General features: G+C 47.7%; 49 protein-coding genes (2 of these 49 cut by a window edge). 10 read left to right on the top strand and 39 right to left on the bottom strand.

Annotated features, from left to right (window positions below):
* The 7 genes in view from PTQ21_RS10455 to PTQ21_RS10425 are tightly spaced (at most 56 nt apart) and all read right to left on the bottom strand, a layout consistent with a single transcriptional unit that may run on beyond the window.
* On the bottom strand, positions 1–2,035 hold the 5' portion of the coding sequence (locus tag PTQ21_RS10455; protein ID WP_274569772.1) for a heparinase II/III domain-containing protein. It extends 335 nt beyond the left edge of the window; 2,035 of the gene's 2,370 nt are visible here — the first part of the coding sequence; the start codon lies at positions 2,033–2,035; the stop codon falls past the left edge of the window.
* Positions 2,036–2,069: 34 nt separating this feature from the next.
* On the bottom strand, positions 2,070–2,837 hold the full coding sequence (locus tag PTQ21_RS10450) for an SDR family NAD(P)-dependent oxidoreductase (RefSeq protein ID WP_274569771.1): 768 nt from the start codon (positions 2,835–2,837) through the stop codon (positions 2,070–2,072).
* Between the two features lie 30 nt (positions 2,838–2,867).
* Positions 2,868–4,706 (bottom strand): cache domain-containing sensor histidine kinase, encoded by a 1,839-nt coding sequence (locus PTQ21_RS10445; protein ID WP_274569770.1) that lies wholly within the window; start codon positions 4,704–4,706, stop codon positions 2,868–2,870.
* Positions 4,703–5,740 (bottom strand): response regulator transcription factor, encoded by a 1,038-nt coding sequence (locus PTQ21_RS10440; RefSeq protein WP_274569769.1) that lies wholly within the window; start codon positions 5,738–5,740, stop codon positions 4,703–4,705. The genes PTQ21_RS10445 and PTQ21_RS10440 overlap by 4 nt, the downstream gene beginning before the upstream one ends.
* Positions 5,741–5,782: 42 nt before the next feature.
* On the bottom strand, positions 5,783–6,661 hold the full coding sequence (locus PTQ21_RS10435) for a carbohydrate ABC transporter permease (protein ID WP_063567831.1): 879 nt from the start codon (positions 6,659–6,661) through the stop codon (positions 5,783–5,785).
* A gap of 12 nt (positions 6,662–6,673) precedes the next feature.
* Positions 6,674–7,591 carry an ABC transporter permease gene (locus tag PTQ21_RS10430; RefSeq protein ID WP_063567852.1) on the bottom strand — a complete coding sequence of 306 codons (918 nt, stop codon included), beginning with the start codon at positions 7,589–7,591 and terminating at the stop codon, positions 6,674–6,676.
* A 56-nt stretch (positions 7,592–7,647) separates the two neighbouring features.
* The gene (locus PTQ21_RS10425; RefSeq protein WP_063567830.1) at positions 7,648–7,857 is read right to left on the bottom strand and encodes a tautomerase family protein; all 210 of its coding nucleotides are present in this window, start codon (positions 7,855–7,857) and stop codon (positions 7,648–7,650) included.
* Between the two features lie 280 nt (positions 7,858–8,137).
* Between PTQ21_RS10425 and PTQ21_RS10420 the strand changes: the two genes are divergently transcribed.
* Complete coding sequence (locus PTQ21_RS10420; protein WP_274569766.1) at positions 8,138–8,716, top strand: TetR/AcrR family transcriptional regulator; 579 nt, start codon at positions 8,138–8,140, stop codon at positions 8,714–8,716.
* Between the two features lie 80 nt (positions 8,717–8,796).
* Complete coding sequence (locus PTQ21_RS10415; RefSeq protein WP_274570476.1) at positions 8,797–10,983, top strand: YhgE/Pip domain-containing protein; 2,187 nt, start codon at positions 8,797–8,799, stop codon at positions 10,981–10,983.
* Positions 10,984–11,110: 127 nt separating this feature from the next.
* Here PTQ21_RS10415 and PTQ21_RS10410 read toward each other — a convergent pair whose 3' ends face one another.
* The 7 genes from PTQ21_RS10410 to PTQ21_RS10380 all read right to left on the bottom strand — a co-directional run bounded on the left by PTQ21_RS10410 (position 11,111) and on the right by PTQ21_RS10380 (position 15,716).
* Complete coding sequence (locus tag PTQ21_RS10410; RefSeq protein WP_274569765.1) at positions 11,111–11,449, bottom strand: DUF4190 domain-containing protein; 339 nt, start codon at positions 11,447–11,449, stop codon at positions 11,111–11,113.
* 176 nt (positions 11,450–11,625) lie between these two features.
* On the bottom strand, positions 11,626–12,381 hold the full coding sequence (locus tag PTQ21_RS10405) for an amino acid ABC transporter ATP-binding protein (protein ID WP_274569764.1): 756 nt from the start codon (positions 12,379–12,381) through the stop codon (positions 11,626–11,628).
* A 62-nt stretch (positions 12,382–12,443) separates the two neighbouring features.
* Positions 12,444–13,103, bottom strand: a complete 660-nt coding sequence (locus PTQ21_RS10400) for an amino acid ABC transporter permease (protein ID WP_063565931.1) — start codon at positions 13,101–13,103, stop codon at positions 12,444–12,446.
* Between the two features lie 109 nt (positions 13,104–13,212).
* On the bottom strand, positions 13,213–13,983 hold the full coding sequence (locus tag PTQ21_RS10395; RefSeq protein WP_063565932.1) for an amino acid ABC transporter substrate-binding protein: 771 nt from the start codon (positions 13,981–13,983) through the stop codon (positions 13,213–13,215).
* Between the two features lie 130 nt (positions 13,984–14,113).
* Positions 14,114–14,671 carry a DUF4825 domain-containing protein gene (locus PTQ21_RS10390; protein ID WP_269053510.1) on the bottom strand — a complete coding sequence of 186 codons (558 nt, stop codon included), beginning with the start codon at positions 14,669–14,671 and terminating at the stop codon, positions 14,114–14,116.
* The gene (locus PTQ21_RS10385; protein ID WP_079695063.1) at positions 14,668–15,360 is read right to left on the bottom strand and encodes a permease prefix domain 1-containing protein; all 693 of its coding nucleotides are present in this window, start codon (positions 15,358–15,360) and stop codon (positions 14,668–14,670) included. The genes PTQ21_RS10390 and PTQ21_RS10385 overlap by 4 nt, the downstream gene beginning before the upstream one ends.
* Positions 15,357–15,716 carry a PadR family transcriptional regulator gene (locus tag PTQ21_RS10380; protein ID WP_072735136.1) on the bottom strand — a complete coding sequence of 120 codons (360 nt, stop codon included), beginning with the start codon at positions 15,714–15,716 and terminating at the stop codon, positions 15,357–15,359. Before PTQ21_RS10380 ends, PTQ21_RS10385 begins: the two co-directional genes overlap by 4 nt.
* 299 nt (positions 15,717–16,015) lie before the next feature.
* Here PTQ21_RS10380 and PTQ21_RS10375 point away from each other — a divergent pair, with 299 nt between their 5' ends.
* Positions 16,016–16,450, top strand: coding sequence for a hypothetical protein (locus PTQ21_RS10375; RefSeq protein ID WP_274569763.1), 435 nt, complete (start codon positions 16,016–16,018; stop codon positions 16,448–16,450).
* Positions 16,451–16,498: 48 nt separating this feature from the next.
* On the opposite strand, the gene melA is transcribed toward PTQ21_RS10375, so the two are convergent.
* Complete coding sequence (melA, locus tag PTQ21_RS10370) at positions 16,499–18,004, bottom strand: alpha-glucosidase/alpha-galactosidase (RefSeq protein WP_274569762.1); 1,506 nt, start codon at positions 18,002–18,004, stop codon at positions 16,499–16,501.
* A gap of 232 nt (positions 18,005–18,236) precedes the next feature.
* Complete coding sequence (locus PTQ21_RS10365) at positions 18,237–19,244, bottom strand: AraC family transcriptional regulator (RefSeq protein WP_274569761.1); 1,008 nt, start codon at positions 19,242–19,244, stop codon at positions 18,237–18,239.
* 183 nt (positions 19,245–19,427) lie between these two features.
* Between PTQ21_RS10365 and PTQ21_RS10360 the strand changes: the two genes are divergently transcribed.
* The gene (locus PTQ21_RS10360; RefSeq protein ID WP_274569760.1) at positions 19,428–20,030 is read left to right on the top strand and encodes a histidine phosphatase family protein; all 603 of its coding nucleotides are present in this window, start codon (positions 19,428–19,430) and stop codon (positions 20,028–20,030) included.
* 158 nt (positions 20,031–20,188) lie between these two features.
* On the opposite strand, the gene PTQ21_RS10355 is transcribed toward PTQ21_RS10360, so the two are convergent.
* The 8 genes from PTQ21_RS10355 to PTQ21_RS10320 form a co-directional block, all read right to left on the bottom strand.
* Positions 20,189–22,531 (bottom strand): rhamnogalacturonan lyase, encoded by a 2,343-nt coding sequence (locus PTQ21_RS10355; protein ID WP_274570475.1) that lies wholly within the window; start codon positions 22,529–22,531, stop codon positions 20,189–20,191.
* 633 nt (positions 22,532–23,164) lie between these two features.
* Complete coding sequence (locus PTQ21_RS10350; RefSeq protein ID WP_274569759.1) at positions 23,165–25,597, bottom strand: glycoside hydrolase family 6 protein; 2,433 nt, start codon at positions 25,595–25,597, stop codon at positions 23,165–23,167.
* Positions 25,598–26,147: 550 nt separating this feature from the next.
* Positions 26,148–27,239: an efflux RND transporter periplasmic adaptor subunit gene (locus PTQ21_RS10345; RefSeq protein ID WP_274569758.1), complete on the bottom strand. Its 1,092-nt coding sequence runs from the start codon at positions 27,237–27,239 to the stop codon at positions 26,148–26,150.
* Between the two features lie 85 nt (positions 27,240–27,324).
* The gene (locus PTQ21_RS10340; RefSeq protein WP_274569757.1) at positions 27,325–28,689 is read right to left on the bottom strand and encodes an ABC transporter permease; all 1,365 of its coding nucleotides are present in this window, start codon (positions 28,687–28,689) and stop codon (positions 27,325–27,327) included.
* Entirely contained in the window at positions 28,686–29,390 is a 705-nt protein-coding gene (locus PTQ21_RS10335) for an ABC transporter ATP-binding protein (RefSeq protein WP_063565941.1), read from the bottom strand. The genes PTQ21_RS10340 and PTQ21_RS10335 overlap by 4 nt, the downstream gene beginning before the upstream one ends.
* A gap of 234 nt (positions 29,391–29,624) precedes the next feature.
* On the bottom strand, positions 29,625–30,782 hold the full coding sequence (locus tag PTQ21_RS10330; protein WP_274569756.1) for a hypothetical protein: 1,158 nt from the start codon (positions 30,780–30,782) through the stop codon (positions 29,625–29,627).
* Positions 30,779–32,242 carry a sensor histidine kinase gene (locus PTQ21_RS10325; RefSeq protein WP_269053500.1) on the bottom strand — a complete coding sequence of 488 codons (1,464 nt, stop codon included), beginning with the start codon at positions 32,240–32,242 and terminating at the stop codon, positions 30,779–30,781. The genes PTQ21_RS10330 and PTQ21_RS10325 overlap by 4 nt, the downstream gene beginning before the upstream one ends.
* The gene (locus PTQ21_RS10320; protein WP_024628875.1) at positions 32,239–32,952 is read right to left on the bottom strand and encodes a response regulator transcription factor; all 714 of its coding nucleotides are present in this window, start codon (positions 32,950–32,952) and stop codon (positions 32,239–32,241) included. The genes PTQ21_RS10325 and PTQ21_RS10320 overlap by 4 nt, the downstream gene beginning before the upstream one ends.
* A gap of 206 nt (positions 32,953–33,158) precedes the next feature.
* Here PTQ21_RS10320 and PTQ21_RS10315 point away from each other — a divergent pair, with 206 nt between their 5' ends.
* Entirely contained in the window at positions 33,159–33,635 is a 477-nt protein-coding gene (locus tag PTQ21_RS10315) for an RNA polymerase sigma factor (protein ID WP_063565944.1), read from the top strand.
* A 206-nt stretch (positions 33,636–33,841) separates the two neighbouring features.
* On the top strand, positions 33,842–36,652 hold the full coding sequence (locus PTQ21_RS10310; protein WP_420800359.1) for a chitinase N-terminal domain-containing protein: 2,811 nt from the start codon (positions 33,842–33,844) through the stop codon (positions 36,650–36,652).
* Positions 36,653–36,745: 93 nt separating this feature from the next.
* Here PTQ21_RS10310 and PTQ21_RS10305 read toward each other — a convergent pair whose 3' ends face one another.
* From PTQ21_RS10305 to PTQ21_RS10285, 5 genes are all read right to left on the bottom strand, one after another.
* Positions 36,746–37,159, bottom strand: coding sequence for a hypothetical protein (locus PTQ21_RS10305; RefSeq protein WP_269053499.1), 414 nt, complete (start codon positions 37,157–37,159; stop codon positions 36,746–36,748).
* 240 nt (positions 37,160–37,399) lie between these two features.
* The gene (gene phnE, locus PTQ21_RS10300; protein ID WP_063565946.1) at positions 37,400–38,206 is read right to left on the bottom strand and encodes a phosphonate ABC transporter, permease protein PhnE; all 807 of its coding nucleotides are present in this window, start codon (positions 38,204–38,206) and stop codon (positions 37,400–37,402) included.
* Positions 38,203–39,066: a phosphonate ABC transporter, permease protein PhnE gene (gene phnE, locus PTQ21_RS10295; RefSeq protein WP_274569754.1), complete on the bottom strand. Its 864-nt coding sequence runs from the start codon at positions 39,064–39,066 to the stop codon at positions 38,203–38,205. Before phnE (PTQ21_RS10295) ends, phnE (PTQ21_RS10300) begins: the two co-directional genes overlap by 4 nt.
* Positions 39,063–39,863: a phosphonate ABC transporter ATP-binding protein gene (phnC, locus tag PTQ21_RS10290; RefSeq protein ID WP_063565947.1), complete on the bottom strand. Its 801-nt coding sequence runs from the start codon at positions 39,861–39,863 to the stop codon at positions 39,063–39,065. The genes phnE (PTQ21_RS10295) and phnC overlap by 4 nt, the downstream gene beginning before the upstream one ends.
* A gap of 181 nt (positions 39,864–40,044) precedes the next feature.
* A complete protein-coding gene (locus tag PTQ21_RS10285; RefSeq protein ID WP_274569753.1) occupies positions 40,045–41,028 on the bottom strand; it encodes a phosphate/phosphite/phosphonate ABC transporter substrate-binding protein in 984 nt (327 codons plus the stop codon).
* Between the two features lie 252 nt (positions 41,029–41,280).
* Between PTQ21_RS10285 and PTQ21_RS10280 the strand changes: the two genes are divergently transcribed.
* Entirely contained in the window at positions 41,281–42,918 is a 1,638-nt protein-coding gene (locus tag PTQ21_RS10280) for a bifunctional metallophosphatase/5'-nucleotidase (RefSeq protein WP_274569752.1), read from the top strand.
* 383 nt (positions 42,919–43,301) lie between these two features.
* Here the strand turns inward: PTQ21_RS10280 and PTQ21_RS10275 are convergent, their stop codons facing one another.
* The 3 genes from PTQ21_RS10275 to PTQ21_RS10265 are packed head-to-tail and all read right to left on the bottom strand — an operon-like array spanning position 43,302 to position 45,893.
* Positions 43,302–44,312, bottom strand: a complete 1,011-nt coding sequence (locus tag PTQ21_RS10275) for a Gfo/Idh/MocA family protein (protein ID WP_274569751.1) — start codon at positions 44,310–44,312, stop codon at positions 43,302–43,304.
* A 55-nt stretch (positions 44,313–44,367) separates the two neighbouring features.
* Entirely contained in the window at positions 44,368–45,216 is an 849-nt protein-coding gene (locus tag PTQ21_RS10270; protein WP_274569750.1) for a sugar phosphate isomerase/epimerase family protein, read from the bottom strand.
* A 50-nt stretch (positions 45,217–45,266) separates the two neighbouring features.
* Positions 45,267–45,893 (bottom strand): carbohydrate-binding family 9-like protein, encoded by a 627-nt coding sequence (locus PTQ21_RS10265; RefSeq protein WP_274569749.1) that lies wholly within the window; start codon positions 45,891–45,893, stop codon positions 45,267–45,269.
* A 202-nt stretch (positions 45,894–46,095) separates the two neighbouring features.
* Between PTQ21_RS10265 and PTQ21_RS10260 the strand changes: the two genes are divergently transcribed.
* Both PTQ21_RS10260 and arr read left to right on the top strand, forming a co-directional pair.
* Positions 46,096–47,001, top strand: a complete 906-nt coding sequence (locus tag PTQ21_RS10260) for an AraC family transcriptional regulator (protein WP_274569748.1) — start codon at positions 46,096–46,098, stop codon at positions 46,999–47,001.
* A 241-nt stretch (positions 47,002–47,242) separates the two neighbouring features.
* Positions 47,243–47,659 (top strand): NAD(+)--rifampin ADP-ribosyltransferase, encoded by a 417-nt coding sequence (gene arr, locus PTQ21_RS10255; protein WP_063565954.1) that lies wholly within the window; start codon positions 47,243–47,245, stop codon positions 47,657–47,659.
* A gap of 59 nt (positions 47,660–47,718) precedes the next feature.
* On the opposite strand, the gene PTQ21_RS10250 is transcribed toward arr, so the two are convergent.
* The 5 genes from PTQ21_RS10250 to PTQ21_RS10230 all read right to left on the bottom strand — a co-directional run bounded on the left by PTQ21_RS10250 (position 47,719) and on the right by PTQ21_RS10230 (position 53,263).
* Positions 47,719–48,747: a LacI family DNA-binding transcriptional regulator gene (locus tag PTQ21_RS10250; protein ID WP_063565955.1), complete on the bottom strand. Its 1,029-nt coding sequence runs from the start codon at positions 48,745–48,747 to the stop codon at positions 47,719–47,721.
* 253 nt (positions 48,748–49,000) lie between these two features.
* On the bottom strand, positions 49,001–50,344 hold the full coding sequence (locus PTQ21_RS10245) for an ABC transporter substrate-binding protein (RefSeq protein ID WP_064640458.1): 1,344 nt from the start codon (positions 50,342–50,344) through the stop codon (positions 49,001–49,003).
* Positions 50,345–50,414: 70 nt separating this feature from the next.
* Complete coding sequence (locus PTQ21_RS10240; protein WP_274569747.1) at positions 50,415–51,248, bottom strand: carbohydrate ABC transporter permease; 834 nt, start codon at positions 51,246–51,248, stop codon at positions 50,415–50,417.
* Positions 51,249–51,260: 12 nt separating this feature from the next.
* A complete protein-coding gene (locus PTQ21_RS10235; protein ID WP_274569746.1) occupies positions 51,261–52,151 on the bottom strand; it encodes a carbohydrate ABC transporter permease in 891 nt (296 codons plus the stop codon).
* An 11-nt stretch (positions 52,152–52,162) separates the two neighbouring features.
* Entirely contained in the window at positions 52,163–53,263 is a 1,101-nt protein-coding gene (locus tag PTQ21_RS10230) for a Gfo/Idh/MocA family protein (RefSeq protein ID WP_274569745.1), read from the bottom strand.
* 643 nt (positions 53,264–53,906) lie between these two features.
* Between PTQ21_RS10230 and PTQ21_RS10225 the strand changes: the two genes are divergently transcribed.
* Positions 53,907–55,898 carry a DUF4832 domain-containing protein gene (locus PTQ21_RS10225; protein WP_274569744.1) on the top strand — a complete coding sequence of 664 codons (1,992 nt, stop codon included), beginning with the start codon at positions 53,907–53,909 and terminating at the stop codon, positions 55,896–55,898.
* A 183-nt stretch (positions 55,899–56,081) separates the two neighbouring features.
* Here the strand turns inward: PTQ21_RS10225 and PTQ21_RS10220 are convergent, their stop codons facing one another.
* Positions 56,082–56,504 (bottom strand): hypothetical protein, encoded by a 423-nt coding sequence (locus PTQ21_RS10220; RefSeq protein WP_274569743.1) that lies wholly within the window; start codon positions 56,502–56,504, stop codon positions 56,082–56,084.
* Positions 56,505–56,860: 356 nt separating this feature from the next.
* Positions 56,861–57,671, bottom strand: partial view of an ABC transporter ATP-binding protein gene (locus PTQ21_RS10215; RefSeq protein ID WP_269053490.1) — the 3' end only. Its footprint extends 1,031 nt past the window's final position; 811 of the gene's 1,842 nt are visible here — the last part of the coding sequence; its start codon lies beyond the right edge, outside the window; its stop codon occupies positions 56,861–56,863.

Here is a 57,671-nt window from a genome sequence, read left to right as displayed (position 1 = left end):
GCGGGTGCAGTGCATGGAACAGCCATTGAACGCTGTCCGGCTTCTCCAGATCAATGTGGTCCACAATGACGAAATAGGAGGATTGTAGAAAATGAATCTCCCGTACAACACGCTTCACATGGGGTACGGTGCTGGCATAGGCATCGGTCGCTACCGCGCGCACATAACCATCGCCATCCCGCCAATAGGCCTCTTCGATCTGCCCGGTGGCAGCCATGTTCAGCACCTTGTTGTTCTCGGCATACTGACCTGCTCCGCCAATCAGCAGGTTGTTTTTGGAGCGTGTCTGCCTGCGCCATTCCCGGTGAAAGGAGCTGCCGTGCGCGATATAATAGCCCGTATCCGCCGCAAGCGGCTCACCAAATGCATGCAGGGTAAAGCTGTTCTGATCCGCATGACTGTGGCTGATGGAACCATAACGGCTCGATTTGAGAAGAAGCATAATATGCTCATCCGGATCGTCCATCCGGTGATGCATGGCTACCCACCCCACATCACGGAACCACTTGAGCGGCTCGATGTCCACAGGTGACTCTTCCTCCACCTGCGGATAATCATGGCGGTATACTAAGTCGTCAAAGTTAAAGTCCCACCAACCGTAGTTATAAAAAGCCCCCTCTGTCCCCGGATCGGATTGGCGTACACGCTCAAAGTACCACTGGTACCAGTGGTTGCCTGTAACACCTGCCAGTTGGCGGACAAGATAGCCTGTTTTCAAGTTTACCGGGTCACCCAGCGTAGACTGATCTCCAAAGCTGGCACGCCGAGCGTCGGGCGGGTACACGTAGAGTGGAAAATCTCCGGTACGCTGGAAGAACGGCCGACGAAAGAAATCGATGCCCGCATAATTTCGCAACAAATTCATTGCTTCGGTCACATAGGCCATGCCTGTTGTCCAGTACATTGGACCTTCGGCCCATCCCCCATCACTGCCACCCCAAGGGGAGTACAGACAGGCATAATAATCGATCGCATAATCCAACCACTCTGCAGCCTGCTGCTCCTCATGCAACAAGGCCATACAGCAGGGCACAAGCACGGAAGACAATGAACGCACAGCATGGCTGTCATAAGGCACATGATGGATTTTCGAGCGGACCATCACATGCTGGGCCACCTGTTCTGTTCGACGCAGCAAACTGCGCCTCACCACATCTTGCTCTTCACTGTTCAACTCATCATGCAGCCAATCATAGCCCCAAGCGAGCGCGGCTGCGACCCGAAAGGCCGCTTCATCGTTGTAATCACGGGAGGTCGTTCCTTCCGTATCCCAAGCCGCTACATGCAACAGCCAGATTTTCGCTGCACCAAGCAACCGTTCGTCACGAAGCACCCGCCCCGCGATGCTGAGATGACGAATCGCATATAACGTTTCCTGACAGTCAATGTACATTTGCCTCCACAGCGCAGCGACACGTTTGTTATCCGGGTAAGGCAGCGGTTCACTGATCGGCTCTCTGTTGGCCCATGGCTCCACGGATTTTGCCATAAACATATGCCAGCCGCAATATGTAGCATCTGACGCAATGGCATCCGCAAGTGCCCTTAGCCCGCTATCTCCGAGCCATAGCCGAGGGTGAGACGTTTCCGTGGCAACATACCGCTGTGCCCGAGAAGGTATCGGTGTCTCGGGCAATCCCGCTGGTACCGTAAACCGCCTCACCTCACTCCATTCCGACATTTCCTGCTGCTTACCCCGCACGACATCCACTTCGGCTTCGCTACCTTGCTGCACTGGATGATCTACAAGCAGTGCATATCGCCAATAATAATCTCCAGGTTCAAACACTTTATCCGGCGTGAAAAAGTTATACGGGAGCGGCGCAAAGGTCATCGTCCCTTCTTCCTGAAAAGAAGGCCCCACCGACACCTGCAGCATATAGGCGTTCTCATCCTCTTGCTGCGCCGCCATCCAGGTAAATCTTGGCGGATTCTCTGCCAGAACGGTATGTTCATCAGGTGCATAGTCCACATGGAATGGCCCGCTGATTGGTTGGTACAACGGTCTTTCTGCAAGCTTCCGCTTCACTTCCATCGTATCGTTCCCCCCTTATCACAATGGTGTAGCATCAACGCATGTACATTCCGCCATTGATTTCAATCGTTTCTCCGGTTATAAAAGAACCCAGCTCGGAACACAGGTACAGCGCCGCTCCTGCGACATCATCGGGAGTCCCTTCCCGTCCAAGCGGAATGCTGCTTACCGCAGAAGATCGGCCTTCCGCCGAGGTGAACGTTGCATGGAATGCCGTTTGCCCGATGAAGCCCGGTGAAAGGGCATTGACCGTAATCCCGCCAGGCGCCAGTTCTTTGGCAAGTCCTTTGGTTAACGCAATGACAGATGCCTTGGAGGCTGCGTAAATAGCTGCACCCGGACCGCCCCCGTTATGAGCCGCTACCGAGGTCAGATTGATAATTCGGCCGCCTCCAGCCGCTTTCATACCAGGAATGACCGCTTTGGAGACAAAGACAGCGCTCTTCAGATTGACATCCATAATCCGGCTGTAAAGCTCCTCGCTCATCGTTTCAATCGGACTCCGTTCAACCAGATGCCCTGCATTATTAATCAACAGATCAATCGGACCGCCAAAGCGGAACGTAATATCTCCAACCATCGATTCTATGGCATTCGTATCGGTCACATCTGCCTGAAATGCCGCTGCTTCACCGCCAGCATCCCGGATGGCGGCCACGACCTCCTCCGCCCGATCCATATTATGCAGGCCATTCACAGCTACCTTTGCTCCGCAACGTGCCAATGCCCCAGCAATGGCAGCACCAATTCCTCCGCTGGAGCCGGTAACCAGCGCAATTTTGTTCTGCAAGTTAATATTCATGTTCGATCTTCCTCCCTGTTATAGGTTCAATTAAATCCGTTTGCTATGCTGATCTGCGGGAAGCGCCATCGTAATGGTCGTTCCCAAGCCTTGCTCACTCTCAATCATCAAGCCATACATTTCTCCAAATACCAGCTGTATCCGGCGATGAACATTCATGAGTCCGATGCCTCCGCGATGGTAGACATCATCGGAATCTTCGCCTGCCAGACGATTCAATTCCAGACGGTCACGCAGCTTCTTCAGGCGTTCCTCGCTCATGCCCATACCGTTATCCTGGACGATGACAAGAAAGCGATCTTCCAGGCGCCGAGCATCGATACGGATAAAGTGACCGGGCTCCATGCCTCGCGGAAATGCGTGTTGTAACACATTTTCCACCAGTGGCTGAAGGGTGAGTCGAACCATTTTTTCCAACAACAGATCCGGCGCAATGATAACCTCAACTTCAAGCTCTCGATCCATGCGATGTTTCATGATGGAAAGGTAGGCCAGCACATGCTTCAACTCATTAGCAACCGTAATTTCCTCCAGATTGGTCTGAATGGAATAACGGAGCATATGAGCCATGGATTCCACCATCTGTGCAATTTCTTCGGAGTCCTGTACGACGGCATAACATTTGATCGTTTCCAGTGTGTTGTAGAGAAAATGCGGATTGATCTGCAACTGAAGCGCCTGAAATTCCGCACGGTGCCGTTCCAGCGCCTCCTGCTGAAGCTCGATTTCCGACTTCTGGCGGCGCAGCTCCGACTCGTATACACTCTCAATCATGTCCGACAGGCGGCTGACCATCAGATTATAGCTGCGGATCAGCACACCAATTTCATCGCGCCTTTCCTTCATCTCAACCTTGTTCCAGATTCCCTTCTCCGTCTGTCTCATTCCGTTCATCAGCACACGAATAGGTTCCACTTGAGATGCTCCGATCCGGTAGGCCACGACAAGCGCGGCGAGCAAGGTCCCTGCACCAACCCATAATGTGGCTGAACGGATCGTTGCAATCGGTCTTTGCAGCTCCGACAGCGGCACGGAAGCGACAAAACGCCAACCCGAATATGCAGAAAGCTCCGATATGAGCAGCCGTTTGGTGCCATCCGTGTTCTGTTCCAGTGATCCTGCCTCCATGTGCATAAGCCTATTCACAGTGTTGGACGCCATCGCTGTCTGCGCCTCTTCGTCCCCGGGTGTGTAGATTACAGTTCCGTTCTGATCCATCACATACTGATACCCACCTTGACCGAGGTCGAGTTCTCCCCATATTTTGTCAAGCTCCAGCACATTTACTTCCATCGCCAGTACTCCGTTTGGCGTATAGGAGGATACCCCTCTAATCCGGCGAGCGATCGTAATCACATTGGCGCTCTGTCCACTGCGAATACTGCGGGTAAGCAACGTCGATTCTCCATTTGCAGGGGTTGCAGCCAGCAACTCCTTATATTGCTGTGCCGCGTCGATATCCGGTATGCCAGCTGAATTCTGGTTGTCATCAATCACAACACGCCCGTTATCCCCGATAACATACAGGAACTTGATCTGTGGGTATAACATAAAAACAGGCGGGAACACGTTCGTCTTAATCTGACGGCTGTACTCGTAATAGGCATAACTGTCCTCCGAATTCATATCGAGGAAATGCTTCACACTTCCGTTCGAGAGAATGGAGTAGGTTGCACGATCATAATTTTGCAAATACAGATCAGTCTGGTACGCCGTATTGCGCATCGTTTGGGCGATGTTGTCCGCAAGCTGGTCGTTCATTTCAGTCGAGGCATAGGTATAGGTGAACAGGCCGATGGCGGACAGAGACAACGTAATCACGACGGCAAAATGAAAGAACAGGCGGATGGACAGGCTGCGCTTCATCATTCAATGCCCAACTTGCTGCGGTATTCGGACGGGGTCAGTCCGGTAATTTTCTTAAATGTCTTCGTAAAATGGGGATGATCCGCATACCCCACTTCGTAGGATATATCCGTAATCCGATTGCCAGGCTGTTCCAACATGCGTTTGGCCAGTTCCATTTTGCTGCGTATACGGTATTGGATAAAGGTCTGACCTGTGGTCTGTTTAAACAGTTGGCTGAAGTAGGACGGGTTAAGGCCCAGCTTGGCGGCAATCTCGTCCAGTGACACTTCACGGCGCAAATGCTTCTCCAGATAGGCTTTTGCTTCTTCCACTGGATGCTTGCGCTTGCCACTGCGCTTTTCCTTGATCGTCTTCATTAACGTGTGGATTTCGTTGCCCAAAGCCTCGAAGCACTCCTTTGAGGAAGCGCTTTCATTTATCTCGCAGGATGTACTCATCGTTCCGTTGCCACGTGCGTTCATGCGGGCCACAATCAATTCCAGCAATTCCTGAAAAAGCTCCGCTGTCTGCTCAGGCATCAAGGAGTATGACGGGTAACGACCAGACCATGCTGCGAGCAGCTCCGTGACATCTGATTGTCTCAGCTCCCATATGGCCTCTTCCAGACGCATCGCCCAATCATTCAGCTCCCTCACGGGTACAAGAGAAACCGTAGGTTTATCCTCTTCGGTGGCCAGCAATTTGAGCAGCAGTTCATGCAGCTCCTGTCGTCCCACAGGCTTCAGCAGATATCGCTTTACTCCATAATCCATACAGGCTCTTGCATATTCAAAGTCCGAATAACCGGAAACCACAATAATGCGCATCGTACTGCCTTGCTCGGATAAACGTCGACACAGCTCAATACCATCCATCGTTGGCATGCGGATATCCGTAAACAGGATGTGTGGCCGAAAGGCCTCTACCACCTGAAGGGCCTCTTCCCCATGCGCTGCCTGCCGTATCTCACAGTCGAACAGTCCCGCTTGCTTGATCATCTTCGCCAGACCCATCCGAATCATCGGCTCATCGTCCGTAATCAAGATTCTGAACATCGCCATTCCCCCGTTTCCGTCAGATCTGTATGCTTCTTGTACTTAAGATTTGACGGAGCCGACCATGATTCCTTTTACAAAATGCTTTTGCAGGAAAGGGTAAATGATAATAATCGGCAGGGTGGCGATGATGATGGTTGCCATTTTGATGCCTTCCGGCGATGTATGTGCAAGGGTGCTATAGACGGCTGAACCTGGATCGACGGAAATATCGTCACTCTCAAACAGCTTCTTGAGTGTTACCTGGATCGGCCACCAGGCCGGATCATTCAGATAATAAAGCGCGGTGGAATAGGCGTTCCAGTGGCCTACCGCATAGAAAATGCCGAGTGATGCCATAGCCGGTTTGGACAATGGAATGACGATACGCCAGATGATACCGAATTCCCCACAGCCATCAATACGGGCAGCGTCGATCAGTTCGCCCGGAAGCTGTGCGAAGAACGAGCGCATAACGAAAAAGTTAAAGGCATTAATCGCTCCTGGCACAATTAGAACCAGCGGGTTGTTGACCAGATGCAGTTCCTTCATCAATATGAAGTTCGGAATGAGTGGCGCCGAGAACACAACGGTCACTAAGACAAACATGACGACCAGGGAGCGCCCCTTGTACTCTGGACGGGAAACGGGATACGCCAGCGATGCCGTTGCAGCGAGATTGACCAGCGTCCCGAACAGCGTCACCCCAACCGATACCGCAAATGCCCGCCAGAACGAAGCATCGCCGAATACATATTCATAATTGATCCAGGTAAAAGCAACAGGCCAGAAGCTGACCTTTCCGCCCATGATCGCTTCCGAGCTGCTAAGAGATTGAGCCAGCACATTAATGAAAGGCAGAATCATCGTCAACGAGAGCAGCGTAAGAAAAACGAGATTTCCAATGCGGAATATACGGTAACGGACACTAGGGGTACGCATCTATCTCGCCTCCTAATACAGGCTTTCGCCGGTTGTTTTTTTGCTGAAGAAATTACCGAGTAGAACAAGCATCAAACCCACGACCGACTTGAACAACCCGATGGCCGTTGTATAGCTGTATTGCTGTGAGAGAAGGCCGGCTTTGTAGATATACGTATCGAGAATTTCTCCAGATTCCAGATTGAGCGGATTCAGGAATACAAACACACGCTCAAAGCCCAGATCGAGGAACTTTCCGATGTGCAGCAGCAGCAAGATCATAATCGTCGGCAGTAATGATGGCAGAGTAATCGACCATATTTGCTTCAAACGTCCGGCTCCATCCACCTCTGCCGCCTCATACAGATCGGGATTAATTCCCGCAATGGCAGCCAGGAAAATAATTGTGCCGTAACCGGAATCCCGCCAAATCCCCGAACCGATCAGAATGGAACGAATGTAAGAGTCTTCCCCAAGAAAGTAGATCGGTTGCATGCCCAGAAATCCAAGTGCCTTGTTCACCACCCCGGCATCCATCGAGAAAATACCCATGAAGATACCACTAATGACGACCCAGGACAGAAAGTGAGGCATGTAAACAATCGTTTGCAGCAAACGCTTAAACACAATCATCCGTACTTCATTCAGCAGAATGGCCAGTAAGATCGGTACCGGGAATGCAATTACCAGATCATATAGTCCGAGCAGAAGTGTGTTATTGAGAATTCGCAAAAAGTCATAATGGCTGAACATCTTCTGGAAATGCTCCAACCCTACCCAATCACTTCCGGTGATGCCTTTGAAAATATTGTAGTTCTGAAAAGCAATGATCGAGCCGAACAGAGGCACATATTTGAAAAGGAAAAAATACAGAATGCCCGGTACGGAGAGCAGATATAGTATCCGGTATCGCCACAGATAACGTCCCGCATCTCCGAGCCGAGTGCCCAGACCAGACGAGTTAAGTCTGGCTGTTCCCCTGCTTGGCGGCGCGATGTCCGCCGGCTTCACGTCTTCTCCCCTCCTTGCTTCTGTGATTGCATGGCTTTCAAATTATCAGGAACGTTCTCGTCCCATGGAATTTCATTGAATTCAACGGAAATGTAATCCGGCTCACGGTCGATAATACGCGAGAGCTCGCGTGTGAACACCTCCACTATCTCCTGCTTTTGCTCATCCGTCCTGCCTTCATACAGCCTGATCGTAATTTCTGGCATCCGAGTTAAGCTCCCTTCAACACATAATGTAAACGCTTTAACAACTTCATCTTAGCGTTCCTGTGAGAGAGCAACAATGGACTGTCTTTTCGTTCACTTGTGTTTTCTTTAGGTGGGGATGATGGTGGAGGGCTAATATTTCGGATGGGCTTATGACAAACATCACTTCCTTCCTCCCCATTCAATGATACATTTGTTTACGACCAATTGACCAAATAAGTAATCCGGTCAACTCTGAGTTGTCTTTTATCATTGCATACGATCAGGAGGTGCACATACCATGAAAACCATCGATCGAAGACAGCAAGTCATGGACTCTGCTGAGAAATCATTCGCGCTGTTTGGATACAAAGCCACCACAATGGAGCAAGTTGCGAGACTGGCCAATGTGGGCAAAGGTACGATCTATACTTTTTTCGAAAACAAGGAAGAACTGTTCGGAGAGATCCTCCACTCGATCATTGCTGATATGAAGCGAATTACGGAACAAACTGTTCAAGACGACAAACCATTTCTTGAGAACGTACACCAGAGCATGGACGCTTTGCTGGAGTATAGAGAGGAACATGAGCTGTTAATCAAGCTGTTTCAGGAGGTAAACGAGTTCGGCACGCCTCAGGCAAAGGAAGGTCTGCAAAAAGTAGAAACCGCCATTCTCGAATATCTGGAACGCCAAATTCAGCGCGCCATGGAACTAGAGCAGATTCGTGAAGACGATCCAAGGCTGGTCTCTTTTGTCCTGTTGAAGCTGTACGTCACCTTAACATCCGATTGGAACAAAGCGCATCCTTCGCTGCATAAGGATCAGATCAAGGATTTCGTGGGCCTCTTTCTCAAAAGTGGATTATCCCCTACATAAAGAAAGATGTGAATATGAATCCTTTATTGATTAGAGAGAGATATAGCAACAGAGTAGCGTAATGATGGGGAGAGAACATGATGAAATCATTCACTGTATTTGGGCAGGATTTGAAATCTGCCTTCAAGAAACCAAAAGTATTTATTCCGATTCTCGTGGTGCTGTTCATTCCGGTACTGTATAGCGGTCTGTTCCTCAATGCGTTCTGGGACCCTTACGGCAAAATGAATGAACTGCCTGTCGCCGTGGTCAACACGGATCAGGGGGCAACCTACAATGACAAATCGCTGGAAGTCGGACAGAATCTGGTCGATGAATTGAAAAAAAGTGACGACTTCAACTGGCAATTTGTAACCCGAGAAGAAGCCGAGAAAGGCATGGAAGACAACACGTATTATATGACGATTGTTATTCCAGAAGATTTTTCTGCAAAAGCAACCACTCTGATGGATGACCATCCCGAGCCGGCAGAGCTGATCTATGAACCCAATGAAGGATACAACTTCCTTGCGGGTCAGATTGGCGGGACAGCGGTCAAACAGATCAAATCCAAAGTCTCGGCCAAAGTGACGGAATCGTATACCGAAACGTTACTCGACCAGGTGGAGAAGATCTCTAGCGGTTTGGCGGATGCCGGAGATGGCGCAGGTCAGATTAACGAGGGTGCGGTTAAGCTGGATGAAGGTGCCTCCAAGTTGAAAGAGAACCTATCCAAACTGGCCGATGGAACCAACAAACTCGAAACAGGCATTACCCCGTTAAAAGAAGGCACGAACACCTTAGCTCAGGGTATTGATGAGCTTCATACAGGAGCCAGCTCCCTTTCCAATGGCTTGTCCCGATTGGCGGCAGCAGGTGCGAAGCTTGGTGACGGAGCAGCACAGGCTGAAGCTGGCGGCAAAAAGTTACAGGCTGGGATTCAATCTGCTCAGGAAGGAGTCGCAAAATTGGATGCTGGACTGGCTGCAACCGAGGAAGGCAGCGCCAAGCTGACCGCTGGATTGCAGACTTCAGTCGGAGGCAGTGGCAAAGTAAGTGAAGGTGCCAAGGCCGTTGCGCAAGGTCTTGCTCAATTAGCTGAAGCCAGTCCAGAGTTAGCTGCTAACCCGGCTGTACAGCAACTCCTGGCAGCAAGCCAGGCTGTTGCCGCTGGTAGTGAACAGGTATATCAAGGTGGACAGCAATTGCTCGAAGGCAGCCAAAACCTGCAAGCTGCTCAACAGCAGCTGCACCAAGGCAGCAGCCAGTTAGTGCAGGGTGAGCAGCAGCTTCTAGAAGGAGCAACGCAATTGTCCGCTGGGCAGGTGCAGCTTGCGACTGGCCTCCAGCAGTTCAACGCCAAGTTGTCTGAGGCTGCCGCTGGCGGAGCCAAACTTTCAGAGGGTTCGAGTCAATTAAACGCAGGTGCAGGAAAACTGGTTGATGGATTGGACCAACTTTCAGAGGGAATCACTACCATTGCAGACGGTTCCCGCAAGCTGGATGATGGCGCTGGAGATTTAAAAGAAGGTACCTCCAAATTGACCGACGGCTCTGGTGAGCTTGCCACCAAACTGAATGATGCCGCCGATCAAACGGGTAGTGTGAAAAAGACGGATGAACTCGTAACGATGTACGCAGAGCCCGTTCAGGTGGATGAACATAAACATAATGAAGTGCCCAACTATGGTACAGGATTCTCACCATACTTCCTGTCATTGGGACTGTTTGTCGGGGCGTTGATTGCAACGCTGGTTGTACCAACACGCAGCAGCTCGGTTACCGATGCGAGTGGCTGGAATCGTTTTGTGAGCAGAACGCTGGCTTTCACGATCATGAGTGCCATGCAGTCCTTGCTCGCTTCCTGGCTTGTCTTGTCCGGCTTGGGCCTGGAAGTTCAAAGCGTGCCTTTGTTCCTTTTATTCAGTTTCGTTACCAGCCTGACCTTCATGTATATCATTCAGGCTCTGGTTACTTGGTTGGAGAATCCCGGCCGCTTCCTGGCGATCCTCATGTTAATCTTCCAACTGACCACCAGTGCGGGTACATTCCCATTGGAGCTCATTCCGAATTGGCTGAAAGGTTTCAATCCATGGCTGCCAATGACCTATTCGGTCACCGGGTATAAAGCTGTTATTTCGAGTGGACAGTTCGGTGTGGCATGGGATCAGATCGGTATTCTGTGCATCTTTGCTGTGATTGGCCTGGCAGCTACCTTTACCTATTTCATAATGCATCGTACGAGTAAAGTCGAAGAAGTAAATAGTGAGGCAGTGCTTCACGTATAAGATAGAAAAATAAAAAGCAAGGCTTGTTGTAAGCAACACCCTCGTCTGAATAACAGCGGGTGTTTGCTTATACACGGCCTTGCTTTTTTTGATCATGAGAAAAAGAAGTAGGGAACTGCTCAAACACTTAGTATGTAGAAGTAATATTGGTACTTACCAAAAAAGTAAATAGCAGTACAAGTATAATGAGAATAGCATAGAGAGCCGTCCCAATAATCCCACAGACAAGACCCGCAATGGCCAACCCTTTCCCCTGTTCCATACGAATTCTGAGTTCTTTCAGTGCCAGAGACGCAAATATGATAGCTACGATACCAATAAAAAATCCCAAGTATGGTATGGTGAGCGACAAAATCCCCAAGACAAGAGCTGCGATAGACTTGCTATTGGTTTTTGGTACTACATAAGGTGGTGGCGGAAGCGGATCGCTATAATAACGATCCACATCATTGTGACGTTGATCCAAAGGTAAATCCTCCCTGTTTAATAAGTAGTCTTATTATACTTGATTAACTGGAAAAATATGCTCCATTATTTGTAAATATTCCGATTTTATTAAAAAAATCCGGATCCATCGTCGACTTTCGTCGAACCAATGAATTCGGATCCCGTTTACATTCATATCTTAACTCGTCTTAACCTCTACCCTTCCACTTCCACCCGCTGCAAAAACGTACGCGTGCGCTCCATCTTGGCATTGCCGAAGATCTGCTCCGGTGGACCCGACTCGGCGATTTCACCGTTATCCATGAAGAAGACGCGATCCGCGACATCGCGGGCAAAGCTCATCTCATGGGTGACGATCATCATCGTCATATTCTCCTGTGCCAACTGCTTGATGACACGCAGCACTTCCCCCGTCAGCTCGGGATCGAGTGCCGAGGTCGGCTCGTCGAACAGCAGAATATCGGGCTGCATCATAAGTGCGCGGGCAATCGCTACGCGCTGTTTCTGTCCACCGGACAGGTTAGCGGGATAAGCATCCGCCTTGTCAGACAGCCCTACTTTACCGAGCAATTCCAAACTGCGCTGCCGGATGATCGCTGAGCTTTCTTTTTTCAACGTCTTCGGTGCCAGTTCCAGATTCGCCTGTACCGTCAGATGCGGAAACAGGTTGAAATGCTGAAAGACCATGCCCATGCGATCCGTAATCTTTCGAATATCCGCGGCACCTGCATACGATCCGTTCTCAGCCAGCGCCTGGCCTTGGATACGAATGGTGCCACCCGAAATATCCTCAAGATGAATCAGGCTGCGCAGCATCGTACTTTTACCCGAACCGGAAGGTCCAATCACGGCAATGACCTCACCCGGCTCCACGTTGAACGTTACCTGCTTCAGCACATCAAGTGTGCCGAATGATTTTCTTAATTGATTCACTTCTATAATATGTGTCATATGCAGACAGTCCTTTAATTGATGAGATTGGATAACTTCATAAACTTCTGTTCCGTTCGTTTTTACTCAAATGTATAACGTTTCTCCAGTGCCTTGAAGAACAAGGTGAGTACCATGGTCAGCAACAAATAAATAATACCTGCAACCAGGAACGGCGTCAGACGGAAATCCCGGTTTACTGCGGCCTGTGCATAATGGAGCAACTCGGGTACGGCAACTGCATACAGCAACGCCGTATCTTTAATTAACGTAATGGACTCGTTCGCCGTCGCAGGCAGTACAACCCGGATCATCTGCGGGATGATGACTTTCGTCATCGTCTGCCATTTGCTTAGGCCCAGTACCTGTGCGGCTTCATGTTGTCCTTTATCAATCGAGAGCAATCCACCTCTGAAAATCTCGGCAAAATAGGCACCATAATTCAAAATAAAAGCTAGTGCTGCCGCCGTGAAACGGTCAAATACAAGATACTCCCCTACGCCTGGAAGCAGCGGCAGACCGAAGCAAAAGAACAACAGCTGAAGCATCAGCGGCGTTCCTCGCATCACATATACGTACGTATGAGCGATCCATGCCAACGGCTTGAATCGGCTTTTCATCAATAAGGTTACTCCAAATCCAAGTGGTACAGACACTATAATAGCCAGCAAAAATAAAAAGATCGTGGTCTGTGCCCCTTCAAGCATGGGCTTCATGATGCCCAATAAATACTCCCAGCTCATCGCAATCGGCTCCTCTAATCTGTTAACCCCGCATTCCGCAGGAGACTTGCTCCTTTTTGGAATCCGGGGTCATGTTGTTTACTACATATGTCAGGCAAGTGGCCTGATCCTATTTCAAAACTTCATCTTCACCAAACCATTTGGTGGAAATCTCGGCTGCTGTGCCATCGGCATTCAGCTCATCCAACGCTTTTTGCAGCTGATTCAGCAGTTCTTCATTGCCTTTTTTCACACCAATGCCGTATTGTTCCGGAGCAAGGGATTCATCCAGCAGTTTGAACGTTCCCTCTTCCTTGGACATGTAATATCTCGCGACCACTTCGTCGATGATGACAGCATCCAAACGTTTCGTCTTGAGATCGGTAAGGGCCAGTACGTTGTCCGGGAATTCGGAAGCATTCACTTTATCCTTCAGAGGACTTGCCGCGAGTGCATCTGCCGCAGAGGACAAGGCCTGCAATCCTACATTTTTGCCATCCAGTTCATCCAGCTTCGTAATCGGTGAGTCCGCGAGTGTGACTGCAACCTGGCTGTTCTCCAGATACGGCTTCGTGAACAGCACTTTATCTTTCCGCTCATCCGTAATCGTGTACCCGTTCCAGATCAGGTCGATTCGGCCGCTGTTCAGCTCCGATTCTTTGGAAGACCAATCAATGGGCTGAAACGTAATTTCTTTACCCATTTTCTCCGCTGCCGCTCTTGCATAGTCAATATCAAAACCAACAATTTCATTCTTGTCATCCCGGAAGCCCATTGGAGCAAATTTATCATCTATCCCCACAATAATGGCATGTTCATCTTTGCTTCCCGAGCTGGAACATCCCGCAACAACAATCATGCATATGCTGATCAATAATAGAAATATCGCTTGTTTTCTCATCTCTCTAACCCCTCCATGTCTATAACCAAACCCAAACGCTTTAGTTCGTTACCACGTTATCAGAGTCTTATAATAACATAGCATAGGAGAAGAGTCGAGCCTCTTACCTTTTCCTTATCTTTGAACCAGCTTAATTGTCAACAATTTGTGAAAAAGCTTCGTTCACTTGCGCGGGATCCACTAGCTTCTTACGCACCAATGTATCCCACTCCTCAGGTTCCTGAAGGGTTTTCAGTTCCGTTCCGGCCCATTGCTGGGCGGCTTCACGGCTCAAAGTATATTGAACATCCTCAAATGAATAAAGCACATGCTCCAAATTATCAATCCATACAAAATTGGCAGCAGCATTATATACAAGTATTCGTTCCAACTCTTCGGGCTTCATCTCGCTGGTATTCATCCTGTAATTAATCTGAGCCGTAAATGTCTCTGGAACCAACTGATACCCATTCAATTGGCCGTTTAGAGGCAAGGCTTGATTCAAATGGCTGAGATTAGAGAAGTCTCCCATATAAGCACTGCGATATTTCGCTAATGCCGCAAAATCATGGGTCAACGGATCTTGCTGCTCTGCTTCATACTGCGACTGCTTCGCCTCTATTCTCGGATTAACGACGCCCTCAACCACAATAACACCAAAGATACCGAGCATGACCAATGCAATAATCCATTTATTCTTTCCCGTCATATGACATCGCCTGCCTCATACTTGCTCACGATCCGATACGCCCTCTGCACGATCAAAGGAATAATAATACTTAATAAAGGTATGGCAAAAGCAATTGCGATTACCGTAAATTGATAGGGTCCCTCTACCTGAATCGGTCGACTATACCAGATGTTGCTTCCAAATCGCAGCGCCGCCTGTGTACCCCATAACACAACGATGAGCCCTGCCCATAACCACCACACTCTGCGCGTCCATTGTAAGAACACAGGTGTACGAATAACGGCAGTGTCCTCTGGATCAGTCGAAGTATTTTTATTTTTCATCATGTAAAATACATACGCTCCACCAACGATCACACTCATGATCATAAGCAAATTGTTAATGGTTGCGCCCTGGACCATGACTCTCATTGGAATGGTAATGATCCAGGCGATAAGACTATAGATCAAGGCAGACTGCAACACCGCAGTCCAATAAGGAACGCGATGCACCCTGCGATGATCACTCATGATCTGCTCCATGCCAGCCACATGTTGTATGGCAGTCTGAAAAGCCTGCTCCTCGTCCATACCCTGCTCCATATAATCTTCAATTCGTGCAGCGAGATTACTGTGAATCTCTTCTTTTAACTCCTGATTGGCCAATGTATCCTGCGCATCATTGAACAGACGATTCACATAGCGGGTAATGCGAGCTTCCAATGTCATATCCCTTCATCTCCCTTTTCCCCGGAAATAATCATGCAGTCAATCAATGTTTTGGCTGCGTGCCAAGCGTGAACTTGCTGGGTATAAGCTTCCTGCCCCTGCGTTGTAATTCGGTAATATTTGCGTCGTCCTCCCTGGCTCTCTTCCCCCCAGTAGGATTCCACATATCCGCTCTTCTCCAGCCTTTTCAGACTGGAATAGAGTGTCGGTTCCTTTAATTCAAACCGGTCTCCACTCTTGCGATAAATTTCCTTAATAATGCTATAGCCGTAGTTATCCTTCGGTATAAGTACACTCAGAATAATGGGGTCAATGTTGCCTCGAATGAGGTCACTGTTAATCGCTTGTTCATCCATCTGCCAGATTCACCGACTTTCTTCAATCCTGGGTATACTATAAGACATATTACTATGTCTGTAAAGGTAATATGTATCGCATGGTATATATGCGTAGCAATGAGCAACATTCTTCTCTTTTTCTTCGTCTGGAAGATATTAGGGGGGTGGCTAAAATAAATTTTTTCATTACTATAAGAACATTGGCTTCACTCGTGTTCCTTACAACTTTGCTGATATTATCCGGCTGTAATCCTACTCCAAGTAACGGCACAAACGAACCTCCCTCTCTCCCATCGCCAGATACAAAGGAAGCTGAATTGGGTTCACTAGAGGAGAACGCTAAGGAATCTGGACCCAACTTACCCCAGGAACTGCCTACTCCAACTATCCAGAGCGAAAGCGGCATCTCTATTCCAGCTGTACAGGGCAGTTATTGCTGGGGAGGTATGTGTGCTGACTATGCAGGTGATGTGGAATTGCTGGAAGGTAAAGTACCTGTCTCGGTGTTGGTGGGCGAGAACATATCTATTAACTTGAGTACGGATGTACCGCCTAACGAATTCACTCTGGTTGAATATGTGAACGGGGAGGCACGTCCCATCTCTTTCCGAGAAGGATCATTCCAGTTTGCACAGGAAAAAGGCACTCATTATTATGGAGCCTTTATCGGCTGGTCTTCCCCAAAAAAATCGCAGGTTTCCTTGGGTGATTCCTCTTTTGCCTTTGTAATCCGTGGTGTCGAAAAAAAATAGAACCAAACAAGGCCCCTCCAATTTTGGAGAGGCCCTACTCATTTTTATCTATTGCTGCACTTTCTCGCGATCTTTCCCTTTATCCGATTCACCCGCATTTTTGTTGGCGGCATCGCGATCCTGCTGCATCTCCTCAACGGTTTTCACTTTGAGACGTGCAGCACCTTCGTATTCCTTCGTAGGAATCAGGTTGCCTGCAGCAAGTCTTGCTTCTGCCGCGGCAATCGCATCACCATATTGCGGCAACCATTCGGCTTGGGCGACCAGCATCTCGTCGACCATTTGCCAGATTTCTTTTGGATTACATACTGCACCCACGAGTGGGTCCATCATGAACGCCTGACGCAATAGTTTATCGTCACCATGTACCGCAGCTTCAACCGCAAGCCGTTGAACGGAAATGCTCACATTACACACGGCAGCCGGGCCGAGTGGCAGGTCGCCTACATACGGCATCGAAATGCCGTTGCGATCCACATATCCCGGTGCTTCAATGATCGCATCATCCGGCAGATTGGAGATCACACCGTTATTGACGGTATTGAAGTGTCCGCGGTATACTCGTCCCGTTTCCAATCCTTCTATAATGTAGGAACCATGTTCTCCGCCTCGTTTTTCCGGGGCAAATTGCATCGGTTCATCCTTCATCCAGTTCGGGAAATCAGTCTCAAACCAATTTCTGCCCTCTGTACACACACGCAAATACCCACCTGTCTCGCCGTTAATCCAGTTGCCCAGATCAATCCATTCCTTGATCTCTTCCGGACGTTTGCGGTACCAAGGCACATATTCGCTAAGGTGACCATTCGATTCCGTGCTGTAATAACCAAATCGGCGCAACATATCAATCCGCACTTTCTCGGTACGGCTATACTCTGGATGTTTCTCGAAGGCTTCGAGCAAATCACCCGTAAGGTCTTTACCTTCATGGGATGCCTTGATGTACCAGGTCTGATGATTAATTCCGGCACATACGATATCCACTTCATTCATTTTCAGTCCAAACGCTTCTGCAATCTGATGATGCCCATGCTGTACCCCGTGACATAGTCCAATCGTGCGAACACCGCCATACTTGTTGCAGGCCCATGTCAGCATAGCCATCGGGTTGGAATAATTGAGGAGCAGCACATCCGGTGCGCTTTGCTCACGAATATCCTTACAGATGTCGAGCATTTCGGCAATTCCGCGCTGTCCGTACATAATCCCACCTGCACACAACGTATCGCCGACACATTGATCTACCCCATATTTGAGCGGAATATCCACATCGGTTGCAAAAGCTTCCAACCCGCCTACACGGATTGTACACAGTACATACTTCGCATCCTTGAGCGCTTCTCTCCGGTCTGTTGTCGGCTGAATCTGAATATTCAGTCCATTCTCGCGGATATCGCGCTGACACAGCTCGGTAACCATGTCCAGATTGTGCTGACTAATATCACAGAACGCAATCTCTATATTGTTGAATTCCGGTACCGCGAGCAAATCCCGCAGCAACCCCCGTGTAAATCCGATACTGCCTGCCCCGATAAATGCCACTTTAAACGACATGCACAGTTCCTCCCGTAATCCGAAACGATTGGCTTCGGTTAATGACTTCATTCAGTAACACTTGCAATTGAATTGAAGTTGCCTGATGAAATCATTGTAACAACGGTACATAAGGAAGCGTTATCAAAATCATGACCAGTTCACGAAGTAGCTGTCAAAAATCCTCACATTTGTGTCCGAAGATCTTTCAGCCTATCCTGCTCAGATAAAAACAGAGTATCTATTCCCCTTATTATTCCAGTGGATAATGACTGACATGTCGCTCCATCGAGGAACGGAATTCAACCGGAGTTCGGCCTGTATATTTCTTGAACAACATATGAAAATACTGTCTGCTCCCCACGCCCACGTAATCGGAAATTTCGGAGATTGGAATATCGGTCTGTTGCAGCAGCATCTTCGCCTTTTCCATTCGGAGCATCGTGAGATAATCGGTAGGCGTGCGCTTCGTCTGCTGGCGAAAAATACGGTGCAAATAGCCTGGATGCAGATTCACTGCTGCTGCGATATCCTTCATTTGAATATTACGATCCATATTGTGATGCATGAATTCAATCGTACGTTTCACGTACAGCTCCGTCTGATCCAACGCACTTCGGTTGAATTCCCCGCGCAGTCTTGCGACCCGAACCAGCAGTTGGATAAACAACGTGCGTACCAGCGTACCTTGCTCAGGCGACTTCAGATCACGGGATTCGCGATGATGCGAGCGTTCCTCCGGCGGAATAATCCGCATAGGTGCAGAAGATCGACCCTGCTCCATCAGTCCACGCTGATCCAGCTCCAGCACTAGGCTTTTCATAATGTGGTACACCTCTTCCGGGTCAGGCAAAACCACATAAGGCGTGGCTTGTGCTAGAAAAGCATGGACTTCCTCCTCTTCCAGTGCGAGCTGGCGAATGGAAGGCTGGCCTGGCTGCGATCTGGAAACTCCAAATTCCACATTGAGCATGCGGCACGGGACGCCATCCTCTACCAGCAGACGGTGTGGAACCCCTGCGTCCAGCAGAATGAACTGCCCTTTTTTTAATACTGCCTGTTCCGAGCTGCCATCCTGCATCTGTACATCGACCCGGCACATTCCCGAAATAATGTACATGATCTCCGTGGAATCATGATCGTGATAGGACATCTGGTAGTTGTCCCATTGCTTGTAATAATACGCGTAAAAACGCGGTCCATAGTCCTCTGTGCGCAGTTTCTCCTGAAACAGACTGCCTGTCCAATGTTTTGCTTCCAATGCCTGCACCTCCGTTGCTGCAACGATCCTCACTTTTTTCCATTGTAGCAAGTCTCGGCGATGTATTTCACCATGTAATTGAAAAATCATTGCGATTATAAATTAGATAAATATATAATTAGTTATAAATCTAATCAATTTTATTTTATCTAATCTAATCTATAACGAGGAGGTAGTGAGACTATGAAAACTACATTTTTTCTGGTGAGGCATGCATTAAAAGAAAAGCGCATCGGTGATGTTCCCATCACATCCGAGGGAGTTGTACAAGCTAAGTCGACAGCACATCATTTGGCTAACGTACCTGTCACCAAAATCATTGCAAGCCCACTTCAAAGAGCGATCGACACTGCGGCGCATATTGCTCTCCAAACAAACGTTACGGTGACTGAAGACCAGCGTCTGCGTGAACGCGCCAACTGGGGGGACCTGCCTGAACAAACATTTGAAGAATTCATCGCGATGTGGGACAGATGCACAAGTGATCCAGACTACCTCCCACCTGTGGGTGATTCCTCTAAGCAGGCAGGCCAACGTTTGGCCTTTTTCCTAACGGAATTGACGAATGTAGAGCCACCAGATAGCCATATCGTTATCGTTACTCATGGCGGGTTAATTACGGATTTTCTAGTAAACACATTCCCAGAGCTTGAACTTAACGTCTGGCATCCTAATTTTATCGCCATGCAAAGTCAACTGATTCCCGAATGCTCCATCACCACATTGATTCATGAAAACGGAAAGTACACCATTCAAGATTTTGCATCCGTAGCACATTTGAAATGATGATGTCGTTTGTTGTTTCGGTTTGACCATATCAAAAAAACTCCGGGTAACCTCCCGTACGCCTAAACGCACCGAGGTTACTCCAGAGCTTCTTAATACAACAGTAAACACTTCCTATAAAGAAATAATACTTTTGAAAACCTATCGCCTATTACTTCTCACTTTTCACCCTTACCCGACTTGGGCGTGTGGAACTTCGGCAGCGTAACCTTCAACCAGTCGATATCCGATGCCATGTAGAAGGATGGGTAGGACGGCTGATTGTATCCACTGTTCTGTCCAGCAATGCCGACACGATACATCGCGTCATGCATCAGCGTGTACAGTTTACGATCAGTCTTCTCGGTGCTCAGGTAGATGCGGATCGCCGAGCTGTCCTCGGTTCTCACCAGCATCTCTTCCCGCCAATCCCCGAAGATATCCGCTACTAGAGATGGCGTACCCTTGGTATAATTGTTGGTCAACGTGCCGTTCGCGGTCAGCAGAGTTCCCCGATTCCAATCCTTAATCGTAGGCGTGACATTAATGGCACCATCCACGATTTGAGTTGTCATATCAGCGGCCCAGCGAATATTCATATTGGTACCAGGGGCTTTATCGGTTATTTTCTCACCGCTGGCTGTCCACAATCCCACAGCCCATGTCTCCAATCCGCGACGAGTCGGGTCCACATCACCGATCATGCCACGTCCGGTATCTTTGCCCGTGTACCCGCCATAGATCACTTCCCCAGTCTTCGCATCCCGTAGGGAATATCCGTATGGCGCCCAAGGACCACCCTCATGCACCATGAAGATCTCCAGTCCTGGACGATCTGGATCAATATCCGCTACATGGAGTGCATCCCCATGGCCCAGACGTGCAATTGTTCCCGGAGCAGCACTCTCCGCTGGCATCAGGTCCTTGGAGCTGTACAGCACACTGCCATCATGATCAATCGTGGCCGAGCCGTACACAATCTCCTGTTTACCGTCTCCATCCACATCAGCAACACTGAAATAGTGCGCACCTTGCGTTGTAATGGAGCCATACTCTGGATCAGTACCGTCCACCCCATGCGGACCGTCATTGAACGGGTTCTTCATCGGTGTCCAGCCACTGTCGACTTTCCATTCACGTTTGAGCTTTTTGCCATCCCAGTTGTAGGCCACCATGGTCGAACGTGTGTAGTATCCGCGTGCAAAGATCGCAGACGGTTTCTTTCCATCCAGATATGCCACGCCTGCCAGGAAACGATCTACCCGGTTCGCTGGTTCAATACGCGCCATTGCGTAATCGCCCCACATCAACCCATCGTCCTGCCGTCCCGGCTCATAAGGAATGGTCTCCAGCTCTTTGCCCGACTCTCCTTCGAACACCGTTACATACTCAGGTCCATCGACGATAAAACCTTCGAACTTGCGCAGCTCATTCTTGTCACTGCGGCTTGGTGCATACACATCAATGAAGTAATCTGCCAAGCTCTCAGCATCCTTCTGAGACAATGGGTAACTATACTTTTTCTCAATCCCAAAAGCTTCCTCCAACGTAGCAGGCCAGTTGCCCTTCACGACCTCTTCATGTTTATGCCAGTTCTTGAACATATCCACGACATGATCATAGTAGCCATCTGCACTTAAACGGTAATCATCTTCGTTAGAATAACCTGCCTTACGATCCTGCTTCGGAAGGGTGATGTATTTTTCGGAAGTGATCTTTCCTTTTTTGTTATATTTGATGATCTTGGTTCCCGGTGCGGTCTTAAACATCATCTCAGCCTTGCCATCCCCGTCAAAATCATAAACGAGCATCTGTGTATAATGAGCACCCGAACGGATGTTGACCCCGAGATCGATCCGATACAACAATTGTCCGTCCAGCGTGTAGCAATCCACGTACGTTTTACCGGTGTAGCCTTTTTGCGAGACATCCTTGGAGTTAGAAGGGTCCCATTTTACAAAAAACTCATACTGACCGTCCTCGTCCACATCGCCCACACTCATGTCATTCGCAGAATACGAGTAGGCTTCTCCCACTGGCGTCACACCATCGGCCGGTTTTTGCAAAGGAATATCGACGTAGCCGTTCGCCCAAGGTTTGACGGATGCACTGTGTTTACTCTCCTTGCCCTTCTTGCTTACCGCTGCCACTTCATAACGGGACGACGATTTGCCTGCGGCATCAACATAGTTGGTGCTGTCGGTGACCGTAGCAATCTTCTTGCCATCACGATATACGTTGAAATCTGTGCCTGTCAGACCTTTGTCGCTATACCCTGTGGCCTCGTCACCAAGCAACCTCCAACTGAGGAAAACACCCTCGGAAGTAGAAGCCGCAACCAGACCGCGATCAAGATACTCAAGCTGAATGTCTTTCAAAGAACTCCCCCCCTTATGTGACTGCACGCTGGCCTCTGCCGCGCTGTTCTCACTGGAAGCTGCTGCTCCGCTCGCACCCGCTGTTCCCGCAACGAGCAAAGCAACGCTTATTGCCGAAGACAGCATTTTGGCTGCAAGTGGCATACGCACCTTCCTGCGATTGGAGTACATACCTGAAACCGATCCTTTATGTATCGGCGCTAATGTTTTGGATTTCATCGACCTTCACTCTCCTTGAGACAGAATGGGTGATGCTTATGGCTGTGCTTGGATCGTTGCGACATCCGTCAATCCATACAGACGTTCATATCCTTCAAATTTTACTGAATGCGCTTACAAAAATATAAATGAATAGCTCTCCTGAACAGACTTCTTTGACTCCGTCCCCCTTTCATTCCCTCTCCATTAGAGCAGCTTCATCCTGCCCATCGGGTATTATTATAGACATCCCACCTGCTGTGACATAGGCAAATATCCGTCCAAAACGATCAATATTCAGTGTTGTTCAGGACTCTATCGAAACGAGCACACCTTATTCCGAAGATTAGCGGCAATAGAAAAACTAACGAACTCCGGTACGTTATCTGGTAAAAACCATCGGAAAACAGAGTGAACACAGGGCGAAAACCTGGTAATAACGTGTATACGATTCGTTAAAACACTGCACTAGCTCCATTACACGAAATAAGACGCACTCCATTCGTTAAAATTGAAAAAAGGGACGTTCCCCAGTCATGTTCATGACTGGGAAACGCCCCTGTTTTGTATTCGCTCCTTTTAAGGCTCAATGCCCCAGACCAGGGTACCGCCTTTGTAGAGGGTCACCTTGTTCCAGTCCTGATAGGATGTTTTGGTTGGATCGTAGGAATAATCATTGGTTTCATCTAAGTTGCTCCAGTCCGTTTTGTACATGCGGAGCTGGATATCTCCGGATTGTCCACCTGCCTGGATCGCGCCTGCTCCAGAAGTGAAGCTCAGTTCCACATAGGAATCAGTGAACGTACGCTGGATGTTGGCTCCGCCAACCTGAGCGTAATCGATAGCAGAGTCCATCGCTGCGGTACCTTCTTTGGAGAAGTAATAACGGATTTTCAGATCACTCAGATTTACAGCCGTGTTACCTACGTTTTTGATGTTGAAGTACGGTTTGATTTGGTTATCTGCCGCGTTCGTATCTCCCGCACGATATTGCAGAACCAGATCACTGGTTGGAACAACTACACTTTGCGGTGTTGCAGAAGCTGCGGCAGAATTGACACTTTCCCCGGCAGCGTTCACGGCACTAACCACATAATGATAGGTCGTTCCATTGGTCAGACCCGTATTGGTGTAGGATGTGCCGCTCACATTGGCAGCAACCGTAGTGAATGGACCCGATGCACTCAACGCCCGTTTCACGTTATAACCTGTCGCTCCTGCCGAAGCCGCCCAGGTCAAGCTGATTTGAGCATTGCCTGCCGTAGCTGTCAGCGCTGTTGGTGCACCAGGGGCAGTCACACCTGCTACTGGTACCGCACTTTTTACAGCCGAATTCACACTCTCACCCGCAGAATTCACGGCACTAACCACATAATAGTAGGTTGTACCATTGATCAGACCTGTGTTGGCATACGATGTGCCTGTCACGCCCGCAGCAACCGTAGTGAATGGACCCGACGCACTCAACGCCCGTTTCACGTTATAACTGGTCGCACCTGTGGAGGCTGTCCAGCTCAGGGAAACCTGTGCGTTGCCTGCTGTCGCAGACAGTGTTGCCGGAGCTGCTGGAGCTGTCGTTCCACCCCCTCCACCATTGCTGGCTGGAAGAACAGGGAATGAGTTTTGCACCAGCATGACGAATTGGTCATGGAACCAGTGACCCGACACTGGTGCGTTAGGCAGTGCACCCGTCAATACACCATCACGAGTTGTAAAGGTTGGATCACACATCCGGTCGAAGCCTTTTCCTTCGTTGTTCGGAATTTCCGAGCTGGAGCCATCAGACTCCCCTGGAGGTTTGACCCATACATAGGCATCCAGATGGGCTGGTCCTGGTGCAGCTTTAGGTGCTTCACCTATGCCTGCTCCACTGTTATTACACCAGTTCCCCCGGTGATCGCGCTTATCCACACGCCCGGAGTTCACGTACGTGTTAATATCACTGCCTGTGGCAGACGTTGGACGATTCACCCCGCCCCATCCATTACGGCTGGTATCAATGAGGAAGCCCGTGCTGGCCGGCCAGCCAGCTTGTACAAATCCGCTATACAGTGCCGCAGTGAAATCGGTTTCGTCAAAGTAAGGGTTCCACTCATAAAACTTGGAAGACTTGATCGGTTGTCCACCGATGTTCAGATCGGGATTAGGCAGATTCGGTTCATTCAGCGGTGTGCTGTTCGCTGTGTTCGTAATGAAGCCATCGGCGCTGCTCAGACCTGCTGCTGTTCCTTGGACAACGCTGGTATACAGCGAGATTGCGCCTGTACGGTTGTTATCCCAACCAAGCCAGCCGGAGTGACCAATATCCAGGTAGTTGTACACATTCGGAATGGCATGCAGCTTTTCCAATGCGTATTTGACACCAGCTTCATAGATGCCTGTTGAACTCGCCTGGGCACAAGCTGGTGTACTGAGATTGGTTACCAGATTGGGCAGACTGTCCGGCTCGATGATAGCGATGATGCGAATGTCCTGATACTTGGGCTTTGCAAAAATATCGGCGATTACATTGATATAATCATTTTTATACGTCTGCAGGGCCGCCTGTGTTAGTGGAAGTTCACCATTGGATGCAAGGGCATGACAATCCCGCCCAGGTAAGTTGTAGATAACGAATGAAGCGGTAATTGGAGTACCTGACTTCTTTTGTGCCAAGGCGGCATCCAGATGCTGCTCCACACTTTTGCGTCCGGCATTGTCTGTTCCACCATTAATGGCAGCAATACGGTCGATCCAGACTGCCGTTGGATAGGATTTCACCGTTTCCATCTTGGCTTTTAACGCTGCATCACTGGTGAGAGCAATGGACGTATCCACGAGAGCGGAATAATCCTGGTTTAAATACGACGTAGCTCCGACAAACGGATTATCCACATGCGCTTCAGCCGCCTGACTCACTCCTGGAGCCATGCCCGGGAAAATGCCCGCCGCGAGCAGCGTTGCTGCCAGCATTTGTTTTACACTTCTGCGAAGCACCTTTCCGCCTTTCGATAAGGTTTTCGATTTAGTCATTAGGGTTCCACCTTTCCTGTACTTGGATTGGGTATATACTCATGTCTGATCCTCTGTGTCGGCAAGATGCTATGCACGGTAGAGAACGTATGGATGAGCTGTAGGGACTTCACCTCCATGAATGTAGTTCAATTGGGACAAGCCAGGTCAACAACAATAAGATGTGAAACAAGAAACAGAAATGGTGTCTTACACTGAGGTTAAGGGACAAAGCAAGGGGGATAACATCTGTAGGTGTGTGCGGGTGATTTTTGGTGAACGGCTTTCAAGGCATTGCTCTGACTTAATTAAAGTAAGCGCTTACTTTTAGAGGTTTTAAAAAAAGGTTTACCCTCGATACAAACCTCACATCGCGTGTCCACCTCCTTATGAATCGATTATACTCCATGTAAATATTACTGTAAATTGAATTTATTAAATTTTATTATATTTAATTCCATAAATCAGGCAGGAATTCTGAGATGTGCCTCCCCAAGCCATAAAAAAGGCTCATCACGGGCTTTTCTCCCGTGATGAGCTAATTGACATAGCATATTCTCATGCTATTTTTTTATGGAAGCACAACAATATCTCCTGGTTTCAAGCCGTTCAATACTTCAGTCTTGTCATCTGTCTCGATGCCTGTTTGAATCGTCTGCTGTACATATTGCCCGTTGCCCTGATCCAGCATCACATATGCCGTATCCTGATCTCGCATGACCGCCAGCGTGGGAACGACCGTCGCTTTCTCCTTGCGCAGCGTTTCAATCTTGCCCTCCAGACTTAATCCACCGATCAGCTTGGCGTTTGGCTTCAAATCAATGACAATATCGAATTGGGAAGGCTGCTTCAGATCTGTTTCCGTTCCCTTTTTGGCAAACTTGGAGATTTTGATGACCTTCCCGGTTAACGGAACCTCCTTGTTTCCCGTCATATGTACACTTACAGGCATGCCTGTTTGGATTTTGAATAGCTCCTGCTCGCTAATGGCCGCCACAAATTGTAATTTGCCTGTGTCCACAATGGTACCCACATACTGACCTTCGCTCACCATACGTGTCTTGGTCTCCGTATCGTTCATCAGAAACACACCGGATACAGGCGCGTACACGGTGGATAAACCCATGACCGCTTTCTTGGCCTGAACCTCCTGCTCCTTTACGGCGATGGATTCCTTGTTCATTTCGTTGGTCAGTCGTTTTGTTTCCCGCTCGGCGAAGGCTTTCTTCCGTTCTTCTTCAGTAACCCCCAATTGCTCGGGACCCTCTCCCTGAGTAAGACCAATCTCATTCAATTGAGCTTCCAGCCTCGATTTCTCAATATCGGTCTCCAACTGCTGCACTTCCGTCTGCAATGCTTTCGAATCAAGCGAGAACATTACGGCTCCCTTGTGAATGGGCTCCCCATTCTCCACATTCCACTGCTTTATCTTCGAGGCAAAAGGAGCGTACACATCCGTCTGTTTGGCATAAGCCGACTTGCCTTTGACCTGAATTTCCTGCGTGATCGTCTCCTGTGTGACTCCAAATGTAATGGGCTGTGGAGCCTCGATGGGCACTTCGGGTACCGGTTTATATTGCTGGTACAGAAAATATCCAGCGCCTGCGAGCAGTCCGATCATGATGATTCTCTTTATCCATTTGCCTATTGCCGAATTCTTCATTGCCGTATGTCCCTTCATTCAATCTGTCTGTTGATTCTGTCTGTTTAATAACCTATACTTTGCATCCCCTGTATCTCTGCTTGATTTATGCGGATTTAATTACCTGCAACGCATTTGTACGCGAGGCGCTAATCGCCGGATAGATTCCCGAGAGTACTCCGGTCAACACCGCAAACGCTATACCAGCAGGCAGGGCCGACGTCTCAATAACCACTTGGAGAGGTGTGCTTGCTTCCATCGAGATTTGTCCTTGGAGTAGTCCATTTACCCCCTGAATGGCTCCGTAAGCGATGAAGACACCAACAATGCCGCCCAACACTCCAAGTACTGCAGCTTCAGTAATGAACATCTGCCTGATCTGCCACAGATTGGCTCCCAGCACCTTCATGACGCCAATCTGTTTGCGGCGCTGATGCGTGGACATGATCATCGCTACAATAATAGACAGCGAAGCCAGCAGCATGACGAATATCCCAATGCCCATAGCGGCCTTCTGGTACATGCCAAGCTGTTCCTTCATCGCCTGCTCCTGATACAGATTGCTGTCTGTCATCAGCGTCAGCTTCTGAATCTGCTCCTGCACCTGTGCCACATACTTCTTGTCCTCTACCTTCACGAGCGCCGAGTTCAACCGTCCTGCTGCCGCGGCCTGTGCCTGACTGCTCTGGAACTGTTCAGCGAGCATCCGGGCGGTTTCGAGGGAAACATAGACCTTTTTGTCATACATGGCATTGTTCTCACTCATGCCGCCAGGCACCTTCAGTACACCCGTCACTCGCAAAGGCGAGCTTGCTTTGGCTTTGGATGAATCATTCATGTCCTGATATTTCAGGTTAAACTGTGCCTGAAACAGCTCGGTTTGGGTAGACATCAACGCCATGTATTGCTGTAGAAACTCTTCATTAAACGAATCCTCCATGAGCTTGTTGTTCAGTTCGCGGATCACCTCGGCGTCCACAAGTCCGAAGGTTGCACCGTAATTCACAATAGCGGCTCCGCTGATCCCCGATGCCCCGCCTTTGTCAAAACGGTAGCCGAAACGGCTCAATGATCCAAGCTCTGTACCGATAACTTCCACATTGGAGCTTTTGCCATCCAATGTAGCCATCTCCAGCATATCCAGCTTCAGCATCGGAGCAACGGCGACGACATGCGGAAGGCTGGAAATAATATCGATTTTTCGAGCCGTCAGCGCTCCTCGTTCGAAGGTGGACGTCTGCCCATTGCTTCCGCTCGAACCGATTCCCTCATTGGGGGATACTGCAATCTCATCCATTTTGTAATTCTCGTTTAACGTTTTCTCACCATAGACCTGTACCGACTGCCCCACGCTTAACGCGATAATCATGGCCGCACAGCCGATGGACAGGCCAATCATGCACAGAAGAGTAACCACCTTTCTGCGCACAATCTGTCCCCATGACATTCGCAACACATCCAGAACTCTCACAACCGCTCTCCTTGCTCTACTGCCTTGGACTGGCCGCTCTCCACCAAGCATCCGTCCTGCAATGTAATGACAACCTGCATCTGCTCCGCCACTTCAGCCTCATGCGTGACAATAACGAATGTTGTATGCATCTCCCGATTCAGCTGTTGCAAAATGGAAATAATCTCTTCCTCCGTTCGGGTATCCAGGTTCCCGGTAGGCTCGTCCGCGAATATGACGGACGGCTCCGTAATCAGTGAACGCGCAATGCTGACGCGCTGCTGCTGCCCTCCTGATAGCTGGGAAGGGAATAATTCGGACTTGCCGACAAGGCCAACCTGTTCTAGCAGGTGCATCGCCTTTTGCTTACGCCGTGATGGGCGAATGCCCTGAAACACGAGCGGCAGCTCCACATTTTCCCGAATTGTCAGGTTCGCAAGCAGCTCATACGCCTGAAAAATAAAGCCAATATGTGTCCGGCGGAATTCGGCCAGTCGGTTCTCACTCATACGCACAATATCCTGATCTGCAATAAGGATCTTGCCTGTGTCCGGCTTCATCAGACCTGCCATCAGATGCAATAACGTCGATTTGCCTGAACCGGAGCTTCCCAGCAGTGCAACCATCTCACCCTTACCCACGGATATGTTAATGTCCTGCAATACGGGAACAATCCCTTGTGCATTGCGGAACGTGTGTGATACCTGTTCAACTCGCAGCATGAATCCGGCTTCCTCTCATCGATGTAATAGAGGTAATTATAGCCATCAGATGTATCGGTCCAATCTGGACTTGTATCCAATTTGTAAAATCAGCCTTTAGCTGCATTGGATTGAAAGGCCTTCTTTGGATTTATGCAACATGTTCAAATCACAAAAAGACCCTATGGGTTCAGTCCTTAACATAGCGACTTCATTCCATAGGGCCTAATTTCTGAGCATTCCATATTCACATCTTTACCAAGCTCGGAAGCTAAACTGATATAACTCGCTTTTTTCCATAGAGCTCCCGACAACAAAGAGATTGCTGTCATTCCATTTCAACTTGATAAAGTAATCGATATTCCGGTAAATAACCGTATCGGACCCCAGCTTCCGGTCATTCAGATAGGCAATGTGCACCTCATTCTTCTGTCCTTCGAGTGTCAAAAAATAGGCAATGCGGGACTCCTCCTCATCCAGATCGAAGCTCCAGATAGGCCCTTTGACCAGCAGCTCAAACTTTTTGGTATCCGCTCGATATCTGTACAATCCCTGTTCGGTGTTGATCATGCCCTGAATCAGCATGTCCCCATTCTTTAGTACCTTAAACTGCTGTATATCCTGGGCAGGGGTGTATGCGGTGATATCATTTTTGTCGTTCAGAGAGAAGCTATAGACGGCGTAATTTTCTTTCAGTTTGACCAGCACATACACCCGTGATAGATCCCGGCTAATCTCATATGAATCCAGCATAATCAGAGTATCATCCGGACTTGAAATGTTACTCACCTGCGCAACCTTGGCAACTAACTCATCATAACTGTACAATTCGTGTTTCTTTCCTGTATCCAGACCCACCATGTTGAACACCAGGTCATCATATCCGATGTAGGATTCATTACCTACAAAGACGCGTGAATAGGAGTTGTCATTCTTCAGCTTGAGATGTTCTCCTGTTTTCAAATCATATTCATAGGTTGTCTTCTGCGCCTGAGTCGATCGGTACTGTGAATAAATCAGCTTGCTCTGATCCGGACTCAGAGTAATGCCATACTCTGTATTCGTGGCGATGTCCTTCAAGAGATTATCATCCATATGCAGCTGTGACAGCTTGATCCCGGTATAGGAACGATCCGGCCGATTCAATATGACCGTGTTGGGATCAGCTACCTCAAAATCATAAATGGCAAAGTCATTGGGCAGCTTGGTAGCCGACTCAATCTGAATGGTGCTGCTTGGCGGTGGGGCGAGGCGGCTGTTGAACTGTTTATCCGGCAGAATGACGGTCCTGGGCTTCCCATGTCCAATGCTGAACAGACTACCAATGCCAAAGATACCTCCGACAAATACAATCAGCAAACCGGATAACATAAGCATATCGCGATATCTGCTCCAAAATCCTCGTTTCTTCATACGTCCGATTCTCCAGGCAGACTGATATTCACCTGTGTTCCCTTGTTCAATATACTCTTCATTTCCACCGTTCCCCCATGCTGCTCCACCGTGTTTTTCACAATTGACAAGCCCAGCCCAGCGCTTCCCTTCTCTGTCCTGTTCATCCCGTTATCCCGGTAAAAGGGTTCAAATACATGCTTCAGCGCTTCCTCCGGAATGCCTTCTCCTTCATCACGAATCAGTATGGCTACCGAATCTCCCAGTCGAAACGATTGGACCTGAATGATGGAATTCACATTCCCGTATTTGACCGAGTTATCCAGCACATTCAAAAAAACTTCCTTGAGCTTATTCCAGTCCCCCTGGACATATAGCAATTCTTCCAGCTCATAGCGAATGCCAATATTGTACTTGCCCGCCTTGATGGACATGTCTTCGCAGGCTTCCCGAATAATATTCGATACATTCACCCGCTCAAAACGGAAGGTCTGAATCGGTGTGGACGATACGGTCACTTCAAGGATATCCGCAACCATGACGTTGAGGCGTTGGCTCTCGTTGATAATATATTTCAACCCTTTATCGAAGAATGCTTGATCCGTAAATCCATTATCCCGCAAAATCTGGGCATACCCCAGTATCGTGGTCAGTGGTGTCTTTAATTCATGCGTCACATTGTCAAAAAAAACCTTGTTGCGTGCTTGTAAATGCTTGACCTCATCCCGTTCTCTCTCAATCACGTCAATCTGCTCCTTTACCCGAGCAATCATGACGGTAAAGCTGGAAGCCAGCTCTCCAATCTCATCCTTCGTTGAGATGTGGATGTCTGCATTCAGGCTGCCTTGTGCAACTTCGGCTGAACGTTTTGTCAGCACACGAATCGGCTTGGTAATCTGGCGTGAAATAAAGACAGATCCAATGAAAACAAACACAAAAATGACGGCTGCAAAGCCCTTGATGGTGTTCTGAAATCGCAGATGCCGTTTGAACAGATCCGTATAATCCCTTTCCAGCTGGATAATGCCAAGGATGCTCCCCTCCGACAGCACAGGAAAGGACAGATTCCCTGTTACTCTGCCTTTGGCCACCACGGTTGTATAGGCGATCTTTGATTTCATGGCAGCCTGTAGATCAGAAGTTTGAGCAGCAGCCAGCTTCGCCTCCGCACCCACGTTGCTAAACGGAGTGCCATCAGACCGATAGACTATGACCTTGCCGCCTACTGCGGAGCCGATCTGTTCTGCGAGGTCCCGATTCCCTGTTCCCAGGGAGTCCTCACTAATCCGTTTATTATGAATCAGGAAGTATTGATTGAGCGCGATATCCAGATTTTTTTTGGATTGCACCATGTCCTCCTGCACTTCCCTGTACATGTTCTCCTCACCCACTTTATTCGAAATAATGAGCAAGGCCGAAAAACCAATAAATACGATGACCGAGAAAAGAACGACCATTTTGAACTGGATCGTCCACTTCATGTATGCACCTGAATATTCAGTTTGTAACCCACGCCAAAGACCGTCTCAATAAGTGAAATCCCCTGCTCCCCGCTATCCAGCTTCTTGCGGATACGCTGAATATGAATGTCTACCGTCCGGGTATCTCCGGGAAAATCAAATCCCCACACTTTATCCAGCAACTCGGACCTTGTATGTACTTTGCGGTGATGGTTGACCAAATATAAGAGCAGATCATACTCCTTATTGGTCAGTCCGGCGCGTTCCCCATCTTTCCAGACTTCACGCTCATCCTTGCGGATCTCAATGTGTCTACCAAGCCGTACCACTTCATAGGACTGATTCTCCAGCGTCTCGCTGATTAGATCAATCCGGCGGAAAATGGCCCGAATGCGCACAACTACCTCACGAATGTCGAATGGCTTGGTAATATAATCGTCCGCCCCCAGCTCCATGCCGAGCACCTTGTCCAGCATATCGGACTTCGCCGTAATCATAATTACGGGAATCTTCGAATTCACGGAAAGTTGTCTGCATACATCGAACCCGCTCATGTCCGGCAGCATCAGGTCGAGCAGGATCAAGTCTGGTCTGGACTCCCTGAGCAGATCCAAGCCCTCTCTGCCTGTTGCTGCTTCAGTCATCTCAAATCCTTCCTTACGCAACGAATAGGATAGGATGTCGCGAATGGACTCTTCGTCTTCAATAATCAAAATCTGTTTCGGTCTCATGATGAATCTTAATCTCCCTGCTCTATGAATTTCATCTGCCTTATATTCTGTATCTCTGCTCTTGGATTGAACAGAGGTTCACCGGAAATGTTACAACTCGGATACAAGTCTGGCGTCTTTGGAAACATCATCCCGATATACTTGGAACACAGAGAACAAACCAGACCGGACAAAGCCAGATCGGTATCCAAAGGGGAAAACATCACGTGAACAAAACAACCATTCATGATGCTTATGTAAACTATAAATCAGAAGTGACACGGTATCTATCTCAGATCGTCAAAAATCAACAGGATGCAGAGGATCTCACGCAGGAGTGTTTCATTCGAATGATGAATGTATCGGCAGACATTCCGGAAGAACGACTTCTCTACTACCTCAAAAGAATTGCCCGTAACCTCGCCATGGATACATTCCGCAAGCGGACCCGTACACTGAAGCGGGACAGTAAGTTGGAGATGCAGACGTATCACTGTGATACATCCGAATTGGAGATCTCTGAAGGTGTTAACGACCTTGTTTCGATCATTAACAATACAGAGCATCGCAAAATTCTTGAATTACGCGTGATTCACGGGTACAGCATCAAAGAAACCGCCCAGCTCGTTAACCGTAGTGAAGGCATGATCAAATCCTCGGTATTCCATGCTGTCAATCGGATTCGGGCCAAAGTCATCTCATAAGAGATGGCTTTTTTTCATGAGCAGAAATGACGTGAAATCAACATCTGATGTTAGAAAGTATCAAAATTTGTTAGATGGAGCATGACAAAGGACTCATTTTTACAAAAGTCGAGTTCGTTTTTACAAATTGTTATGACTATGTGAGATTTTGGTGTGTTAGAATATGGACGAACTCATGTTTCAACTAATATTTGGGAGGGATTTGGTTGGGTAAATTGACACGTATGCGAGGAGTATGGGTAAAATCACTCCTGGCATTGTCCATGGCATTGCCGCTTCAGATTGGATTGTGGAATGGAGATGCATCGGTTCAGGCCGAATGGGCGACAGACCCTGCACCGTTCATTCAGGCAAAGGTTGTTAACGGTAATGCAGGCAAGAAAGTATTGTTCGACAATACTCATGCACAGACAGCTGGAGCAGCTGACTGGGTCATTGACGGAGGCTTCTCAGACTTCGGCAATGCACTCGCGAATGATGGATATTATGTAAAGGAACTGCGCAAGACGACTCCTTTTACCTATGACGATCTGAAAGAATATAACGTGTTTGTCATTGCTGAACCCAATGTTCCCTTCAAAACGACAGAACAGGCAGCCTTGAAAGAGTATGTAGAAAAAGGCGGCAGCATCTTCTTCATTGGAGATCACTACAATGCTGACCGTAACAAAAACCGCTGGGACGGTTCTGAAGCGATTAACGGCTATCGTCGTGGCGCATTCGAAGATCCAGCCAAAGGCATGAGCACAGAGGAGCGTAACTCTGAGGCTATGCAAAATGTAACCAGCACGGACTGGCTGTCCGATAATTTCGGAGTACGCTTCCGTTACAACGCATTAGGCGATATTAATGCTACTAACATTGTGCCTGCTGGACAGGCATTTGGCATTACAGAAGGTGTATCTGCGGTAGCCATGCACGCAGGGTCCACTCTTGCGATCACCGATCCAACAAAGGCTAAAGGTATTGTATACCTGCCGAAAACGAATGACGCTTGGCCGAACGCTGTTGACCAGGGCGTATACAATGGCGGTGGAGTTGAGGAAGGTCCTTACGTAGCCGTTTCCAAGCTGGGTGCAGGTAAAGCAGCATTTATCGGCGATTCCTCTCCGGTTGAAGATGCTTCACCGAAGTATCTTCGCGAAGAGACTGGCGCTCGCAAAACAACGTATGACGGCTTCAAAGAAGTTGATGACGGCAAATTGCTGGTCAATACCGTTAACTGGCTTGCTAATCAAGAAAATTACACTAGCTTGACTCAAGTGAACGGACTTCAACTGGATAATGCAACAGCATTGCTTCCGTTCGAACAACCTGCTGCTTCCACAGAACCACAGGCTGAACCTTGGGCTGCACCAGCTGCAGGATACAAGTGGTATGATCGTTCCACGTTCAAAGCAGGTTCTTATGGTGGACCAGCTTCAAGCGCGAACGCTTCCTACAGCATCGTGAAGCAGGAAACCCTGCCTAATGCGGAGGATTTCCAGATCCGTGTGGTTGTAGAGAACATGCCTGCTAACACAACCGTTTCCGGTTACAGTGCAGGAATTTACCTGACTGGCGGAACACAGGTCGCCATGATTCAGAATGAAGGTGGTACATGGCCGACTTCGTACGGTTATAGCTCCAACTTTAGCGTAACTTCCGACAGCAAAGGTCGCGCAATCAAAGACCTGAATGTCCGCATTAAATCAGGTACAACGGGCGCTGCCAGCCTGCGTCTGCGTCTGAACGGCAGCAACCTGATTACGACTGCAGTTACCGTCGGCAATGTTCCGGCTGAGCAGCTTCCGGAAGAAGAAGGACCAATCCCGGCAACGATCAGCATTGCTGATGCACGCACCAAAGCAGCTGGTTCAACGGTTACAGTTGAGGGTGTAGTTACTACAGAGCCAGGTGCTTTTGGTGGACAATCCTTCTATCTTCAAGACACCACCGGTGGCCTTTATGTTTTCCAAAGTACTGCCGGCTTCCACGCTGGAGATGTGGTTAAAGTAACCGCAGCAACGGCGCTATACAACAGTGAATTTGAGCTTACGGATATCGTAGCGATCGAGAAAACGGGTACAGCCTCCATCCCTGCTGCCATTGATGTGCCAGCAGTTACGGCTGCAAACCAGGGTCAACTCGTTCAATTGAAAGAAGTAACTGTTCAGAACATCATCAGTGCAACACCGGTAGGTTCGTTTGAATTCGATGCAGTTGCAGCGGACGGAACAAGCACGCATGTACGTGTGGATACACGCACAGGTGTAACGCAAACGACCTTCCCTTATGCAGCAGGCGATAAAATCAGCGTGACAGGTGTTGCCGCTATTTTTAAAGATGTATTTCAACTGAAGCCTAGAAGCTTGAACGATTTCGTAGCCGTTGAAGAAGGCGGCGAAGAAGGACCTTCGACTCCAGCTGTTGGCGCACCAGGTAAGCCGGCGCTTACATCCAACAATGGTTACAGCAACGGTCTCTCTGAAGGGTCTTATACCGTTACTATGAACCTCTGGTGGGGTGACAATGGCACGAGCTATAAGCTGTATGAAGATGGCGTGCTGATTGACACACAAAAGCTGACAGACGCTACACCAGCGGCGCAATCGGCCCAAACAACGATCAATGGTAAAGCTAACGGTACTTATACCTACGTAGCTGAGCTGTCGAACTCCAAGGGTACAACTCGCAGTGAAGTACTCACGGTGCAAGTTGCGAATGCTGCCCCTGGCAAAGCAGTTCTCTCCCAAGACAATTGGGATGGGGACGGCAACTACAAAGTGACGATGAATCTGTGGTGGGGAACAAACGCATCAGAATACCGTCTCTATGAGAATGGTCAACTGATCGATACCAAAGCACTGAACGCAGTAACACCTAATGCACAAAGCGCTGTGACAGATGTATCCGGTCACGCGAATGGAACGTACACGTATCGTGCTGAGCTGATCAATGCAGCGGGTGTGACAAGCACTGAAACGATTACGGTACAAGTAACGAAATCCGCTGTATCTTTGCCAGCAGCAAGCTAAGTCTCAATAAGGAATGCCTAACGTTTAACCAAGCATTGAAAAACCGAAGCAAGTTTGCCGGGACTCCAGGCACTCGCTTCGGTTTTTTTTCGGTTATTTTTCTGATAAGATCAGTTTCTCTTCAAAATTGTTACCATTCATATCTGTCCACTCAATGACAATAGTTTGGTCTTCATTCCTACTAACCATTGAACCTTTTGTACTCGTTATAGGGAACTCTATAGATTTCGAAGTTAAATCGCTCTCCTTTCTAATTATTCTTCCTTCATTAATGTTAATTTTATATTCTTTAATATCTTCCAAATTATCTTTTTTATAAAATATAGTATATTCTCCATTTTCCGCTCTTTCATTTGTTACTGTCGTATCTAGCTCGCCTCTCCAATGTTCACTCTCTCCCATGAGATTAATTCTTGTTTGCATTTTGGAACAACCAGTGAGAGACATGGCGACTATTAAAATAAGTATAGAAATAGACACCCATAATACATCATTGTTTTTTCTCACAATTTACCTCCATTACTAAATTTATAACTATACAGTATCATAGTATGAGTCTACTTCTAAAACAGTAATTTCATATAGGGCTCAACATTTTGCTGATATTAACTTCCTATAAAATACAAAAAGCAGCACCTGCTATTGCATGGGCTGCTCTTCCGATAGATCAATAATGGATTGAAACATATCCATCATGTTCTTTATTTTATTCGTCTTTATTAGCAAACAAACTTTACCTTTACTTCTCTATACCAGCTTCTTGCGAATGTAGCCAGAGATCAGATCAATGATCGTGATCATTACGATAATACCCAGCAAGATAATCCCTACTCGCGGCCAGTTCCGAGTACTGAGTGCAAAGATCAGCGGTGTACCGATCCCTCCTGCCCCGATAACCCCCAGAATGGTTGCGGAACGCACATTAATCTCGAACCTATACAACGTGTAGTTAAGGAATCCAGGCAAAACCTGTGGCAGTACAGCAAACCACAGCTGCTGCATGCGAGTCGCCCCAGAAGCGAGCAACGCTTCAGAAGGACCATAATCAATATTTTCCACTTCATCAGCGAACAGTTTACCAAGCATCCCGATGGAATGCAGCCCAAGGGCGAGTACACCCGCGAAGGAACCCGGACCCACCGCCTTGATGAACAGCAAAGCCATAATAATCTCCGGGAACGTACGGATAAAGCTGAGCACCATTTTGCCCGTACCCGATACAGGACGGAAGCTGCTCATATTTCGGGCAGACCAGAACGCAAACGGGATACACAGTACAGCGGAAATGACGGTACCCAGCACCGAGATCGCCAGTGTATCCAGCAATCCTCGCAGCAAATCTTCACCCTCAGGCAGATAAACAAAGTCCCAATCCGGGGAGAAAATCCCGGCGACAATTGCCTTCATGATCTGACCAGCCGTTTCCTTCAAACCGGTAAACGGTACACCGGCAAGTGCCCAAGCGTACACAAGTATAAGCAAGATTACAATGACCCAGCGAAGCGGGTTCTTCCGTGGTTTGCGCCGGATTACGCTTGTTTCATTTTTCATCATAACAATTTCTCCCGCAGCTTAGTACTTACATAATCAATGATCAGAACAATGACAAGGGTAAACAGAATGATTACACTCGTTTTGTCATATTCCAGGAATCCAAGTGTTGCTTCATAATACAGTCCGATGCCCCCAGCTCCAACCAATCCGAGAATCGCAGCGGCACGTACATTAATCTCAAAGGCATACAGTACATAGGAAGTAAACTGGGCGGCCAGTTGTGGCACCACGCCATAAACAATCAGTTGAATCCGGTTCATGCCGACAGCTGTCATCGCTTCGAGCGGTCCCTGATCAATCGTTTCCAGCGTTTCGTAGGTCAGCTTGGCAATCAGTCCCACCGAGAATACAGCGAGTGCCAATATACCAGGAATCGGTCCCAGTCCAAACACAGCAACGAACAACGCCGCAAGTAGCAGGTCAGGCACGGTACGGATTAGGTTCAGTACAAAACGCGCTGGATAGTAGATCCAACGGCTAGGCATTAAGTTGCCTGCACAGATAATCGAGACCGGAATTGCGATGATCGCACCGATCGTTGTACCGATCAGAGCCATACGGATCGTCTCCAGCATGCCCTGAATGATGTTGTCAAAGTAAGTCCACCGCGGCGGGAACATCTCACGCAGCAGATCCAGCATGTTGGGTAAACCTTCAAACAGCTCACTGAAGCTGGCATCGGTCTGTCTGGCACTTGCCCACAAAAGCAACAGAATGATCACTAGCGTGAGCAGATGTTTGGTACGCCCTGGTGGTTTGGGACGGTGGACAGCCGAGCCTGAACCTGTTCCAGGACGCTTTCCCTTTCCTGATTCGTTCTGCAATGATCCATCTATCGATACGTTTACGGGTTGCTTCATACCAGAACTTCTCCCCGCTGTTCCTGTACAGCCTGTTTATCCAGCAGCTCGTCTGCCAGAATAGGTCTGCCATAAATTTCTGCAAAACGCTCATCCGTTGCTTCGGATACCGGACCATCAAACACCACTTCGCCAGCACGCAATCCAACAATACGGGTCGCATACTCTCTGGCTAGGTCGATAAAGTGAAGGTTCACGATCGTTGTAATGCCAAGATCCTGGTTGATGCGTTTCAGATCATCCATTACCTGCTTCGTTGTTAGTGGATCGAGTGAAGCGACAGGCTCGTCTGCCAGAATGATTTTGGCTTCCTGTGCAAGTACTCGCGCTATGGCCACACGTTGCTGTTGCCCACCGGACAGCTGATCAGCACGGGAATAGGCTTTTTCTGCGATATTTACCCGTTCCAGTGCTCCAAATGCGAGTTCTGTATCTTCTTTGGGAAAACGGCCCAGAATGGTACGCATCGTGGAATGATATCCCACGCGTCCAGCAAGCACGTTACGAAGCACACTGGAACGTTTCACAAGATTGAAGCTCTGGAAGATCATACCGATATCCCGGCGAATCATGCGAAGTGACTTGCCATGAGCTTTCGTGATCGACTTGCCATTGATCAAAATCTCACCGTCACTGATATCATGAAGTCGGTTAATGGAACGCAGAAGCGTCGATTTTCCCGCACCAGACAAACCAACTACGGCAATGAATTCCCCTTGTTTAAATTTCAGATTAATATTATTCAGGCCCTTGGTGCCGTTAGCATATGTTTTCGTTACGTTGTGAAGCTCAATCATGGCTGTAATCCTTCTTTCATTAATATGGTATTTCGCAGGGTCACGCTGTAATGGGACAAGCCAGCGCAGCGTGTATCACGCTGAACTGGCCTGCCCGCTGAACCGATGAAGTTATCCAATGAAAAGATAATCAATGCAATACAATGCGATCAATCCATCACGATATTTCTTGAACAGAGAACTACTCGGTTTTTACTTTCTCCCCGTACTCACGAACGATATCAAACTTGCTGTCATCAGACTCTACATAACCTTCGTGTGTGTAGATTTCTTTGATAATTTCGTGACCTTGTGGATCTTTACCGATGTCGATGAATGCTTGTTTGATCTTCGCTGTCCAATCTGCATTCATGTCTGTACGTACTGTGATGGTATCGTTAGGAATCGGCTCAGTGAACGCCAGTACACGCGTATCTTCAAATACAGTCGGGTAGTCTTTCACTACAGTGTTACGAGCATCCTGGAAAATCGCTGCGGCATCAACGTCGCCGTTCAGCACTGCCAGCACACCTTGGTCATGGCCTTTAACCGTGATTGCCTGTACATCTTTCAAAGGATTAATGCCTCTGTCGAGCAACAGGGCTGCCGGCCATACATAACCTGCAGAAGAAGTTACGTTCTGGTAAGCGATTTTTTTGCCTTTCAGATCCTCAACGGATTGGATCGGCGAGTCTTTTTTTACAATAATCATGGATTTATACGAATCTGCCAGTTCCTCAGTTGGAGCGCCAGTCTCATCATTTACACCAAAACGTTGTGCCTGAAGAATAACTTCAGCTGCGCCTTTTTCTTTGGCAAGTACATAAGCCGTCGGAGGCAGGAAACCTACGTCCACTTTATTGGAAGCCATTGCTTCAATAATTGTGTTGTAGTCTGTGGATACGCTGACCTTCACCGGGATACCCAATTTGTCACCCAGCAGCTTCTCGAGCGGTTTTGCTTTGGCTTCGAGTGTATCTGCATTTTGTGATGGAACGAATTGTACAGTCAGCTCAGTCGGCACATAACCTTCAGCGGCTTTGTCTGTCTCTGCCGTGTCAGTACTGGATGAATTCGAGCTCGTATCAGCCCCGTTAGCCGAACCTTTTGTACTACTGTTAGACCCACAAGCACTTAGAAACAGAACCAAAATCAACAATGGTAAAAATAAAGCAGACTTCTTCAAGCGAACACCCTCCAAAGAGTTTCTATTTTTCATTACTTGTCTACTATAGTCGTCAATTATTTGCGCGATGTGAAACGAAATTTGGAGTTTTGTAAAGTTTCCTGTCAGGCTGTCAGAGCGGCTTTGATCTGTTAGAATAGCCTCATTACAGTTGATAATACAAGTAGAAATGGTGAATCCCCTTGTACTCTGCCGCTTGAATGACCTGTGATTTGATATGTTTAAACTTATATATTTAGAGGAGATTGTAAAATGACATCCATAACAACTACGGCAAACTTCGACATCATGGTAACCAGTGACCTTCATGGGGCCATTCGCCCCATACATTACAACACCAATGCCTATCGTCCAGCCGGACTTGCTTTGCTTGCTTCGCTGATTCGGCGTGAACGGGATCGTTCACCCGAATTGCTGCTCGTGGATAACGGTGATCTGTTGCAAGGCTCTCCTTTGGCCTCATATGCTGCTTCCTTTGTTTCGAATCACGAAGTGCATCCCTTCATTAATGTTCTGAATGAACTGGGCTATGATGCTGCCGTAATGGGCAATCATGAATTCAACTACGGCCAGGACTTGCTGCGTAAAGCAGTGCAAGACTCCCATTTCCCTTGGCTATCTGCAAATATTGTTAATGAAGGAAAGCCTGACGAAGAGGTACTACACACTGCACCTACTGGAGCAGCCATTCCCGCCTTCGGTCCTCCCTATCTGATCAAAACCTTGTCTTCAGGCGTTAAAATTGCTTTGCTGGGAGCAACGACGCACTATATTCCGAATTGGGAGCATCCGAAAAACATAGAAGGTTTACAGTTCCTTGATGCTATGGAGACTATTCGTGCATGGGTTGGCTATATTCGTGAACATGAACAGCCGGATGTGCTCGTGGTCAGTTATCATGGTGGTTTTGAGAGTGATCTGGAGACAGGCGAACCTGCTGAGCGGTTAACCGGGGAAAATCAGGCGTACGCGATCTGCCGTGACATTGAAGGGATTGACGTTCTGCTTACCGGACATCAACACCGTCAGCTTACCGCTGAAATACATGGTGTGACCGTGGTTCAGCCTGGATTTAGTGGGAACGGTGTAGGTCATGTATCCACCCAGTTGGACCGGTTATCGAATGGAAAGTGGCGGATTGCCGGAAAACAGGCTCGCTTGTTGCTCTTGGATGAAGATAGTGATGTACAGCCCGATGCGGCTGTTATGAAACTGACGGATGAGTTGGAAGCAAAAGCACAGGCATGGCTGGACCAGCCGATTGGCGAGGTGGCCGGAGACTTATCCATCACCGATCCTGCCGCATTGCGGCTTGCGGCGCATCCCTTTATTGCTTTTGTACATCAGGTGCAGATGGAAGCAACGGGAGCACAAATATCGAATACCGCATTACTCAGTGAAGAGGCCCGCGGTTTCGGTTCCCTCATTACCGTTCGGGATGTGCTGTCTAACTTTATCTATCCCAATACACTGACGGTGCTGGAGCTTCGTGGTCAGGACATTCGGGATGCATTAGAACAAACGGCGCGTTACTTTGAAGTGGAGACATCAGGCGAAGTTGTGGTCAATCCTGCTTACATGCAGCCGAAACCACAGCATTATAATTATGACATGTGGGCGGGCGTCGAATATGAGCTGGATATCTCCAAACCTGTGGGAAGTCGTGTGGTGAAGCTGGAACGCGAGGGCATACCTGTTGCGATGGACGCGACGTATTCTGTAGTGATGAACAGTTATCGCGCAGCAGGTGGCGGTGATTATGCGATGTATCCGGGCAAAAAGGTACTTCACGAAGGCGCCACGGATATGGCGGCACTGGTGGAGGATTATATTCGCAGACATCAACCACTAACAGTGGAGCAGGCGAATAACTGGCGGGTTGTTGGATAGTACGGAGTAATTACTATAATTGAAGGAGTATAATCGTTACCACAAGATCATAAAATTAATTTTCTCATCGTGCGCCTCCCAAATTATGTATAATTATAGTTAATCAACAGAAATTCGGGAGGTGTACGAATGAGCTTTATATGGTCTGCAACTATAATTCAATTCGTTTTTATTATAGGCATTATATCTCTAGTTTACTTTTTGATTACTATGAATAATAAGATCAAGAGAATTAATAGTAGACTTGCCGAAATTGAACGCACAATGAATAACGAAAATTTAAAAGAATATAAATAAATTCATGTTTCCTCTCTTTTTCAAAGACCCGTACTACTTCAGAAATGCAAAGAGCAGAACCCGCATCACAGGTTCTGCTCTTTCTATTATAATGAAACCAATGCCCCACGCTCATCCGCCGAGCGCATCTCCGCTTCAATTAACTCAAGTGTACCTGTTGCACTTTCCGGTGTACATACAGATACAGGCGTACCTGCTTGAACAGATTGGATAAAATATTTGAGTTGGTGGTAATATCCCGAGTCGGGTGACAGCTCAGCGACGAAACCGGGAGCATCGTTCGGATTTACTTTCAGCTCACCATTCTCAAAGACCAGATTCCCCTGCTCCAAATTAACGCGATAGGTCATCGAGAAACCGTAGTCTCCCCCCAGCGTCCAGTCCGCTTGGGCATTCAGTACTTTTCCGTCAGGGTATACATAATTGGTCGACACGGTATCATAGCCGCTTCCCGGAATGACGTTGCGAGCCAGCGTGGATACTTGATCCGGTTTGCCAAACACCCAGTGAATAATATCCGCATCATGGATGTGCATATCTAATATGCAGCCACCGCTTTTCTCCCCATCCAAAAACCACTCTTGAGGCAAACCTGAACCCCTGAAGAAATAACCTGCGTTGACCGCTCCATAACGCCCGTCTTCTACTACGGATTTCAGATACGCATAGGCTGGCCAGAAGCGTAAACATTGACCAATCATCAGTGTTTTCCCGGTCGCTTTGGCCGTCTGTGCCATCTTCCAGCCTTCCGTCGAATGGCGCGCAACCGGCTTCTCACACAGCACATGAAAGCCTTTCTCCAGCAAGGAACACGTTAGTTCAGCATGCAGTGGCGTAGGCAGCGTAATATCAATGATATCCAGTTCTTCTTGTTCCAGCATTGCGTCGATGTTGTCGTACAAACGATAAGGTGTGAGATCATATACCTCTTGCTCCGTCGCCATATTGCCGGCTGCTTTACCGTTCTTCAGTTCCTCTATTCTTAGATCGCAGACGGCTACCAATTCCACGGGTTCCCCTTCTGAGGCAAGGCGTACATAGTTGTCAAAATGCATACGTCCCATAAACCCAAAACCGATCAATCCCACTTTTAACATGTTTTTACCTCCCATAAAAATAGATTTTATATCGCATAAACGTTGTTATCTGTACCTACTCCTGAGAACGTCCAAGAATAGCATCCATCGCTTTGGATGTATTGAATATGATCTGCTTCGAATGATGAGTGTATGGCGGAATCATCTCGGCAGTCACGTAGTTGTCGTAACCAATGGCCTGTAATGCCTGCATCACCGCCGGATAATTCACATCTCCAGCCAGCAGATCCACAAATCCATGAAGCCCTCCCGCTTGACGCCGGTAATCCTTGAAGTGCACTTTCTTGATCCGGTGACCCAGAATGCGAACCCACTGCTCTGGGTAACCATTCTGCACCACATTGCCCACATCGAAATACGAACCTATATAATCTGAGCTAAAAGAATCAATAAAGGTACGCAGCTCAAGCGGTGACACCAAGAATTTGTTCCATACGTTCTCAATACCAATCGATACTCCAGCACTTTCCGCGTACGGCAGCAGATGCGCAAGGGCTTCTTGCGCTCGTTCGTAAGCAACTTCATAATCCGTTACTTCGCTGTCTGGAATAAAGTCCACACCCACCGCACCCGGAATGACCAGAATGGTATCCACACCAAATGCCGCGGCAAGCTCCAGCTGTTTTTTACACACATCCAGAGCTTTCGTTCGGATCTCTGGACGAGCGCTCGTCATCGGGTAATCCCAGTACAATCCGGTTGCTAGTCCCGCGATTTCGAGTTCGGCCTCTTCTAGACGTCCCTGAATATCACGAACCTCCTGATCTGTGGCAGACAGACTCAGCTCGCCTTCTCCATTAAGCGAAAGTTCAATCCCCTCAAAGCCAGCTTGCTTCGCCGTCTGAATACAATCCGCAATAGAGGCATCTCCTGGAAAAGACCATATGTTAATCCCTTTTTTCATCCGAATACCCTCCTTCAAAATATGAATACCTGTTCTTCAGCATCGCATCGCTATCCTAATTGAAAATGACCAAATCGGGCAGGCAAATGAAAGTTTACAGCCCCCGTGGGCTGCCATGCCTGATACTCCCGATCTCCCTGCACATTCTCATCAATGCGGTAAACGTTGACCCTCCAGCATACGCCTTTAGTCAGGGGCGACTTGAAGTTACTCGCTGGAATATGGATCACATACACCCGATGGCCCTGACGATCCACTTCTACAGCCGTTTGCAACCCCTCCAGCTGCCAGGTTACATCTGCCTTCAATTCGGAACCTTCGCTGTTATTGTGAATGAGTGCATCAAATATTACGTTGTGCGGACTGACCTCCAGTTCGATATAATTCCTGCCATCGCCCTGTTCATCGATGAACAGTTCAACCACATCCTGCTCATACAATGGCTGATCCCTTTCCGTGAAATCAGATACAACGTGATCATCCTGGCATATAAAGCGAATATGCAAATATTCGGGACTCCAGCCAAAACGGACTTCTGTGGATTGATGAGGTGGCCTGCCTGTTACCGTGTCCACCAGCTCCACTGGAACACATCGTTCCCAATCCGCAGTCGAGGGGAATCCACTCTGTGCAACTGACCTGAGTGATTCGCAGCAATAACTCGTGCTCCGTTCCACAGGGAGAGAGCGCATCTGAATCCTCTCCTTTTTTAGCTTAATCCGTGATGTTGTCTCTCTCGTAAGAACATGTGATAATACTTATATTATAAATAAATTACCTGATTATTTATTTAGGAGATAAAGAGATTATTTGCACAATTCCGTTCAGTTTTAATTAAATCTGTTTGTGCCAATCTCATTGAAAAAGGAGATGGAATTTATGTCTCTCCAGCAAGCGGTATATCCTCTGCAACGAACCGTCACTTACAAAGAATGGTCTCCCAACGTGCATTATGCTCAGTTCCAGAGCCTTCCTCCCGGTAAGCTGGCAAAGCGGCGTTTGTATGATTTTGAACTTCTGTACATCTCTCAAGGTGAAGCTGCAACTTATATGAAGGATAAACAACATATTTTGAAGGCGGGTCAGCTAATCTTGCTATCTGCCGGTGTCTATCATCAGAATGAGGTGGTTTCGAGCCCGGAAGCACGTTTCATTGGCATTCATTTTGATTTCTTCAACGAATTGACCATTCAGACCGAGGCAGATATGGTTGTTAACGAAGAGACTGTCCTGCACCATAAATTCGCAGTAGAAGCTTGCGCAGAGGGCATGACGCCGCTATCTATTAACCCCGTGTATACCCCTTCTCCAGCTGCCGTGCAGCTTATGGAGCAATTGGTACATGAATTTACGATGCGCCCACCGGGATATGAACTGGTATGCAAAGCCTTGATGCTGCAAATATTGACTCATCTGCTGCGTTCATCCTGGCGAAGTTCGTCACGCCATGATTCAGTACACGGAGAGAAGCTGCTCGAACTCATGAAACGTATAGAGGTCGCCCCATCCGACCCGTGGACCAATTCGAGCATCGCCAAACAATTGAACCTGAGTGTGGATCACATGGCCAAATTGTTCAAACAGATTGCGGGCATGCCACCCAACGAATATATTCAATCCATGCGCCTAAGCGAGGCACGCAAACTATTGCGGGAAACCGATCATTCCATTGAGACTGTGGGTGTCCAAAGCGGTTACCCGGACATTCATTATTTCAGCCGTATGTTCCGCAAATATGAAGGCATTTCCCCCCGGGAATACCGGAAGTTGTCCAAAATGTTATAAAAAAAGAGCAGCCTGCCAATGTGCAGTCTGCTCCATGCTTTTTGAAATAACGTTAAGACAAATGGTTCATTTTCCCATGTCAAACCATAACCTTTAATTCAGCCTATATAGGTAATTTTCGCTCAATATCGTTCCCTCTACTTAGATTATACCTTTATTTTTATGTTTTTTATAGACTGTTTTTTTGGCGATTCCTACACTATACTGCTTAATACAAATCTAAAAAAAGAGGTGCATCAGTATGGATGACCAAAAAAATGTCTTAGATAATGGACCCTTTTTTCATGGTACTAAAGCAGAACTGAACATTGGAGATTTATTAGAACCGCAATACTTATCCAATTACCAAGATAAAAAATCTAACCATATTTACTTTACGGGAACATTAAATGCTGCCAAGTGGGGTGCTGAATTAGCCAAAACGAATGCCAAAGAAAGAATCTACATTGTAGAACCATTAGGAGATTTTGAAAATGATCCTAACTTGACTGATAAAAAATTTCCCGGCAACCCAACACGCTCATACAGATCTAAATCACCTCTAAAAATAGTAGCTGAATTAGCTTTATGGGAGAGACACTCCGATGAAGAGATAAATCATATGCTTACATCTTTAAAAAAATTAAGTGAAGAAGGGAAAAATGTGATCTACGATTAATTTTCAACCAAAAAGTTCCCTCCGCCCAAAACTGGACAAGGGAACTCTTTGGTTGAAAGCTACTCTATTTTGCCATTGGAAGACTGGCGGAATATGCAGCGGTACGGGACGATCATTTTGACAGCCACTTCATATGGATGATCCAGATAATCGAGCAGCTGTTTAACCGCGAACATACCCATCTCCAGCTTGGGTACATGAATGGTCGACAACGGGGGAGAAGTAAATTCGGATATTTCAATATTATCTACCCCAAAAAAGGCGATATCCTCCGGAATGCGGAGCCCCTGTTCGGTTGCAGCACGCATGGCCGCAATCGCCATCATATCACTGGCTGCAAAGATGGCTGTAGGTCTGTTCGCATTGTTGGTAAATGCCTGCTTGGTCAATTCATAACTCAGCGAAACATCCCATTTCACATCGATCACCCAATCATGATCAATAGGTAATCCCGCATCAGTCATGGCACGCCGATAACCAAGAAACCGTTTTTCCTCCAGAAAGTCATTCTTGAATTCTGCTCCACCAATGTAGGCAATGATCCGATGACCTTGGGCAATCAGATGATTCGTTGCCTCCCTCGCAGCCTCTTCACGATCATAACCGACGACCGGAATGTCCGGGTCCGTAATATCCACACCCACAACAGTCCTTACATTGGTCTTAAGCCAGCGATAGGCTTCCGGATCAATCCGTTCCACCACAATCATGCCATCAATCTGATGTTCCTTCACCAGAGACTGCAACTGCACGATATCCCCATCGTTTTCGATGCTATACACAAATTCCAGGCGCATGCCTGCTTCAGCAAGCTGCTTCTCAATCCCTTCCATAATGACTGAAAAATAAGGACTGTTGTATTTATTTTGGGGAATAGCCACCACACAGCCGATCGCATATGCCGTTTTGGGCTGGACCTTCTTCTTCTTGGCCGGACGCTGTGAACGATAGCCCAGTTCCTCAGCGGTGTCCCATATTTTTTTGCGGGTTTCATCGCTGACTGATCGATTGACATCGTTCTTCATCACACGTGAAACGGTAGAGATCGATACACCAACGCGGTCTGCAATATCCTTCAATTTTGCCATGTGAAGTCCCCCACCTTTCCTCAACCTATGTATTTAAACCCCATTCGTATTGGGGCAATTTCATCTCTGCAAACACAAATTTGCGGCAAATATAATTCTATATTTCTACTGGACAGAAGTCAATGAAATGGTGCACAGGCACAGTCTTTTATAAAATAATAGCGGCAGTCAGGGAGCTTGCTGTCCCCCATAACTGCCGCAATTTTAATTCTTTTTAAGAAAACGTATGAAGCTTTGCCACCTCTTTATCTGCTTATTGCATCTTGGAGGCCAAATCCTTAAGCGCTGCGTTCAGATCACCATCTCCGGCAAGTGGAAGTTTGAGTGATTGCTCACCATACGTCCAGACCAGATCGGTTTTCTTGGTTGTAAAGGGAGATACAATGCCATACTGCTGCGCATCCAGGAAGATTTTATTATCTTCGCCAACAGTAGCAATATAAGCATCTGCTGCCGCCTTGTTGGCCGGAATCGAGTATCCCTGCTTCGCCAGTTCTGTCTGTCCTTCCGGACCTGCTAGCCAAGCCAGCAGCTTGTAAGCTGCCTCTTCATGCTTTGTATTGGAGCTGATTGCAAGACCTGCTGGCTGAACAACGGTTTGGTTGGTTTTGAATTTCGGCAGATAGGAGATACCGTAATCCACGCCCGCCTCCTGGTAGTTGGTTGTATTCCAGCTGCCACCCGGATTCATCGCTACTTTGGATGTAGTGATCGCAAGATTCACCTGTCCACCTAAACCTTCAATCTGTGCAGGTGTGGTGTTAATCTTTTTGTTTTTGGTCATATCGATAAAATAGTTTAGCACTTCCATCGCTTCAGGTGTCTCAAGCGCAAGGGAACCATCGTCATTCACCAGCTTCGCTCCGTTGGACCACAGCTCTGGCTCCAGAAACCAATCCATCGTTGACCCTGGTGAAATGGACAAGCCCCACTGCACAATGTTTCCGGCGTCAAAACCCGCTTCATCTGCGCTTTTCCCGTTCTTATCCAGCGTCAGCTTGGTTGCAATGTCGGTAATTTCATCCCACGTTGGCTCAAGCGATGGAACGGGAGCTTTATGAGGGTTCGTGGCTTCATTCTCAAAGATCGCTTTGTTGTAATACCATACGATGACGTTGGCATCGATAGGCAAGGATACTTGTTTGCCCTGATATTGGTGAAGACCGAGCAGACTTTTGTCCACATTGTTCAGATCAAACTGATTTTCCGCGAGCAAGCCGTCCAATTCCTTGAAAATGCCCAGCTCGGCGTATTTCTCCACGTATGCATAACTCGTTTTGAACACGTCCGGAAGTGTGCCCCCTGCTGCATTCGCTGTCAGTCCGTCCCAGTAGCTGCCCCAATCCTTGCCTTCGAGTTTGACCTTAATATCGGTATTGGCCTTCATGAACTGATCCAACAGTTCCTGTGTACGATGAAGCTCTTCTGCCGTCCCCCACTGGGAGTATGTGATTGTTACAGGTTCACTCTGGCTGCCGCCGGAACCAGAAGAGTCGGCGTTTTCGGACGATCCCCCGTTTCCACATCCACTGATCACCACCATTGTAGCAAGTACAAGTGCCCAAACATTGAATAGCCGTTTACTCTTCGCTCTCATATACACAGCTCCCCTTTAAGTCATATCAATAAGTCCTGTTCACCTGAAAACCGGAAAGCAGGCAGCCACTCTACCCTTTGGTGCCCGTAAGCACCACCCCCTCGACGATATAACGTTGTGCAAACAGATACAGCAGACCGATAGGTACAATACTGATAAATGCACCCGCAGCAAGCGCCGGCAAATCCTGGCTCGTCTGACCAATCAGCAGCTGCAAGCCCACACTCAGCGTGAACATTTCTGGGTTTTTGATATACAGGAACGGCCCCAGAAAATCGAGCCAAGAGTTCACGAAGGCAAAAATAATGGTCGTCATAATAATCGGTTTGGACAGCGGCATAATGACTCGTGCATATACCGTCCAGCGATTGCCGCCGTCCAGATATGTAGCCTCGTCCAGCTCCTGGGGAATGGTCATGAAAAACTGTCGGAACAGGAAGATATAATAGGCGCCTCCGAGCCAGGCTGGCACAATGAGAGGCAACCAGGTATCAATCCAGTTCAGTTTGGAAAAAAGAACGTACGAGGGAATCATCATAATGGATGGAGGGATCATTAAGGTAACAAGTACAACCGGGAACAGAATATTCCGATACTTGGTTGCAAAACGGGAGAAACCGTAAGCGACAAGTGAACTGGACACCACCGCTCCCGCCGCAACAAAAAAGGAAATGATAAATGAGTTCTGAATCCACTGCCACATCATCGGCTGCACAGCGAACAACCGTTCAAAGGCTTCCAGACTGAATGTGTCTGGCAGGACGGTTGGAGGTACCTTGTAGGTTTCCGCTTTGGTTTTCAGCATGGTCGAGAGCATCCATACAAGAGGCCCTGCGAACAGCATTAATGCTACAATCAGCATGGTATATTGGGACGCTTTTACCGCTATTTTTCGGCTGTTCATGTAACTCTCCTCCTATCGTTCTCCCTCGTAATACACAAAGCGGTTTGATACTTTCATCAGGATCAGGGTGACAAGCGAGATCACGGCGAACAGGAAAATCGACTGCGTCATCGCCATACTGAATTTCAGATCGGTAAAGGCCGACTTGTAAATATTGTAGACAAACGTATAAGCAGAGTAGTTCGGACCACCCTTAGATAGCAGCAGCGCTTCCGTAAACATCTGAAAGTTATACATCGTCTGAATAATGATGACAAACAGGATGGAAGGACTGATCATCGGCAGTGTAATCTGGAAAAATCGGCGAATCCCGCTTGCACCGTCAATGGCAGCAGCTTCATACAAATGTCTGGGTACATTTTTCAGTGCAGCCAGGAAGATCAGAACCCCACTGCCCGAGATCCAGACTTGAAGCATGATGATGATCGGCTTGATCGTATGCTCCCCGCCAATCCAGTCCACTTTGCCTATACCCAGCGCGCCAAGTCCGGCGTTCAGGATGCCGAATTCGGAGTTGAACACCAGCCGCCAGATAATAACTGTTGCCACAATGGGCACTAGGGTCGGTAAATAGAAGAAAGTGCGGAACAAGGCAATACCTTTGACATTGAAATTAAGCAGCATCGCCAGACCCAGCATACCTGCCGTTACGATCGGAACACCGAATACAACGAAAAACATCGTGTTCATCAAACTTTTCAAGAAGATGGGATCATCCATCATGTGCGTAAAATTATCAATGCCGACAAAGTTGAAGTTGGTCGCTCCCGGAAGTCTCGCATCCGTAAAGGCGTAGAAAACCGAAGTCCCAAAAGGAAATAGGAAAAAGGTGATAAATCCGATAATCCAAGGCAAAATGAAGAGAAAAAACAGCAGTGTGTCATATTTTCTCAACCTGTTCATGATGACACCCCTCAGCCTGAAATTTCTTCTAAATAGACGTACCGTTCTTCCAAAATGGATTTCTCTGCCGCCAGGGCAATAAGCAACGCGTTACGACCAACCTGCGCACTAGCAAAAGGCTTTCTGCCTTCCTTTACACATTTCAGAAAATCAATGCGTTGGGTCTGTCCACCCGTGTGTCCACCCATAATGGAATCCGAGGTCACATCAATCTCCAGATGGTCCTTCGTCCAGTCCTGCCCGCCAACGATGTCAATCGTCTTGTCATTACGGGCAACCATCTGGCCACCGTTCTCTCCGATCAGGCCAATCTCAAGCCCTTCTCCCATCAGATTGCGCGGTTTCAAATACATGCACAAGCCCAGATTGGCCTTACTGCCGTTATCATAATCAATGGTGATAAATGCATGGTCGACGATGGAGGTATCCGAAATTTCTTTCGTCGGATAGTGACTGTATGAATTCTGAATCCGATTGGGCTCTCCTTGCTTCATGACATGCTGGCCTCCAGAGGCAAACACGCGGACAGGCTTCGCCTGGATCATCCAGTTGAAAATATCGAAGTGATGACAATCCTTCTCTACAATCGCTCCCCCAGACTTGGTCTTGTCATAGAACCAATCCGCAGGCGGGAACGGGTCACGGAATTCCTTGCACCACATCAATTTCACGTCACCAAGACGTCCATTCTCCAATTCCTTCTCCATTCGGCGATACAGATTCGAATATCGATAAACCAATCCGATCTGCAATACCCGTCCCGAGGCTTCCGCCGCTTCTATAATGGCATCACAGTCCTCAATGGTATGGGCAACCGGTTTCTCCAGAAATACATGCTTACCAGCTTCCAGAAAAGCGACTGCCACTTCGCGATGCAAATAGTTCGGAACACTGATAACCACCGCATCCAAATCTTCCTTAGCAAGCAGTTCACGATAATCGCTAACTATGGTGGGGTTGCTATTCTTGAGTTCAGCCAGCGTACGTGCCACATTGGCTTCATTCATATCACAGATATAACGAACCTCAGTCTCCTCGAGCAAATCAAAACCAATGCAATGATGTGACCCCATGTCTCCTACACCGATAAAAGCCATTTTTATCTTCCCCATGCTTACACTCTCCGTTGCTCGTAAATTTGCGGCAAATGCCATGAAGCCAATTCGATGTTAATAAATCTAACAGGACGGTGACTATGTAACGATAGTAAAATAGTTTTTATTCCTTGTCAATTGATTTTGGCTAAATTTTAAATAATTTTGCGGCAAAATATTTGCGCTGTATTTTATATACTACTAAACAGTATAACTCTTTATTCATCATAAATTAAGCGTTTACATTTTTGTTATATTATCATATACTTTAATTTTAATTCATTTTTATTTGCGGCAAATATTTTATTCAAGTTATGAATACTCATGTTCAAAATTCAATGAAACACGCCTATTCTCAATAGAAAACACAATAAATCCTGGAAAAATATCTATTGAATCTCCTGTATTCATCCCCTATAATGCAATTTAGACACGGAATCCAAGAACCAAAAACACATTTTATATTTGCCGCAAACCAAATTCACACCTTTTTAGTTGTTTATTTCCCGATTACTACCATGACTCTTACATAAAACGTTACTATTCCGCTACTTCATGTGGATCAGAAAGGAGTTGAGCTCTCCTAACTCTCCTCTCATAACGAAATTCGGGGTGGGCAGAACGAGTCATCATTCAAAATCCATTATTCAGGAGGTATACCATGACAAGATTATTTGATAGAAGCAAGCGGAGCTTTGGATTGTTTTTGGCTTTTGTCCTCATGATTACCCTGCTATTGCCTGCAGCAGCCTTACCCAAAGCCTCTGCTGCAACCATCACCATTGATGGCAACGTCAGCGACTGGAGCAGCGTTAGTGCTCTCACCACCAATAGCGGCACTGCCCAGACGCTCAAAGTAACCAATGATGGAACTAAGCTCTATCTGCTTATTCAAGGCTCAGGCCTGAGTACAACGATGGGCAACTTCTGGATCAACACCGATAACAATACTTCAACCGGTTACCAGGCTGCGGGCTGGGGAGTTACAGGTGTGGAGTGGCTGCTTGAAAATACGGGTTTATATCGCTATGGCGGCAGCGGAACCGACTGGGTCTGGAACTTCAACAGCACGTTGACCAGCTCCCAATTCTACCGCAGCTCCACCGTCATTGAGATCGCTATTCCTCTCGCCACACTGCAAATCAGTGCAGGCAGCACAGTGCGAGTCGGGTATATCGACAACAGCTCGGATACATCGAGATTGCCCGCGTCTGGACAAACACTGCCAGCTTACCTTCTGACCTCGGCTGGATCAGGTGGTGGTACGGGGAACAATACCGTGGTGAATCCCGTAGAGCTGGACAGCCCACTCAACAATCCATTCAAAGGCTGGGCGCCTTCGGCCAAGAGTACAACTTATGCACAGCCACACAGGCTCGTATATGCCGGAGTGACTTGGAAGGAGCTTGAGTCCACCAAAGGCACATTTGATTTTAGTGCGATTGAAGCCGCCAACAATTTTGCCTACTGGAAAAGTAAAGGCGTCAAAGTGGTGTTCCGCTTCATTCTGGACAGCCCAACAGGACAGGCTCACAGAGATATTCCCGACTGGCTCTACAATGACATGATTGCCCGCGGAGAATCACCCGGAACCGTATACAACGATACAACCGGAGGCATGGGTACTGGGAACAACATGGGCTTCTCTCCCAACTACAACTCCACCTATCTGCAAGAACGGCACAAATTAGCCATCGAAGCCATTGCGGCAAGATACAACACCAATGATCGTCCGGTCGCTTTTGTCCAGATCGGTTCACTCGGGCACTGGGGCGAGTTCCATACATGGCCTTATGTCGGACCAAATGGTGAAACCAATTACACAGGCGCTTTCCCTACCAATGACATCTCGAACAAATACGTTCAGCATTATATTGATGCCTTTGCTGGCAAAGAGGACAAAATGCAGGTTCTGATCCGGCGCAGTATCGCCCTCGCCAAAACCAATAATAAAGGCATGGTCATGGGCATGTTCAACGATGTGTTTGGACATAAAGACAGCTTCGATGCGGATTGGGGCTGGTACACAGGCACCCAGAATGGCTATTGGGATGACATTGGTCAACAGCAGCCTGCACATGCGAACTTCTGGGAGACACGTATCTCAGGCGGCGAATTTTACGGGGGAGCTTCCGGCATGCTTGCAGCATTAACTACCGGTAGCGGATTTACGGAAACGTTGCGTCAAACGGAGCTAAGTAAACCAAGCTGGCTGGGACCAAATTCCCCTGCCTCGCTTCCTCTGAATCATGCCTTACAGGCCAATATCGATGCACTCAAGAAACGAATGGGATATCATTTTGTGGTGAAGGAGATTTCGCATCCATCCACCATTAGCGGAAGCACATTTACAACAACCATTAAAGTGGAGAATAAAGGCGTACAGCACTTCCCGTTTGCCTGGCCGGTTGAAATTCAACTGCGCAGCGGCAATACCGTGGTCGCCAAGAAAACAACAACCGTTAATCTGACCACGTGGAAAACGGGTACCTACACCCTGACCGATTCCATTCCGGTCTCCAGTCTTGCTGCCGGAACCTATGATATCGCAATTGCGATCATTGACCCGGAAACGAATAAACCTGGTGTAGACTTTGCCAATACAAATAAATTGACCGACGGCTCGTTCAAACTGAGCAGTGTAACGAAGTAATCTCAGGTTGCTTCGACTAGTGAAAAAAAAGAGCAGGAATGAGGGCACTATGCTCTCATTCCTGCTTTGTATGGACATAACGTTGAAACTCTGAATTTTTGGGACCAGGAAGGTATATAATTTGAAACCTTTTCTAATTATGCTAAAGAAGAGAGACTCAGATTTTTTTCCGAGTCCCTCTTCTTATATTAAATTAATGATAAATTGACCATTTTCAGCTTTTACCTCGAAGTAGTACTGCTGATCCTTATTTAAATCCTTTAAGCTTGTACTTGTTCCTGGAAACACTTCGAACTCAGCTATTACAATATTACCCTTTTCATCTTTAACTCTCATCCGTATGTTACCCGCACTGTTTGCATCATTAATGATTGTTTTATCCCAGAATACAGTATCAAATTTAACAGAGTCATTCCCATTAAATTTAACACTGTTCCATTCTTCATTTTCTACATTAAGAGCGAGAATTGAAGTCGTTTTAGGAGAAAAATAATTATGTACCGTTTCAACATTTTGATAAACTTGATACGAACAAACAAAAATCATGGTTAACGTAACAGAAATTGCACCAAACAGACTTATCTTCTTCACTTTACTATTAACCATAGTTTTATCAGCCCCTTAATTCATTGAGATATTATAATTTCCCGTTTTAATACCTTTTTTTATAATCTTGTTATTCTATATATTGCGATACAACACCTGTTGAATTATTGATTTTTTTCAAAAAAATTTATAGATACATTACATCTCACATTCCTGAGGAGAAGCCTCAGAATCTGGAAAGAACACTAAACCAAATTATGGACCATGTTATACAAAGAGAAATGCTCTCAAAAAACGACGACCTTTCCCCGATAGAGATCTGGGAACAAGTCGTCGATTAAGAGCATTTCTTTTTTTTATTGTGATTACTTGATGCAGCTATGGCTGCTTAAGATTCAGGTAATTCCTCTTTTTTACTACTGTGCCTTGTTCCGCAGCTGACTGTAATACAGTTCGCTGTAGAAGCCGCCTTGTTCCAGCAATGCGTCATGCGAACCTTGCTCCAGGAGCTGACCATCCTTCAGGACAAGAATACGATCAGCTTGGCGAATTGTATTCAGCCTGTGGGCGATGACAAAGCTGGTACGGCCTTGCATCAGGCGCTGCAACCCTTCCTGGATCTTGATCTCCGTGACGGTATCGATACTGCTGGTCGCCTCGTCCAATACAAGGATGGACGGATCGGCCAGAATTGCCCGGGCAATCGCAAGCAGCTGCTTCTGTCCCTGACTGATGCCACTTCCGTCGGCCTGAAGCACTTTGTCGTATCCGTCCTTCATCCGTATGATGAACGAATGGGCATTCGCCAGCCTCGAAGCAGCTTCCACCTCTTCATCGGTCGCATCCAGGCGGCCGAAACGGATATTTTCCCGGATCGTACCCTGGAACAGGAATGAATCTTGAAGAACAAATGCCATATGTGAGCGCAAATTCTCGCGCCGAATGGTCGTAATATCACGTCCATCCACCGTTAGCGTACCTGCTGTAGGATCATAGAAGCGAGATAACAGCTGAATCAGAGTTGTTTTCCCTGCCCCGGTCGGACCTACAAGAGCAATCATCTCGCCCGGCTTTGCTTCAAAGTTAATTTCATGCAAAATATTGCGTCCTTCATCATATCCAAAGGATACCTTGTCGAAGCGAACGGCTCCCTCCACCTTTTCAAGGGATACTGCTGCGCCTTCATCCTTCGCTTCCTCATCCTCATCCAGCACCTCGAACACGCGC

The sequence above is a fragment of the Paenibacillus marchantiae genome (assembly GCF_028771845.1).
In the GTDB taxonomy this organism is placed as follows: Bacteria; Bacillota; Bacilli; order Paenibacillales; family Paenibacillaceae; genus Paenibacillus; species Paenibacillus marchantiae.
Note: the sequence above shows the minus strand (reverse complement) of the source record. Positions and strands in the feature narration are given on the sequence as shown.

What these genes read in the sequence shown, in the direction of transcription:
- PTQ21_RS10450 (WP_274569771.1), bottom strand. Translation starts at nt 2,837, where the DNA reads ATGAATATTAACTTGCAGAACAAAATTGCGCTGGTTACCGGCTCCAGC.
- PTQ21_RS10445 (WP_274569770.1), bottom strand. Translation starts at nt 4,706, where the DNA reads ATGATGAAGCGCAGCCTGTCCATCCGCCTGTTCTTTCATTTTGCCGTC.
- PTQ21_RS10440 (WP_274569769.1), bottom strand. Translation starts at nt 5,740, where the DNA reads ATGTTCAGAATCTTGATTACGGACGATGAGCCGATGATTCGGATGGGT.
- PTQ21_RS10435 (WP_063567831.1), bottom strand. Translation starts at nt 6,661, where the DNA reads ATGCGTACCCCTAGTGTCCGTTACCGTATATTCCGCATTGGAAATCTC.
- PTQ21_RS10425 (WP_063567830.1), bottom strand. Translation starts at nt 7,857, where the DNA reads ATGCCAGAAATTACGATCAGGCTGTATGAAGGCAGGACGGATGAGCAA.
- PTQ21_RS10420 (WP_274569766.1), top strand. Translation starts at nt 8,138, where the DNA reads ATGAAAACCATCGATCGAAGACAGCAAGTCATGGACTCTGCTGAGAAA.
- PTQ21_RS10415 (WP_274570476.1), top strand. Translation starts at nt 8,797, where the DNA reads ATGAAATCATTCACTGTATTTGGGCAGGATTTGAAATCTGCCTTCAAG.
- PTQ21_RS10405 (WP_274569764.1), bottom strand. Translation starts at nt 12,381, where the DNA reads ATGACACATATTATAGAAGTGAATCAATTAAGAAAATCATTCGGCACA.
- PTQ21_RS10400 (WP_063565931.1), bottom strand. Translation starts at nt 13,103, where the DNA reads ATGAGCTGGGAGTATTTATTGGGCATCATGAAGCCCATGCTTGAAGGG.
- PTQ21_RS10395 (WP_063565932.1), bottom strand. Translation starts at nt 13,983, where the DNA reads ATGAGAAAACAAGCGATATTTCTATTATTGATCAGCATATGCATGATT.
- PTQ21_RS10390 (WP_269053510.1), bottom strand. Translation starts at nt 14,671, where the DNA reads ATGACGGGAAAGAATAAATGGATTATTGCATTGGTCATGCTCGGTATC.
- PTQ21_RS10385 (WP_079695063.1), bottom strand. Translation starts at nt 15,360, where the DNA reads ATGACATTGGAAGCTCGCATTACCCGCTATGTGAATCGTCTGTTCAAT.
- PTQ21_RS10380 (WP_072735136.1), bottom strand. Translation starts at nt 15,716, where the DNA reads ATGGATGAACAAGCGATTAACAGTGACCTCATTCGAGGCAACATTGAC.
- melA (WP_274569762.1), bottom strand. Translation starts at nt 18,004, where the DNA reads ATGTCGTTTAAAGTGGCATTTATCGGGGCAGGCAGTATCGGATTTACA.
- PTQ21_RS10360 (WP_274569760.1), top strand. Translation starts at nt 19,428, where the DNA reads ATGAAAACTACATTTTTTCTGGTGAGGCATGCATTAAAAGAAAAGCGC.
- PTQ21_RS10355 (WP_274570475.1), bottom strand. Translation starts at nt 22,531, where the DNA reads ATGCCACTTGCAGCCAAAATGCTGTCTTCGGCAATAAGCGTTGCTTTG.
- PTQ21_RS10350 (WP_274569759.1), bottom strand. Translation starts at nt 25,597, where the DNA reads ATGACTAAATCGAAAACCTTATCGAAAGGCGGAAAGGTGCTTCGCAGA.
- PTQ21_RS10345 (WP_274569758.1), bottom strand. Translation starts at nt 27,239, where the DNA reads ATGAAGAATTCGGCAATAGGCAAATGGATAAAGAGAATCATCATGATC.
- PTQ21_RS10335 (WP_063565941.1), bottom strand. Translation starts at nt 29,390, where the DNA reads ATGCTGCGAGTTGAACAGGTATCACACACGTTCCGCAATGCACAAGGG.
- PTQ21_RS10330 (WP_274569756.1), bottom strand. Translation starts at nt 30,782, where the DNA reads ATGAAGAAACGAGGATTTTGGAGCAGATATCGCGATATGCTTATGTTA.
- PTQ21_RS10325 (WP_269053500.1), bottom strand. Translation starts at nt 32,242, where the DNA reads ATGAAGTGGACGATCCAGTTCAAAATGGTCGTTCTTTTCTCGGTCATC.
- PTQ21_RS10320 (WP_024628875.1), bottom strand. Translation starts at nt 32,952, where the DNA reads ATGAGACCGAAACAGATTTTGATTATTGAAGACGAAGAGTCCATTCGC.
- phnE (WP_063565946.1), bottom strand. Translation starts at nt 38,206, where the DNA reads ATGATGAAAAATGAAACAAGCGTAATCCGGCGCAAACCACGGAAGAAC.
- phnE (WP_274569754.1), bottom strand. Translation starts at nt 39,066, where the DNA reads ATGAAGCAACCCGTAAACGTATCGATAGATGGATCATTGCAGAACGAA.
- phnC (WP_063565947.1), bottom strand. Translation starts at nt 39,863, where the DNA reads ATGATTGAGCTTCACAACGTAACGAAAACATATGCTAACGGCACCAAG.
- PTQ21_RS10280 (WP_274569752.1), top strand. Translation starts at nt 41,281, where the DNA reads ATGACATCCATAACAACTACGGCAAACTTCGACATCATGGTAACCAGT.
- PTQ21_RS10275 (WP_274569751.1), bottom strand. Translation starts at nt 44,312, where the DNA reads ATGTTAAAAGTGGGATTGATCGGTTTTGGGTTTATGGGACGTATGCAT.
- PTQ21_RS10270 (WP_274569750.1), bottom strand. Translation starts at nt 45,216, where the DNA reads ATGAAAAAAGGGATTAACATATGGTCTTTTCCAGGAGATGCCTCTATT.
- PTQ21_RS10260 (WP_274569748.1), top strand. Translation starts at nt 46,096, where the DNA reads ATGTCTCTCCAGCAAGCGGTATATCCTCTGCAACGAACCGTCACTTAC.
- arr (WP_063565954.1), top strand. Translation starts at nt 47,243, where the DNA reads ATGGATGACCAAAAAAATGTCTTAGATAATGGACCCTTTTTTCATGGT.
- PTQ21_RS10250 (WP_063565955.1), bottom strand. Translation starts at nt 48,747, where the DNA reads ATGGCAAAATTGAAGGATATTGCAGACCGCGTTGGTGTATCGATCTCT.
- PTQ21_RS10245 (WP_064640458.1), bottom strand. Translation starts at nt 50,344, where the DNA reads ATGAGAGCGAAGAGTAAACGGCTATTCAATGTTTGGGCACTTGTACTT.
- PTQ21_RS10240 (WP_274569747.1), bottom strand. Translation starts at nt 51,248, where the DNA reads ATGAACAGCCGAAAAATAGCGGTAAAAGCGTCCCAATATACCATGCTG.
- PTQ21_RS10235 (WP_274569746.1), bottom strand. Translation starts at nt 52,151, where the DNA reads ATGAACAGGTTGAGAAAATATGACACACTGCTGTTTTTTCTCTTCATT.
- PTQ21_RS10230 (WP_274569745.1), bottom strand. Translation starts at nt 53,263, where the DNA reads ATGGGGAAGATAAAAATGGCTTTTATCGGTGTAGGAGACATGGGGTCA.
- PTQ21_RS10225 (WP_274569744.1), top strand. Translation starts at nt 53,907, where the DNA reads ATGACAAGATTATTTGATAGAAGCAAGCGGAGCTTTGGATTGTTTTTG.
- PTQ21_RS10220 (WP_274569743.1), bottom strand. Translation starts at nt 56,504, where the DNA reads ATGGTTAATAGTAAAGTGAAGAAGATAAGTCTGTTTGGTGCAATTTCT.